50 protein-coding genes and 2 tRNA genes are annotated in these 52,199 nt (G+C 67.6%); 29 read left to right on the forward strand and 23 right to left on the reverse strand.

Features of this window, described 5'->3' with window-relative positions; all coding sequences use genetic code 11:
* Nucleotides 1–270: 270 nt before the first annotated feature.
* Nucleotides 271–759, reverse strand: coding sequence for a very short patch repair endonuclease (locus tag FPZ12_RS31515; RefSeq protein ID WP_279537841.1), 489 nt, complete (start codon nucleotides 757–759; stop codon nucleotides 271–273).
* Nucleotides 760–852: 93 nt separating this feature from the next.
* On the opposite strand from FPZ12_RS31515, the gene FPZ12_RS31520 reads away from it, so the two are divergent.
* The gene (locus FPZ12_RS31520) at nucleotides 853–2,091 is read left to right on the forward strand and encodes a DNA cytosine methyltransferase (protein WP_144758127.1); all 1,239 of its coding nucleotides are present in this window, start codon (nucleotides 853–855) and stop codon (nucleotides 2,089–2,091) included.
* Nucleotides 2,092–2,269: 178 nt separating this feature from the next.
* Here the strand turns inward: FPZ12_RS31520 and FPZ12_RS31525 are convergent, their stop codons facing one another.
* Nucleotides 2,270–3,328, reverse strand: a complete 1,059-nt coding sequence (locus tag FPZ12_RS31525; RefSeq protein WP_144758128.1) for a hypothetical protein — start codon at nucleotides 3,326–3,328, stop codon at nucleotides 2,270–2,272.
* Between the two features lie 32 nt (nucleotides 3,329–3,360).
* Between FPZ12_RS31525 and FPZ12_RS31530 the strand changes: the two genes are divergently transcribed.
* The 9 genes from FPZ12_RS31530 (at nucleotide 3,361) to FPZ12_RS31570 (ending at nucleotide 11,846) form a co-directional block, all read left to right on the forward strand.
* Nucleotides 3,361–4,074 (forward strand): HNH endonuclease, encoded by a 714-nt coding sequence (locus FPZ12_RS31530; RefSeq protein ID WP_144758129.1) that lies wholly within the window; start codon nucleotides 3,361–3,363, stop codon nucleotides 4,072–4,074.
* Between the two features lie 150 nt (nucleotides 4,075–4,224).
* Nucleotides 4,225–5,139 carry a NaeI family type II restriction endonuclease gene (locus FPZ12_RS31535; protein WP_144758130.1) on the forward strand — a complete coding sequence of 305 codons (915 nt, stop codon included), beginning with the start codon at nucleotides 4,225–4,227 and terminating at the stop codon, nucleotides 5,137–5,139.
* 151 nt (nucleotides 5,140–5,290) lie between these two features.
* Nucleotides 5,291–5,363 (forward strand) — tRNA-Arg (locus tag FPZ12_RS31540).
* A gap of 192 nt (nucleotides 5,364–5,555) precedes the next feature.
* On the forward strand, nucleotides 5,556–6,212 hold the full coding sequence (locus FPZ12_RS31545) for a response regulator (RefSeq protein WP_144758131.1): 657 nt from the start codon (nucleotides 5,556–5,558) through the stop codon (nucleotides 6,210–6,212).
* 44 nt (nucleotides 6,213–6,256) lie between these two features.
* Nucleotides 6,257–6,949, forward strand: coding sequence for a response regulator transcription factor (locus tag FPZ12_RS31550; protein WP_144758132.1), 693 nt, complete (start codon nucleotides 6,257–6,259; stop codon nucleotides 6,947–6,949).
* Nucleotides 6,950–6,957: 8 nt separating this feature from the next.
* A complete protein-coding gene (locus FPZ12_RS31555; protein ID WP_144758139.1) occupies nucleotides 6,958–8,373 on the forward strand; it encodes a sensor histidine kinase in 1,416 nt (471 codons plus the stop codon).
* Between the two features lie 68 nt (nucleotides 8,374–8,441).
* On the forward strand, nucleotides 8,442–9,233 hold the full coding sequence (locus tag FPZ12_RS31560; RefSeq protein WP_144758140.1) for a DeoR/GlpR family DNA-binding transcription regulator: 792 nt from the start codon (nucleotides 8,442–8,444) through the stop codon (nucleotides 9,231–9,233).
* Nucleotides 9,230–10,309: a galactose-1-phosphate uridylyltransferase gene (gene galT / locus FPZ12_RS31565; protein ID WP_144758133.1), complete on the forward strand. Its 1,080-nt coding sequence runs from the start codon at nucleotides 9,230–9,232 to the stop codon at nucleotides 10,307–10,309. The genes FPZ12_RS31560 and galT overlap by 4 nt, the downstream gene beginning before the upstream one ends.
* 76 nt (nucleotides 10,310–10,385) lie before the next feature.
* Nucleotides 10,386–11,846 carry a S1C family serine protease gene (locus FPZ12_RS31570; RefSeq protein ID WP_144758134.1) on the forward strand — a complete coding sequence of 487 codons (1,461 nt, stop codon included), beginning with the start codon at nucleotides 10,386–10,388 and terminating at the stop codon, nucleotides 11,844–11,846.
* Nucleotides 11,847–11,949: 103 nt separating this feature from the next.
* On the opposite strand, the gene FPZ12_RS31575 is transcribed toward FPZ12_RS31570, so the two are convergent.
* Genes FPZ12_RS31575 through FPZ12_RS31585 form a run of 3 tightly spaced genes read right to left on the reverse strand, consistent with a single transcriptional unit; the run spans nucleotide 11,950 to nucleotide 13,849 of the window.
* On the reverse strand, nucleotides 11,950–12,552 hold the full coding sequence (locus FPZ12_RS31575; protein ID WP_144758141.1) for a class I SAM-dependent methyltransferase: 603 nt from the start codon (nucleotides 12,550–12,552) through the stop codon (nucleotides 11,950–11,952).
* Complete coding sequence (locus tag FPZ12_RS31580; RefSeq protein WP_144758135.1) at nucleotides 12,552–13,196, reverse strand: TIGR04282 family arsenosugar biosynthesis glycosyltransferase; 645 nt, start codon at nucleotides 13,194–13,196, stop codon at nucleotides 12,552–12,554. Before FPZ12_RS31580 ends, FPZ12_RS31575 begins: the two co-directional genes overlap by 1 nt.
* On the reverse strand, nucleotides 13,193–13,849 hold the full coding sequence (locus FPZ12_RS31585; RefSeq protein ID WP_166462970.1) for a glycosyltransferase family 2 protein: 657 nt from the start codon (nucleotides 13,847–13,849) through the stop codon (nucleotides 13,193–13,195). Before FPZ12_RS31585 ends, FPZ12_RS31580 begins: the two co-directional genes overlap by 4 nt.
* A 144-nt stretch (nucleotides 13,850–13,993) precedes the next feature.
* Here FPZ12_RS31585 and FPZ12_RS31590 point away from each other — a divergent pair, with 144 nt between their 5' ends.
* The 3 genes from FPZ12_RS31590 to FPZ12_RS31600 are packed head-to-tail and all read left to right on the forward strand — an operon-like array spanning nucleotide 13,994 to nucleotide 17,275.
* Nucleotides 13,994–15,508, forward strand: coding sequence for a hypothetical protein (locus FPZ12_RS31590; RefSeq protein ID WP_243770124.1), 1,515 nt, complete (start codon nucleotides 13,994–13,996; stop codon nucleotides 15,506–15,508).
* 6 nt (nucleotides 15,509–15,514) lie between these two features.
* Nucleotides 15,515–16,210: a response regulator transcription factor gene (locus FPZ12_RS31595; protein WP_144758136.1), complete on the forward strand. Its 696-nt coding sequence runs from the start codon at nucleotides 15,515–15,517 to the stop codon at nucleotides 16,208–16,210.
* A 21-nt stretch (nucleotides 16,211–16,231) separates the two neighbouring features.
* The gene (locus tag FPZ12_RS31600) at nucleotides 16,232–17,275 is read left to right on the forward strand and encodes a sensor histidine kinase (RefSeq protein ID WP_144758137.1); all 1,044 of its coding nucleotides are present in this window, start codon (nucleotides 16,232–16,234) and stop codon (nucleotides 17,273–17,275) included.
* A gap of 401 nt (nucleotides 17,276–17,676) precedes the next feature.
* Here the strand turns inward: FPZ12_RS31600 and FPZ12_RS31605 are convergent, their stop codons facing one another.
* Complete coding sequence (locus FPZ12_RS31605; RefSeq protein WP_144761567.1) at nucleotides 17,677–18,726, reverse strand: NAD-dependent epimerase/dehydratase family protein; 1,050 nt, start codon at nucleotides 18,724–18,726, stop codon at nucleotides 17,677–17,679.
* Nucleotides 18,727–18,813: 87 nt separating this feature from the next.
* Between FPZ12_RS31605 and FPZ12_RS31610 the strand changes: the two genes are divergently transcribed.
* Nucleotides 18,814–19,314 (forward strand): MogA/MoaB family molybdenum cofactor biosynthesis protein, encoded by a 501-nt coding sequence (locus FPZ12_RS31610; RefSeq protein WP_144761570.1) that lies wholly within the window; start codon nucleotides 18,814–18,816, stop codon nucleotides 19,312–19,314.
* Between the two features lie 4 nt (nucleotides 19,315–19,318).
* Nucleotides 19,319–19,495 (forward strand): hypothetical protein, encoded by a 177-nt coding sequence (locus FPZ12_RS45795; protein WP_166462971.1) that lies wholly within the window; start codon nucleotides 19,319–19,321, stop codon nucleotides 19,493–19,495.
* Nucleotides 19,496–19,624: 129 nt separating this feature from the next.
* On the opposite strand, the gene mscL is transcribed toward FPZ12_RS45795, so the two are convergent.
* The 4 genes from mscL to FPZ12_RS31630 all read right to left on the reverse strand — a co-directional run bounded on the left by mscL (nucleotide 19,625) and on the right by FPZ12_RS31630 (nucleotide 21,924).
* Nucleotides 19,625–20,101: a large-conductance mechanosensitive channel protein MscL gene (gene mscL / locus FPZ12_RS31615; RefSeq protein WP_144761573.1), complete on the reverse strand. Its 477-nt coding sequence runs from the start codon at nucleotides 20,099–20,101 to the stop codon at nucleotides 19,625–19,627.
* 30 nt (nucleotides 20,102–20,131) lie between these two features.
* Nucleotides 20,132–20,404, reverse strand: a complete 273-nt coding sequence (locus FPZ12_RS46660; RefSeq protein ID WP_243770125.1) for a hypothetical protein — start codon at nucleotides 20,402–20,404, stop codon at nucleotides 20,132–20,134.
* Nucleotides 20,405–20,745: 341 nt separating this feature from the next.
* Nucleotides 20,746–21,093 carry an FmdB family zinc ribbon protein gene (locus FPZ12_RS31625; RefSeq protein WP_144761579.1) on the reverse strand — a complete coding sequence of 116 codons (348 nt, stop codon included), beginning with the start codon at nucleotides 21,091–21,093 and terminating at the stop codon, nucleotides 20,746–20,748.
* Nucleotides 21,094–21,285: 192 nt separating this feature from the next.
* Nucleotides 21,286–21,924 carry a 5-formyltetrahydrofolate cyclo-ligase gene (locus FPZ12_RS31630; RefSeq protein WP_144761582.1) on the reverse strand — a complete coding sequence of 213 codons (639 nt, stop codon included), beginning with the start codon at nucleotides 21,922–21,924 and terminating at the stop codon, nucleotides 21,286–21,288.
* A gap of 24 nt (nucleotides 21,925–21,948) precedes the next feature.
* Here FPZ12_RS31630 and FPZ12_RS31635 point away from each other — a divergent pair, with 24 nt between their 5' ends.
* From FPZ12_RS31635 to FPZ12_RS31655, 5 genes are all read left to right on the forward strand, one after another.
* Nucleotides 21,949–22,854, forward strand: a complete 906-nt coding sequence (locus tag FPZ12_RS31635) for a UTP--glucose-1-phosphate uridylyltransferase (RefSeq protein ID WP_144761585.1) — start codon at nucleotides 21,949–21,951, stop codon at nucleotides 22,852–22,854.
* Nucleotides 22,851–24,119 carry a molybdotransferase-like divisome protein Glp gene (gene glp / locus FPZ12_RS31640; protein ID WP_144761589.1) on the forward strand — a complete coding sequence of 423 codons (1,269 nt, stop codon included), beginning with the start codon at nucleotides 22,851–22,853 and terminating at the stop codon, nucleotides 24,117–24,119. Before FPZ12_RS31635 ends, glp begins: the two co-directional genes overlap by 4 nt.
* Before the next feature lie 15 nt (nucleotides 24,120–24,134).
* Nucleotides 24,135–24,794 carry a GNAT family N-acetyltransferase gene (locus FPZ12_RS31645; RefSeq protein WP_144761592.1) on the forward strand — a complete coding sequence of 220 codons (660 nt, stop codon included), beginning with the start codon at nucleotides 24,135–24,137 and terminating at the stop codon, nucleotides 24,792–24,794.
* A gap of 146 nt (nucleotides 24,795–24,940) precedes the next feature.
* On the forward strand, nucleotides 24,941–25,744 hold the full coding sequence (sepX, locus tag FPZ12_RS31650; protein WP_144761595.1) for a divisome protein SepX/GlpR: 804 nt from the start codon (nucleotides 24,941–24,943) through the stop codon (nucleotides 25,742–25,744).
* Nucleotides 25,745–25,797: 53 nt separating this feature from the next.
* Nucleotides 25,798–25,870: transfer RNA gene (locus FPZ12_RS31655), tRNA-Ala, on the forward strand.
* A gap of 941 nt (nucleotides 25,871–26,811) precedes the next feature.
* Here FPZ12_RS31655 and FPZ12_RS31660 read toward each other — a convergent pair.
* Nucleotides 26,812–27,663: a 1-aminocyclopropane-1-carboxylate deaminase/D-cysteine desulfhydrase gene (locus FPZ12_RS31660; protein WP_144756716.1), complete on the reverse strand. Its 852-nt coding sequence runs from the start codon at nucleotides 27,661–27,663 to the stop codon at nucleotides 26,812–26,814.
* 90 nt (nucleotides 27,664–27,753) lie between these two features.
* Between FPZ12_RS31660 and FPZ12_RS31665 the strand changes: the two genes are divergently transcribed.
* The 4 genes from FPZ12_RS31665 to FPZ12_RS31680 all read left to right on the forward strand — a co-directional run bounded on the left by FPZ12_RS31665 (nucleotide 27,754) and on the right by FPZ12_RS31680 (nucleotide 30,398).
* Entirely contained in the window at nucleotides 27,754–28,542 is a 789-nt protein-coding gene (locus FPZ12_RS31665; protein ID WP_144756718.1) for a hypothetical protein, read from the forward strand.
* Nucleotides 28,539–28,844, forward strand: coding sequence for a winged helix-turn-helix domain-containing protein (locus FPZ12_RS31670; protein WP_144756720.1), 306 nt, complete (start codon nucleotides 28,539–28,541; stop codon nucleotides 28,842–28,844). Before FPZ12_RS31665 ends, FPZ12_RS31670 begins: the two co-directional genes overlap by 4 nt.
* 64 nt (nucleotides 28,845–28,908) lie before the next feature.
* Nucleotides 28,909–30,006, forward strand: a complete 1,098-nt coding sequence (locus FPZ12_RS31675; protein WP_144756722.1) for a molybdopterin-dependent oxidoreductase — start codon at nucleotides 28,909–28,911, stop codon at nucleotides 30,004–30,006.
* Nucleotides 30,003–30,398, forward strand: coding sequence for a hypothetical protein (locus FPZ12_RS31680; protein ID WP_144756724.1), 396 nt, complete (start codon nucleotides 30,003–30,005; stop codon nucleotides 30,396–30,398). The genes FPZ12_RS31675 and FPZ12_RS31680 overlap by 4 nt, the downstream gene beginning before the upstream one ends.
* Here the strand turns inward: FPZ12_RS31680 and FPZ12_RS31685 are convergent.
* Genes FPZ12_RS31685 through FPZ12_RS31695 form a run of 3 tightly spaced genes read right to left on the reverse strand, consistent with a single transcriptional unit; the run spans nucleotide 30,376 to nucleotide 34,900 of the window.
* Complete coding sequence (locus tag FPZ12_RS31685; RefSeq protein ID WP_208026090.1) at nucleotides 30,376–31,767, reverse strand: sulfatase family protein; 1,392 nt, start codon at nucleotides 31,765–31,767, stop codon at nucleotides 30,376–30,378. The two genes, FPZ12_RS31680 and FPZ12_RS31685, sit on opposite strands and share 23 nt — an antisense overlap.
* Nucleotides 31,662–32,942 carry an MFS transporter gene (locus tag FPZ12_RS31690; protein WP_144756726.1) on the reverse strand — a complete coding sequence of 427 codons (1,281 nt, stop codon included), beginning with the start codon at nucleotides 32,940–32,942 and terminating at the stop codon, nucleotides 31,662–31,664. The genes FPZ12_RS31685 and FPZ12_RS31690 overlap by 106 nt, the downstream gene beginning before the upstream one ends.
* Entirely contained in the window at nucleotides 32,942–34,900 is a 1,959-nt protein-coding gene (locus FPZ12_RS31695; RefSeq protein WP_144756727.1) for an alpha-galactosidase, read from the reverse strand. The genes FPZ12_RS31690 and FPZ12_RS31695 overlap by 1 nt, the downstream gene beginning before the upstream one ends.
* Before the next feature lie 61 nt (nucleotides 34,901–34,961).
* Between FPZ12_RS31695 and FPZ12_RS31700 the strand changes: the two genes are divergently transcribed.
* Nucleotides 34,962–36,104, forward strand: a complete 1,143-nt coding sequence (locus FPZ12_RS31700; RefSeq protein ID WP_144756729.1) for an ROK family transcriptional regulator — start codon at nucleotides 34,962–34,964, stop codon at nucleotides 36,102–36,104.
* Here FPZ12_RS31700 and FPZ12_RS31705 read toward each other — a convergent pair.
* On the reverse strand, nucleotides 36,088–36,795 hold the full coding sequence (locus FPZ12_RS31705; RefSeq protein ID WP_144756731.1) for a DUF2306 domain-containing protein: 708 nt from the start codon (nucleotides 36,793–36,795) through the stop codon (nucleotides 36,088–36,090). The genes FPZ12_RS31700 and FPZ12_RS31705 overlap by 17 nt on opposite strands.
* 69 nt (nucleotides 36,796–36,864) lie before the next feature.
* Here FPZ12_RS31705 and FPZ12_RS31710 point away from each other — a divergent pair, with 69 nt between their 5' ends.
* Entirely contained in the window at nucleotides 36,865–38,334 is a 1,470-nt protein-coding gene (locus FPZ12_RS31710) for a phytoene desaturase family protein (RefSeq protein WP_144756733.1), read from the forward strand.
* Here the strand turns inward: FPZ12_RS31710 and FPZ12_RS31715 are convergent.
* From FPZ12_RS31715 to FPZ12_RS31725, 3 genes are read right to left on the reverse strand one after another with little or no spacing between them, the layout of a single operon-like run.
* Nucleotides 38,302–39,774: a PH domain-containing protein gene (locus tag FPZ12_RS31715; RefSeq protein ID WP_243770126.1), complete on the reverse strand. Its 1,473-nt coding sequence runs from the start codon at nucleotides 39,772–39,774 to the stop codon at nucleotides 38,302–38,304. The two genes, FPZ12_RS31710 and FPZ12_RS31715, sit on opposite strands and share 33 nt — an antisense overlap.
* Complete coding sequence (locus FPZ12_RS31720; RefSeq protein WP_243770127.1) at nucleotides 39,771–40,265, reverse strand: PH domain-containing protein; 495 nt, start codon at nucleotides 40,263–40,265, stop codon at nucleotides 39,771–39,773. Before FPZ12_RS31720 ends, FPZ12_RS31715 begins: the two co-directional genes overlap by 4 nt.
* Nucleotides 40,262–40,630: an ArsR/SmtB family transcription factor gene (locus tag FPZ12_RS31725; RefSeq protein ID WP_144756735.1), complete on the reverse strand. Its 369-nt coding sequence runs from the start codon at nucleotides 40,628–40,630 to the stop codon at nucleotides 40,262–40,264. The genes FPZ12_RS31720 and FPZ12_RS31725 overlap by 4 nt, the downstream gene beginning before the upstream one ends.
* A 62-nt stretch (nucleotides 40,631–40,692) precedes the next feature.
* Between FPZ12_RS31725 and FPZ12_RS31730 the strand changes: the two genes are divergently transcribed.
* Both FPZ12_RS31730 and FPZ12_RS31735 read left to right on the forward strand, forming a co-directional pair.
* The gene (locus tag FPZ12_RS31730; protein ID WP_144756737.1) at nucleotides 40,693–42,498 is read left to right on the forward strand and encodes a heavy metal translocating P-type ATPase; all 1,806 of its coding nucleotides are present in this window, start codon (nucleotides 40,693–40,695) and stop codon (nucleotides 42,496–42,498) included.
* A gap of 57 nt (nucleotides 42,499–42,555) precedes the next feature.
* A complete protein-coding gene (locus FPZ12_RS31735; RefSeq protein WP_144756757.1) occupies nucleotides 42,556–43,941 on the forward strand; it encodes an aminotransferase class I/II-fold pyridoxal phosphate-dependent enzyme in 1,386 nt (461 codons plus the stop codon).
* Here the strand turns inward: FPZ12_RS31735 and FPZ12_RS31740 are convergent.
* The 5 genes from FPZ12_RS31740 to FPZ12_RS31760 all read right to left on the reverse strand — a co-directional run bounded on the left by FPZ12_RS31740 (nucleotide 43,929) and on the right by FPZ12_RS31760 (nucleotide 49,795).
* Complete coding sequence (locus FPZ12_RS31740; protein ID WP_144756739.1) at nucleotides 43,929–44,471, reverse strand: TetR/AcrR family transcriptional regulator; 543 nt, start codon at nucleotides 44,469–44,471, stop codon at nucleotides 43,929–43,931. The two genes, FPZ12_RS31735 and FPZ12_RS31740, sit on opposite strands and share 13 nt — an antisense overlap.
* Nucleotides 44,441–45,250: an SGNH/GDSL hydrolase family protein gene (locus tag FPZ12_RS31745; RefSeq protein WP_144756741.1), complete on the reverse strand. Its 810-nt coding sequence runs from the start codon at nucleotides 45,248–45,250 to the stop codon at nucleotides 44,441–44,443. Before FPZ12_RS31745 ends, FPZ12_RS31740 begins: the two co-directional genes overlap by 31 nt.
* A 72-nt stretch (nucleotides 45,251–45,322) precedes the next feature.
* The gene (locus FPZ12_RS31750; RefSeq protein WP_144756743.1) at nucleotides 45,323–46,882 is read right to left on the reverse strand and encodes a beta-N-acetylhexosaminidase; all 1,560 of its coding nucleotides are present in this window, start codon (nucleotides 46,880–46,882) and stop codon (nucleotides 45,323–45,325) included.
* A gap of 65 nt (nucleotides 46,883–46,947) precedes the next feature.
* Nucleotides 46,948–47,838: a MarR family winged helix-turn-helix transcriptional regulator gene (locus FPZ12_RS31755; RefSeq protein ID WP_144756745.1), complete on the reverse strand. Its 891-nt coding sequence runs from the start codon at nucleotides 47,836–47,838 to the stop codon at nucleotides 46,948–46,950.
* Between the two features lie 79 nt (nucleotides 47,839–47,917).
* Nucleotides 47,918–49,795 (reverse strand): propionyl-CoA synthetase, encoded by a 1,878-nt coding sequence (locus FPZ12_RS31760; RefSeq protein ID WP_144756747.1) that lies wholly within the window; start codon nucleotides 49,793–49,795, stop codon nucleotides 47,918–47,920.
* A 413-nt stretch (nucleotides 49,796–50,208) separates the two neighbouring features.
* Here FPZ12_RS31760 and FPZ12_RS31765 point away from each other — a divergent pair, with 413 nt between their 5' ends.
* Entirely contained in the window at nucleotides 50,209–51,930 is a 1,722-nt protein-coding gene (locus FPZ12_RS31765; RefSeq protein WP_144756749.1) for a serine/threonine-protein kinase, read from the forward strand.
* Nucleotides 51,931–52,199: the final 269 nt, after the last annotated feature.

A 52,199-nucleotide genomic window follows, 5' to 3' on the forward strand; every position in this document is an offset into this window, starting at 1 on the left:
GGCCATCCCCGCGCGGCCCGCCCCCTGCGCCACCCTGCTGTCCCGGAGCCGCGATGCGCCCACCACCATGGCCAGAGTCTCGCCCCTGTGGGGCCTTCGCGCGCGGGGATGTGCTCCGTTCGGCGCAGTGGTGCGGATCTCCCGGCAGCACGCGAGAAACCCTTGGTGCGCCTAGAACTTGCCGTTCGCCAGTAACTGAGGTCTCATACCGCCACTAATCACCCACATGGGGCGAGCAAGCTGGCCGCTTGCCCAAGATGTCCAGAAATGTCAGTGTGAGGCCGTAATGTCGAACCCATGTTCGACAACAGTGCGTACCCGGTTCACGGCATCCTGCACATCCTCATGCTCCCAGATGCGAACGACCTGCCAGCCGGCTTCGGCAAGTGCCGCGTCGGCCAGCCGGTCGCGCTCGACGTTCCGCCGTAGCTTCGGGCTCCAGTACCAGTCATTGCGGGTCGGCTCCCGGCCGTGCTCAGGACACACATGCCAGAAGCAGCCATCGACGAAGACTGCCACTTTACGTCGCGTGAAGACGATGTCGGGCCGGACGCGAACGCCAGCGTCCAGGTCCAGCCTGTGATCTTTGCGATACCGGTAACCCAGCCGGTGCAGCTCTCTGCGCAGGGCCATCTCCGGTTTGGTGTCAGCCCGCCGGTTCGCCTGCATGTTCCGCGAACGGCCCTCGTTGAGCGGCTGGGGAGATCCCCGCTGCTCACGGCTTTTTGGCTGCGGCCGCTGCCCCTGATCCGCGGACACGACTTTCAACCACCACACCTTCCCGAACTTGGCGTCGCGCGTGAGGCAAGATACCCGCATCAGCATGCGCGGCGCAGACAGAGAGGAGCATCAATGAACGCGTTTGACGCGGTCGAAATCTGTGCCGGCGCAGGAGGCCAGGCCCTGGGCCTGGAGAAGGCCGGGTTCGAGCACGCGCTCGCCGTGGAGCTCGACAGCAATGCCTGTAACACCCTCAGGGCCAACAGGCCGAGTTGGAAGATCGCCGAGGGCGACGTAGCGGACGAGTCAGTCTGGCGTCCCGTCGACTACCAAGGTGTCTCGCTGCTGGCAGGAGGCGTTCCCTGCCCGCCGTTCTCCATAGCTGGTAAGCAGCTTGGAGCAAACGATGAACGTGACCTGTTCGCGTGGGCCGTCAACCAGGTCGAGGTCGTGCAGCCCCGCGCTCTCCTGCTGGAGAACGTTCGCGGTCTCAGCATGCCCCGCTTTGCCGGGTACCGGCAGCACGTTCTCGACCATCTGACAGAGCTTGGCTACATCGCAGAGTGGCGGCTCCTGCAGGCCTCCGACTTCGGTGTTCCCCAGCTCAGGCCACGCTTCATCCTCGTCGCGTTGAAGGCCGAGGACGCGCCGTACTTCCACTGGCCCGAAACTCAGCCGCCGCCACCAAATGTCGGTGCTACGTTGGTCGACTTGATGGCTGCTGGCGGCTGGCGCTGGGCCGAAAGATGGTCACGGAAGGCCGACAGGATCGCGCCCACGATTGTCGGCGGTTCGAAGAAACATGGCGGCGCTGACCTTGGCCCAACACGAGCTAAACGGGCTTGGGATGAGATGGCGGTGGATGCCATGGGTGTCGCTGATGCGGCGCCGTCGGCGGACAAGCCGAAAGACCACAAGCCCAAGCTCACGTGCGAGATGGTTGCCCGGATCCAGGGCTGGTCGGACAAATACGAGTGGGAGTTCACTGGGCGCAAGACCTCCAAATACCGCCAGATTGGCAATGCGTTCCCGCCCCCGGTCGCGCACGCTGTTGGAGCCGCGATCATTCGCGCCTTCAAGCACGAGGGCAGCCGGCGGGAGTTCGAGAACACGGAGCACGATTCCGTCTACCGGGCACTGCGCGCATCGGATGGGTTCGTTACCCCGGAACGTTTGATGAAGATCTCCCGCTTGGACGACCCGGCAGAACTGGAACGCCGGATTGGTCTTCTCAGCCGTGATTTCCATGTCGAGATTCAGACTGAGGGCACGAAGACGCGATATAAGCTAGGTGATTTCAAGGCCTTCACTGGACAGCAGGATCATGCACGCAACGATTTGTTCCTGCAATACAGGGCCCGTATTAGCTGAGTAATGAGCTGGACCGGCCCCGTTGGCATTTGACGTTACATCGTTGCGGGGCGGTCCAGCTTGGCTGCTGTGTGCAGTACGAGACGCGGCCGCGATGCCCTGCCGGTGCGCCTCTCCGGCGGCTTCTGCGGGCGGCCGGTGTTCAGCATCGATTTATCCTGGTCGGCGCCGCGAATTTCTATCCATTCCCGGGAGTCCGGCGAAGCTCTTGCTCGACCTTGTCAAGGTCGGCATCCGATGGAAAATGAAATACTCCGTGTCGCCGGGCGGCTGGCAATGCCAGCGTGTGGAAGCAAAAGCTGCTTTCCGCGAGTATTTCGTCGACGCGCATCTTCCGACCCTTATGGTATTCCTTCCCATTTTTTGTGCTACTTTCCCTGAAAGCCGGGTTGCCGACGTAGATGCTCAGGATGTTGTTGCCGCTCCAGGCGTCGGTGCGGAACAGTGCGTCTGCGATCGGGTGCACTCGCACGTCGAGTCCGCGGGACCGGAGTGCTACCGCGGTGTACATGTCTCGCATGAAGCCGTAATAGGCATTGCCGGCCCGCCAGTTCAGTGACGCGCTCGCCAGAGTGCGCGCCCGGTGTTCCAGTCCCTTTCCTCGCGGAAATCGAGCCTTCAGGCGTGTGATTTCCTGATCAAATATCCTCTCTTTGAGTATTCCGTAATTCTTGCCGATTTTTGCCAAACCATCAGGCGTGTTGCAGAAATCTTCATATTCTGACCACAGTGGTGGCCGTCCTAGTTGTTCCATCAGCAAGTGGAAAATGTGGACGAATGCAAAATTGGGGTACCAGTCTCGTGCCGCGACGATGTGCTCTATATCTTCTTGTGCAATGTTGCCGAGCGGGTGTACGTGACGTTGTTCTATCCAGTCAAATGTGCTGAGGGAGCAGTCGTAGATCGCCCGTGTTACGTGATCGCGCATCGTGGCGATCACGCCGTGGGCCAGCCGGTCCTTGTTGTGTTCCCAGCGGTGGTGTACTGCGACTGCCTGTGGCGTGATGAGGAAGGTCTCGCGGACCTCTTCGCCGGTCGTCTCCATCTCTCGGCTCCGCTCGTTGCTCCGGACGCTCCCACGGTCGCACAGCAAGTGCCGAGCGTCGGCAAAGTTGCCGATCTTTGCAGGCTGCCGCGCCGAATCGTCGATGAATCCCCTGCTTGGCAGGTCGCTGTTGGCTGCGGAAGCTTGCCGCTGCTTGCCGCGGCATGCCCCGGCGGCTATGGTTGTCGGCATGTCGACAGGGGCTGTCGAGGCAGGGAGATGTCATGGCTGGGACCGCGGCTCGTCCGGACTGGCGGAACGGCAAGCTGGGAACTCGCGTACGGGTTGCGCTTTGGCTTGTTTCAGAGATCGGAGAAGGTCGTAAATTCACAAAATCGCAGCTGCGCAACGCCATGCCTGGAGTGGAGCAGATCGACCGCCGGATGCGTGATTTGCGTCCGGCTGGCTGGTCGATTCTGACATACCGGGACCTGAACAGCCTTGCGCCAGGCGAACTCTTACTGGACAAAATCGGCCTGCCCATCTGGGAGAAGGAGCATCGTGCAGCCGGGCTGCGGTCCGTAACAGCTACTGTGCGCAGGCGTGTTCTTGAGCGAGATGGCCACCGGTGCGTTCGATGCGGGATCTTGGCTGGCGAACAATATCCGGATGGCACTGGATCCACAGCACGTCTCACGGTCGGGCATGTCAACCCGCACAAATATGGCGCGGGCGCCACAGAAGCTGATCTGGTGACTGAGTGCGCCCGTTGTAACGAAACTGCGAAACATTTGACCGGGCTGAAGCTGGACGAGCAACGTGTCTGGGATGAGCTGACCGAGCTTCCCGGTCGTGACAAGCAGATAGTTCTCAACTGGCTTGTCGCCGGCAGGCGGGAACCGAGCCGGGCTGAGAAAGCTGTGTCTCATGTTTGGCAGCTGCCTGCTGTGCAACGTGAGAGTATCGAGGCCAAGTTGGCGCGCTTGCTCAGCAGCTGAGTAATGTGGTCGGCAATTTTGCCGAACGTGTTGGCCGAAAGAGGCGTGTTTGGCCAAAGCTCCAATTTTTTGGTCAACTCAATGGGGGAGTCTTGCCTCCCTGTCAAAGGGTGGCCCGCTGGAGTGGGCTGGGACAGTAGGATGTGGATCATGAGTTTGCTGCCGGATTTGAATTCTGAGCCCGACCCCGCCCTGGACGAAGTCGAGGCCGAGATCAGGCGGTGTGATCCCGACGGTAGCAGGTGGGCAGCGGTAGTCCGGCACACCTATGACGTGATCTATAACGGACAGGAAACCGGGCGGTACCGCTGGGACCAGCTGATGAAAACGGAGAAGACGCATTTCGGCACCCTCTTTGAAATTAACGCTCAGCGTGAATTTAAATTTGAAGGAGGGGATGCGACTGATTACCGGATTTTCGGGCATGAAGTTGATGCGAAATGGAGTCAGCGATCCGGCGGGTGGATGCTGCCGCCGGAGGTCTTCGATCAACTGGCCTTGGTCGCGACTGGTGATGATCAGCGCTCTGTCTGGTCCCTTGGTCTGATCCGGGTCACTGCCGCTGTCCGGAGCGAGAGGGGAAACCGGGATAAGAAGAGTCATCTGAACGAGCTGGGCAGGGCAACTGTGCGCTGGCTGTGGAAGGACGCGCCACTCCGGCCAAACGTGCTACTTCAGTTGCCACCGGATGTGGTTGATCATGTTTTTGACCACCCTCATGGCACGCAGCGCACGCACAGATTGTTCAGGGCCGCGGAAGGCCTGATTGTGCATCGCAACAGTGTTGCCACGGTAAGCCGGCAACTTGACGCCCAGAAACGGGTTCGGTATAACGGCGGCTCGCGATCAGCCCTGGCGCCCGAGGGGTATCTGATCCTCAGCGGCACCTATCACAGGCAGTTGGCTTTCGACCTCGGCGTTGCCGTTCCTCTCAGTGACGAATATATCTCGGTGCGGGTAGTTCCCTCCGAGGATAGTCGCGGCGCTCTCATAGGCGGCCGCCTATGGCGCCGCGCCCGTCCAGGCGAGGAGATTTTGGAGGCGGCGCCTCGAATCGGCGAATAACGCGCCGCGGATCAAGCCCAGGCATCGGGCACCCGCGGGTGTCACCGTCAGCGCCCGGGGCATCCCACGCGCTTCTCAGGATGTCAACCGGCGGCCGTCATGGTGGGCGCGGCGCGCTGGGGTGGGCGGTACCGCTAGGCTGTGGCCTGAAGCCCTCGTAGCTCAGGGGATAGAGCACCGCTCTCCTAAAGCGGGTGTCGCAGGTTCGAATCCTGCCGGGGGCACACAGGTCAAAGGTCGTTTTCGCTGATCATCCGGCTTAGAGGTACGCGACAGCGTCACCCTGCCGTCACACCCGAAAACCCCAACCCACAACCCACCCCGGGTGAGAAAACATCGACTCCTGCGCTACCGATAGGTAACCTTCCGTCACTGTGGGAGCGGAAACCCCGCTGCCCCGACCACCGGAGGGCTCGTTGATCAAGCTCGTGTTCGCCGATGATGAGGAGCTGGTCCGGGCCAGCCTGCGCGGCATGATGTCCGGCGCGCCGGACATCGAGGTGGCCGGGGAGGCGAACGACGGCCGCTCGGCGGTGGAGGCCGCGCGCCGCCTGCATCCCGACGTCGTCCTGCTCGACATCAAGATGCGCGCCCCCGACGACGGCATCCGCGCGCTCCGCGCGATCCTCGCCCTGCCGGATCCGCCGACGGTGGCGATGCTGACCACCTTCGACATGGACGAGTACGTGAGCCTGGCCCTCCGCCTCGGCGCCAACGGGTTCCTCCTGAAGGACATCGAGCCCTCGGCGCTCCTGCGCGCGGTGCGCGACCTCGCCCGCGGCGGCGCGGTGCTCGACCCGGGCGTCGCGGCCCGCATGGTGCGCGCGCATCGCGAAGGGCAGCGCGCGGCGCAGCCCGCCCGCAAGCTTCTCTCCAGTCTGTCCGAGCGCGAGCGCGAAGTCGTGAGCCTCATCGGGCAGGGGTTGTCCAACGCGGAGATCGGCGGCCGCCTTCACCTATCCGAAGCCACCGTGAAGGGCTACGTCTCGGCCGTGCTCTCCAAGATCGGCGCGGCGAACCGCGTCCAGGCCGCTCTCCTCGCCTACCGGGGCGGTCTTCTGGACCAGTTGTGACCGTCTCTTAGGCGTGTCTCAGCACTGTCAGTAACACTGTCTACATGCGCATACTCGTTGTCGACGACGATCGGGCGGTCCGGGAGTCACTCCGGCGGTCGCTGGAGTTCAACGGCTACCAGGTCGAGCTCGCCGGCGACGGGGCACAGGCGCTCGAACGCGTCATCGCCGACCGGCCGGACGCGATGATCCTCGACGTCATGATGCCCCGGCTCGACGGCCTGGAGGTGGCCCGGCGCCTGCGCAGCACCGGTGACGACCTGCCGATCCTCGTCCTCACGGCCCGTGACACGGTCTCCGACCGCGTCTCCGGGCTGGACGCCGGAGCCGACGACTACCTGCCCAAGCCCTTCGCGCTCGAGGAGCTTCTCGCCCGTCTCCGCGCTCTGCTCCGCCGCGCCTCTCCGGACGCGCAGCCGGGCGCGAACTCCGAGCAGCTCACCTTCGCCGACCTGACGCTCGACCCCGGCACCCGCGAGATCCGCCGCGGCGAGCGCGAGATCAGCCTCACCCGCACAGAGTTCGCCCTGCTCGAGCTGTTCATGTCGTACCCGAAGCACGTGCTGACGAGGGGCCGCATCCTCGAAGAGGTGTGGGGCTACGACTTCCCGACCTCCGGCAACGCGCTCGAGGTGTACGTCGGCTATCTGCGCCGCAAGACCGAGGCGGGCGGCGAGCCCCGGTTGATCCACACCGTCCGCGGAGTCGGTTACGTGCTCCGGGAAACGCCCCCGTGAGCCAGGCCGTGACGGAGCCGGTGGACGTGATCCGGGTGGGCGGGACAGCCGAGTCCCCGCGCGGCCCCAAGCGTCGAATGTCGTTGCGCGCCCGCGTTTCCCTGCTCGCCGCCGCGTGCGTGGCCGTCGTGATGGCGCTCGTCTCCATCGGCGCGTACATCACCGTGTACAACAACCTGTACCAGCAGGTCGACGACAATCTCGCGAACCGCGCGGTCGCCGCCGTGCGCACCCCGGAGGCGCAGATCGGGCTGCAGCAGATCCCCGGCGCCTTCCTGCTCAGCACCGACATGCAGATCGGCGTGCTCAACGAGGACGGCACGATGTCGGCGCCCGATCGCAGCCACCGGCCGCCGTTCGGCTCCGACGAGCTGGCCGTCGCGCAGGGCAAGACGTCTTCGTCGCTGCGCACCGACACGAGGACCGACACCCGCGTGATCGCCCTGCCCTACCAGGACGGCAGCGCGATGGTGCTGGCCCAGCCGCTCGCTTCGGTCAAGCAGACGTTGCGCGAGCTGGCCGTCGTGCTCGCACTGATCGGTGGCGGCGGGATAATCGTCGCCGCGCTGGCCGGCACGGCCGTCGCGCGCACCGGGCTACGGCCGGTGGAGCGGCTCACGTCGGCGACGGAACGCGTCGCGCGCACAGGTGACCTGCGCCCGATCCCGGTCAGCGGCGACGACGAGCTCGCCCGTCTCACGCACAGCTTCAACACGATGCTCGGCACGGTCGCCGAATCGCAGGAGCGACAACGTCAGCTCGTGGCCGACGCCGGCCACGAGCTGCGGACCCCGCTCACCTCCTTGCGCACCAACCTGGAGCTGCTGCTTTCGGCCAGCAGGGCAGGCGCGCCCGCACTGTCCGAAAAGGACCGTGCCGATATGGAGACCGACATCAAGGCGCAGCTGGACGAGCTGACCCAGCTGATCGGTGACCTCGTCGAGCTGGCCCGTCAGGACGAGCCGCGCACCGAGTACGAGCGGGTGGAGCTCGCCGACGTCGTCGAGCGCGCGCTGGATCGCGCCCGCCGCCGCGCCGTCGACATCGATTTCCAGGTCGATCTGCAGCCCTGGGTGCTCACCGGCGACCACTGGGCGCTGGAACGCGCGGTGCTGAACCTGCTCGACAACGCGGTGAAGTTCTCTCCGGCGGGCTCCACTGTCCGGGTGCGGTTGTTCCCGCTCGGCGACGGTACGGCGGTGATCGAGGTGGGCGATTCCGGCCCCGGCATCGCCGACGTCGACCTGCCCAAGGTGTTCGAGCGGTTCTACCGGTCCTCGGAAGCTCGCACGCTGCCCGGCTCGGGACTGGGCCTGGCGATCGTCAAACAGGCCGCCGAACGCCACGGCGGCACCGTTTACGCAGGTCGCGCACCCGAAGGTGGTGCGCTGATGTCCATCCGCCTGCCGGGCGCCCCTGGCTGATCCGTCCCCACCGCCGGTGTTTGATCGTGTAGGATTTTGTGGGGTTGGCGGTGGTGACGGAGGCAACGGTGCTGGCGCGGCAGCGGCAAGCGGTGATCTTGGAAGAGGCCCGGCGGTCCGGGGCGGTCCGGGTGGCCGACCTGGTGACGCGCTTCGGTGTCTCCGACATGACCATCCGCCGCGACCTCGACGTGCTGGCCGGCCGCGGGCTGGTGGAGAAGGTCTACGGCGGCGCCACGGCCATCCTCGGCCAGAGCACCGACGAGCCCGGCTTCGAGGCGAAGTCGGTGCAGCAGCAGGCCCAGAAGGAAGCGATCGCCGAACTGGCCGCGACCCTGGTCCGCCCCGGCACGGCGATCGGCATCTCCGCCGGCACCACCACCTGGACGATGGCGCGCGCGCTCGATGCCGTGCCCGGCCTGACGATCGTGACCAACTCCATCAGGGTCGCCGACGTGCTGCGTGAATCGCCGCAGCCCGAGCGCACGGTGGTGCTCACCGGCGGCGTGCGCACCCCGTCCGACGCGCTGGTCGGCGCCGTCGCCGTGCACAGCCTCCACCGGCTGCACCTCGACCTGGTGTTCCTCGGCGTGCACGGGATGGCCGAAGGCCCCGGGTTCACCACCCCGAACATGGACGAGGGCGAGACCAACCGGGCGCTGGTCGAGTCGGGGCGGAGCCTCGTGGTGCTGGCCGATCACACCAAATGGGGAATCGTCGGCATCTCGACGATCGCCGATCTGGAAGAAGCGGACGTCGTCGTCACCGACGACGGGCTGCCGGACGCGGCGCGGGAAGCGCTGTCCGCGCGCGCCGGCGAGTTGATGATCGCGAGTGTGGATGAAGCGGAGGACGGGTGAACCGCACGGTTCGGCGGCTGGCCGACGGCAGGGAGATCATCTATTTCGACGAGGAGCCCAGGGAACGCACCGCCGTCGACACGCGCGATCTGCCCCAGGTCGCGGCCGCTTCGGAGATCCGGTTGGACCCGCTCTCCGGCGAGTGGGTCGCGATGGCGGCGCATCGGCAGACCCGCACCTACAAACCGCCTGCCGACCTGTGCCCGCTGTGCCCGTCGCGGCCGGGGAAACCCAGTGAGATCCCCGAATCCGAGTACGACGTGGTGGTCTTCGAGAACCGCTTCCCGTCGTTCTCCCAGCACGTGACCGGCGAGCCCGGCTCGGTGGACGGGCTCGGCCTGGTGCCGACCGCGCCCGGCCGCGGCCGGTGCGAGGTCGTGTGTTTCACCAGTGACCACAACGGTTCCTTCGCCAAGCTGAGCCCCGGCCGGGTGCGCACGGTCGTCGACGCCTGGGCCGACCGCACCGAGGGACTGTCCGCTGTGGACGGTGTCGAACAGGTCTTCCCCTTCGAGAACAGGGGCGAAGAGATCGGCGTGACACTGAGCCATCCGCACGGCCAGATCTACGGCTACCCGTTCGTCACCCCGAAGACCCGCCGCGCGCTGGAGGTCGCCCGCGCCTACCACGACCAGCACGGCAAACACGTGCTCGGTGATGTGCTCGAGGCGGAACGGAAAACGGGCGCGAGGGTGATCGCCGAGGGCGAGCACTGGACGGCGTTCGTCCCGCCCGCGGCCCGCTGGCCGGTGCACGTGCTGCTGGTGCCGCACCGCCAGGTCCCCGACATCCCGGCGCTGCACGACGACGAGCGGGACGATTTCGCCCAGGTGTATCTGGACGTGCTGCGCCGCTGCGACGCGCTGTACGACAGGCAGCTGCCCTACATCGCGGCGTGGAACCAGGCCCCGGTGCGCGTCGACCGCGAGCTGGGCTGGCTGCACCTCGAGCTGTTCTCGATCCTGCGCGCGCCCGACAAACTCAAGTACCTTGCCGGTTCCGAGTCCGGGATGGCGGTGTGGATCAACGACGCCACGCCGGAGCAGATCGCCGAACGCCTGCGCGCGGCGGGATAACCCGCCCGGCATACTCATGCTGGAACCTCAGCTTGGGCTCAGCAAGCTCTCAGGACCGACCAGCAGGGTGAGGGACATGACCGAGAAGGACCCCAGCGCACCGCACGGCGACGGTGCCCCCCAGGACGCCGGCCAGGAGCGCCCGGCGCAGGAGGACGCGCAGACACCTCCGCGGGGGACGCCGATTCCCGGCGAGCAACAGCAGCCGAGTCCCTGGTCGGCGCAGGGGCAGCAACAGGTCTCGTATCCGTGGGCGCAGTCCGCGGCCGCGCCGCAGCAGGAGCAGCCCGCCGCCCAGTACCAGCAGGCCGCCCAGCAGCAAGCGGCCCCCCAGTACCAGCAGACGGCGCAACAACAAGCGGCCCAGCAGCAGACGGCGCAACAGCCGTACAGCACGGCGACGTTCGCCGCGCCGCAGCAGACGATTCCCCAGCAGCGCAAGGGCTCCGGCAAACTGGTCGCCGGTGTCGCGGTGCTGGCGCTCGTCGTCGGCGGCGTGGCCGGTGGCGCGGGCGGCTACTTTGCTTCGCAGAACTCGGGTTCCGGGGGATCGGCGTACAACGCGCTCGACCAGCCCACGCCGTCGCAGCAGACGAGCAACGCGCCCGACGGCTCGGTCGAGTCGGTCGCGCAGAAGGTGCTGCCGAGCGTGGTCGAGCTGGTCGTGTCGGGCAGCCAGGAGCAGGGCGAGGGCTCGGGCTTCGTCATCTCCACCGACGGCTACATCGTGACCAACAACCACGTGGTCGAGGTCGCCGCGAACGGCGGCTCGATCCAGGCCGTGTTCCAGGACGGCACCAAGGAGACCGCGACCATCGTCGGCCGCGACCCGACGACGGACGTCGCCGTGGTCAAGGTCCAGGGTGCCGAGAAGCTGACCCCGGTCTCCCTCGGCAACTCCGACAACATGCAGGTCGGTTCGTCCGTGGTGGCCTTCGGCTCGCCGTTCGAGCTGACCGGCACGGTCACCTCCGGCATCGTCAGCGCGCTGCACCGGCCGGTGCGCGCGGGCGGCGACTCGGGTGACCAGACCACGGTGATGAGCGCGATCCAGACCGACGCCGCGATCAACCCCGGCAACTCCGGCGGCCCGCTGGTGAACCTGCAGGGCCAGGTCATCGGGATCAACTCGGCGATCTACAGCCCGCAGTCCTCGAGCGGCGGCCTCGGCCAGCAGCAGACGGAGGCGACGAACGCGGGCATCGGGTTCGCCATCCCGATCAACCAGGCGCGGCGCACGGCGCAGGAGATCATCGACACCGGCAAGGCCACCCAGACCTACATCGGGGCCTCGGTCAGCGACGCGCAGTCCGGTGGCGCCCAGATCCAGCAGGTCCAGGCCGGCAGCCCCGCCGAACAGGCCGGGCTCAAGGCAGGCGACGTGGTGACCAAGGTCGACGACCTGCCGATCAACGACGCCGACGGGCTCATCGCGGCCATCCGTACCAGGGCCCCCAACGACAAGGCGACGCTCACCCTGAGCGACAACCGGACCCTGCAGATCACCCTTGGCGGGCAGGAAGTCCAGCCGAACTGACCCCCAGCGCTCGGCCGCATGCCCGGCCGAGACCAACTCGGACTCCCGGCGTACCTCCCAACGCCGGGAGTCCGCCCGTTCGGCCCTGACAGGCAGGGCTTGTCTAGTGCCGGGCGAGTTCGCTGAAGTGCCGCTGCCCGTGCACGCCTTGCCACACAACGCGGAAACCGGCGGCGCGCGCGATCTCGTCGAGCGCGTCCACCCCGAGCCAGGCCCACGGGATCCACGGCCCGCCGTTCACGCGCACGCGTTCCCGGCGGACGTGCTGACCGGGCGGCTCCAGTTCGACGAGCGCGCGCCCGTCCGGCGCGAGCAGCTCCGCGACCCTTCGCAGTAGCCTCACGGGATCGCCGCCGATGCCGACGTTCCCGTCGGCCAGGAGCGCGTGCGCCCATCGGCCTTCGCCTGGCACGCGGTCGAAAACGTCGCGCCGCAGCGCGAGCCCGCCGCGGTCGCGGGTGAGCTGCACGGCGGTGCGCGACACGTCGATGCCGAGCGTGCGGACGCCGCGGGCGATCAGCTCGGCGGTCAGCCTGCCCGGGCCGCAGCCGATGTCGAGGGTCGGGCCGGTGCAGCGGCCGAGCAGCAGTTCGTCGCCCAATCCCGGCGGCTCGGCCCAGCGTTCGGCCGGAAGTTCCACGCGTCCCCCGTTCGCCAGTTCCAGCAGGCAGACATGACTGAGCAGCGCGGTGTCGAACGCTCTGATCACGAGCCCACCGCCGCGACCGCCTCCGCGAACCGCCCGCCTGCCGACGAAGCCACCAGCCGGGCGTCCGCCATCGTGTCCACATCGGACAGTGTGGGCAGTGCTGCGGAGGACAGGCCCAGTGCCGCGAGCGTGTGCGCGCCGGTTTCGGCGGTCGACATCGGGACGTCGGCGAGCACCTTGGCATCCCGCGGATCCCGCAGGCCCAGCGCCCACCAGCCGCCGTCTTCGGCCAAGCCCAGCACGGCTTCCTCGTCCTGGAGCCGCGCCGCCGCGTCGGCGAGCAGCTCCGCGGTGACGTGCGGGGTGTCCATCCCGATCTGCAGCACGGGCAGCCCGAGGTGACAGACGTCGGCGTGCGCGTTGGCCAGCCGCTCGCCGAAGCCTTCTCCGCGCTGGGGAATGACGTCGGTGGCCCACAGCGCGTGGGCCAATTCACCCTGGCGGGCGGCGGCCGTGAAGTCGCCAGTGGCCGCCACGACCGGCAGCGCGCCTGGGGTCGCGGCGACGGCGTCGAGGGTGTCGAGCAAAGCGGCGGCCGCGATCTCCGCGGCCTGCTCGGGCGTGGCGGGCGGGCACAAGCGCGTCTTCGCGAAACCCGGTATCGGCGCCTTCGCGATGACCAGCAGGCAGAAGTCGTTCATCCGCGCAACACCCTTGCCATGTCACGGATCGCGCGATAGGTGCCACGGACCGAGCCGGAAACCTTCGAGCGAGTTCCAGCGACGCGAGGGCGGTACTCGACGTCGAACTCGTCGATCCGCCAGCCCGCCCGGCCGGCTTTCAGCAGCAGCTCCAAGGGATAACCGAACGCGCGATCGCCGACGCCGAGTGCCAGCAACTGTTCTCGGCGCGCGGCGCGAATGGGTGCGATGTCGTGCACCGGAACCCGTTGCCGCCGAAGGATTGCGGACAGCAGCAGGTTTCCCGCCCTTGCGTGCCAAGGCCAAGCCGCGCGGGACACCGGGACCCGGCGGCCCACGGCGAGATCCGCGCCGCCGTCGACCGCGTCGGTCAACGTGGGCAACATGCCGGCGTCGAGAGAGCCGTCCGCGTCGAGGAAACACACGATGTCCGAGGTCGCGTACTCCAGCCCGGTGTGCACCGCCGCGCCGTAGCCGCGACGCGACTCGTGCACGACTTTCGCGCCGAGGCGGGCGGCGATCTCCGGGGAGCCGTCGGTCGAACCGTTGTCCACCACGATCGCCCGGAACCCGGGCGGCAGGCCCGCCAGTACCACGGGCAACGCGGCGGCCTCGTCGAGACAGGGCAGGACGACATCAATGGGAACGCGCATCATCCGGACGTTATGTCCATCGTGGACAGATCAAAACCCTTGCACTGCTTACCGAATCCTGACGTCGTCGAAGTTATTACCGAGTTCTGACGGATCCGTTTCCCGGCTTCCGGCGGTGTGGTGGCGGCACTATCGTGCGGGTTTGTGACGAGGGGGACGTTGCCGGCCCGGATCGCGAGCGGTCGACGCACCGCTCGCGATCTGGAGGCCGTCGCGGTCGCCCTGTTCCTCGTCGGCGCGGCGTTCGGGGTCGGTGCGTATCTGAACAGCTCCGGGGTCGCGTTGTGGGCGCCCGCCGCGCCTTTGTTCGCGCAGTGGCTGCCGCACGCCGGGCCGGGCACGGTTCTCGCGGTGCTGATCGCGTTCGCGGTGGTGGTCTGGGGGCCGTCATATGCGGGCTACCTGTCGTGGCGGCGGCTGCTCGCGGCCGGCTATGGCGTGGCAGTGGCCTGGACCTTCGCGCTGGCGCTGATCGACGGCTGGCAGCGGGGGCTCGCGGACAGGCTCGCCAACCCGAACGAGTACCTGCACGAGGTTCCCGGGATCACCGACATTCCCACGATGCTGCGGACGTTTTCCTCGCGCATCCTGGATTTCCAGCCCGACTCGTGGACGACACACGTGTCCGGACATCCGCCCGGCGCCACCCTGGTCTTCGTCTGGCTCGACCGCGTCGGGCTCTCGGGCGGAGCCTGGGCGGCAGTGGTGTGCGTGCTGGTCGGAAGCCTCGTGGCGGTGGCCGTGCCGGTCACGCTGTGGGCGCTGGACCGGCCCGAGGCGGCGCGCGCGACGGTCCCGTTCGCGGCGTTGTTCCCGGGGGCGGTGTGGATCGGGGCGTCGGCGGACGGGCTGTTCGCCGGCATCACGGCGAGCGGGGTCGCCCTGCTCGCGGTGGCGGCGCGTGGTTTCAGAGCGGGGCGCGGTCGCGGTGGCCCGAACGGCGTCCTGTCCGCGGTGGCCCCGCGTGGTTTCCAGGCGGGGCGCGGCTACGGTGGCCTGTACGGCGTGCTGCCCGCGGTGGTGGCGCGTGGTTTCCGGACGGGACTCCGGAGCGCGGTGCCGTGCTCGCTGCTGAGCGGGGTGTTGCTCGGTTTCGGGATCTACCTTTCGTACGGGCTCGTGCTGGTGGGGCTGATCGCGCTCGCGGTGGCCTTCGCGGGGCGGAGCACAGCCCGGGCGCTGCCGCTCGCCGTACTGGGCGCGCTGGCCGTCGTCGCGGTGTTCACGCTGGGCGGGTTCTGGTGGTTCGAGGGGTACCACCTGGTCGTTGAGCGGTACTACCAGGGCATCGCGACGGAACGGCCGTATGCGTACTGGGTTTGGGCGAACCTGGCGTGCCTGGTGCTGTGCGCCGGCCCCGCTCTGGTCGCCGGGGCGCGGCGAAGCGTGGTGGAGTTGGTGGGGCCGGGCCGTGGGGTGTTCGAACGGTGGCGCCGGCCTGATCCGGTGCTGCTCGTGGTCGCGGCGGCCGTCGTGGTGCTGGCGCTGGCGGATCTTTCCGGGCTTTCCAAGGCCGAAACGGAGCGAATCTGGTTACCGTTCACGGTGTGGTTGCTGCCCGCGGTGTCGTTGTTGCCAGTGCCGTCCCGGCGGTGGTGGCTGGCGGGCCAGGCGGCGACCGCGCTCGCGGTGAATTCTCTTGTCTTGACGTACTGGTAGGTGGCGGTGGGTGAGTCAGGCCGGGTGCTCGTCGTGGACGACGACGAGACGGTGCGCGATGTCGTGCGGCGGTATCTCGAAGCGGGCGGGTTCACGGTGGACGTCGCCGGTGACGGGGACGAAGGCCTGCGCCGCTTCGCCGACCGGCAGCCGGATCTGGTCGTCCTCGACGTGATGATGCCCGGGATCAACGGGCTGGAGGTGTGCCGGCGGCTGCGGCAGGTGAGCGAGGTGCCGGTGGTGCTGCTGACCGCGCTGGGCGAGGAGGAGAACCGGATCGCGGGCCTGCAACTCGGCGCCGACGACTACGTGACCAAGCCGTTCAGCCCGCGCGAGCTGGCGCTGCGGGTGGCCTCGGTGCTCCGGCGCGCGCGGATGCCGAGCGCTCCGGCGCCCGCCGCTGTCGCCGACGGCGGCCTCCGCATGCAGCCCGGCGCCCGACAGGCCACTTTGGACGGTGCCGAGCTGCCGCTGACCTCGCGGGAGTTCGATCTGCTCGCGTTCTTCCTGGCGCATCCCGGCGTCGCGTACTCGCGGGCCGACCTGCTGGAAAAGGTCTGGGGCTGGGATTTCGGCGATCAGTCCACGGTGACCGTGCACGTCCGGCGGTTGCGGGAAAAGATCGAACACGACCCGGCGAAACCCGTCCGGATCGCGACCGTGTGGGGCGTCGGGTACCGCTATGACCCGGCGGAGCGGTGACCGGGGCCGGGAGGTGACGCGATGATCGAGCCCAGCGAGTCGTTCGGTGAAATGCTCACGCACGTCTGGCACATTCTGCCGCTGGCGCTGGCTTTCGCGCTGCCGGTCGCCGCCGTCGGTGGGCTGGTGCTCTACTGGCTGCGGCGCGGTTCCCTGGCGACAACGCTGACGGTGCTTGTGCTGATCCCGATGCTGGCGACGTTCGCCGGGGTGCTCGGCATCAGCGGGTTCATGTTCACGCCGGCGCTGACCACGATGCTGCTGGTCTGTTTCCTGGTCGCCGTGGTGACGGTGCCGGCCGCGATCGTGCTCGGCCGGGCGATCGCGCGGCGCAGTGTGTGGGAGCGCGAAGCCCGCGAACGGGAGCGGGCCGGGGAGGCCGCGCGGCGGGATCTCGTTGCGTGGATGAGCCACGACCTGCGCAGTCCGCTGGCCGGCATCCGCGCGATGGCCGAGGCACTGGCCGACGGCATCGTCGCCCAGCCACGGGAGGTCTCCGCCTACGCCCACCGCATCAGCGGCGAGACGGCGCGCCTGTCGGACATGGTCAACGACCTGTTCGAGCTGTCCCGGATCACAGCGGGCGCGCTCCGGCTGACCATGTCCGCCGTGCCGCTGTGCGAGGTCATCAGCGACGCCCTCGAAGCGCAGACGGCCGTCGCCGAGCGGAAAAAGGTTCACGTCCGCACGGCAGCGCACGATTGGCCCGTGGTCAGCGGCAGCGACCCCGAGCTGGCGCGGATCGTCCGGAACCTGGTGTCCAACGCGATCCGGCACACGCCTCCCGACGGCACCGTCGAGGTGCATGTCGGCATCGACGGCAACAACGCGGTGGTCTCCGTCGCCGATGGCTGCGGCGGCATCCCCGAGGACGAGATCGGTCGCGTGTTCGAGGTCGCCTACCGCGGCACGCAGGCCCGTACCCCCGACCATTCCGGCACCACCGGTGGAGGGCTGGGCCTCGCCATCGCGAAGGGCCTCGTGGAGGCACACCGGGGACGGATCGACGTGCGCAACCAAGGCGCCGGCTGCCGTTTCGAGGTCCGCCTCCCGCTAGCCGCGTAGCGCTGGCCACCTGCTCCGTGCCCGAGTGGCGCGGGTCGGGTGGCGGTGGCCACCTGCTCCGGCCCGAGCGACGCCGGTCGCGTGACTCTGGCCGGGTGGCGCGGGTCGGGTGGCGGTGGCCGGGTGACTCTGGCCCGGTGGCGCCGGTCGAGTCCCGGAGGTCGCGTCCCGCTAGCAGCGTGGCGCCGGTCGAGTCGTGCCTTCAGCGTGCCGCGCCAGTCCTCGCGCGCGAGCCTTCCCGCACCCGCGCTCCCCGCGACCCTACGGTGCGAGCTCTCCTGCCGGACCCGTCTCGCATCAGGTCCCCGGCCCTCCCGCGCCAGGTCTGCCGCGCCGGAGCTGCCCACCCCCGCCGCGCGCCCGCTGCTCGCGGCGTATCGCCGATCTCCTCGTGCCTTGCCTCAGCCTCGTAGTTCGGCCCGGGCGAACGAAGCGATTCCGGCCTCGAACTCCATTTCGGCCCGGAACCCCAGCAGCTTGTCCGCCCGAGCCGGATCCGCCACGACATGCCGGACGTCGGCCGGGCGCGCGCCACCCACGACCCGCGGCTCAGGTCCGCCGCAGGCCCTCGCCAGTTCCACGGCCAGCTCGCCGACCGTGTGTGGTGTTCCCGAGCAGACGTTCACCGCCGTCAACTCACCCGCCGGCCCCGGCGTCTGCAACGCGAGCAGGTTGGCGCGAGCGACGTCGTGCACATGCACGAAATCCCGTCGCTGCCGACCGTCCTCGAGCACAGTCGGGGCCTCGCCACGTTCCAGCGCGGACCGGAACAGCGAGGCGACCCCGGCGTACGGCGTGTTCTGCGGCATCCGCGGCCCGTAGACATTGTGGTACCGCAAAGCCCACACAGCGCTCCCGGTCTGCCGCGCCCAAGCCGCGGCGAGGTTCTCCTGCGCCAGCTTCGTCGCGGCATAGATACTCTGCGGACGCAACGGCGCGTCCTCAGGTACCAGCAGCGAGCTCAGCTCCTGTCCGCATTCCGGACAGTCCGGCTCGAAGCGTCCAGCGTCCACATCGGACTGCTTGCGCGGCGCGGGCGGCACCACGCCGTGCAGGCCGCAGGAGTAACGCCCCTCCCCGTACACGACCATCGACGAGGCGAGCACAAGCCTGCGCACCCCAGCCGCATGCATCTCCGCGAGCAGGACGGCCGTGCCGTAGTCGTTGTTGAATGCGTACAACGGCGCATCCGACGGATCGAGCCCATGCCCGACCACTGCCGCTTGATGGCAGACAAGGTCCACTTCGGACAGCAGCTCCCGCAGCAACGGTACGTTCGTGACCTCGCCACGCACGAACCGATGCACACCGGCGTACCCGGGTATCGCCGCCGATCCGTGCGCTTGAGGGAGCAGGTTGTCCAACACGATCACCTCCCCGCCGGAGGAGGCAACCGCGTCGGCCACATGGGAGCCGATGAACCCGGCTCCGCCTGTCACGAGTACTCGCACCCCGCCACGCTAAAGGCACTGCCAGTGACCCCGCAGTACCCCGGACGCGGCCGTCAGACTCCCGTAACAACGGGATACCGTTAGCTCATGGAACGCAGTGCACAGCGGCTTGGCCGCGCCCTCGTGGTGATCGTGGACGACCGCGCCGCGCATGGTGAGCACGACGACACCTCGGGCCCCCTTGTCACGGAGTTGCTGGAGGAAGCCGGTTTCATCGTGGACGGCGTCGTGGTCGTGCACGCGGACACCGTCGCCATCCGCAACGCGCTCAACACGGCCGTCATCGGCGGTGTCGACCTGGTGATCACCGTGGGCGGGACAGGCGTCTCGCCCCGCGACGTCACCCCGGACGCCACGGCAGGTGTGCTCGACCGCCCGATCCCGGGCATCGGCGAGGCGCTTCGCTCGTCCGGACTCGCCGCCGGTGCCGTGGACGCGGGGATTTCCCGTGGCCTCGTGGGCGTCTCCGGCAGCACGCTCGTGGTGAACCTGGCCGGCTCCCGCGCCGCCGTCCGGGACGGGATGGCCACGCTGTCCTCCCTCGTCCCGCACGTCATCGACGAGCTGTCCGGGCTCGACGAGAACTGACCCGATGACCTCCGGCGAGCCGAAGCCCAGACCTCCCCGAAAGCGGACCCGTCGCGACCTCGACGCCGTTTTCGGAGAGGTGCTCCCGGAAACCACGTCCGACGAACGGGACGACGACACCCGTGCCCAGGACAACGACTCCTGGTACCACGAGAACCGCCCGCCGCACCACGACCGCTGAGCCCGGCCGACCCGCACGACAACGCCGTCGCGCGAGTGGCCTGATCACCGCAGGCGGCCTGATTGCCGCAGCCTGCCCGGTCCCGCTTTGCTCCACATTGCTTCCGTCGTTCCAGGCGACCGCCCGGCGCTAGGAGCGAGTGGACGAACCCGAAGATCCAGTAGTACCCGTGATGCCCTCCTTGCTCTGACCGTCTCGTTGGGTGGTCTGCAGGCCCTGCTGCTGGCGCAACAGGTCGCGGATCTCGGTCAGCAGTTCCACGTCGGTCGGTTCCGACGGGCCCTTCTCCTGTCCACGCTTGCGGCGCTCCTGGACCTTCTGCACCGGCAGCACGATGAGGAAGTAGACGACCGCGGCGATCAGCACGAAGTTGATCGCGGCGTTGATCACGTCGCCGAAGTTCAGGAACGTCGACTCGTTGCCGCTCAGGACATAGAAGCCAAGACCTTTCGCGGCATCCGTCCCGCCCATGGCGTTGATCAGCGGCTTGATCAGCCCGTTGGTGAACGCGGTGACGATCGCGGTGAACGCCGTGCCGATGACGACCGCGACAGCCAGATCGACCACGTTGCCGCGCATCAGAAAGTCTTTGAAGCCCTTGAGCATGTGCACTCCTCCGTCGTAGCTGGGACTCGGCTAACGGAGGGTAACTGCTACGGGATTCCGCAGTGACAGTGCCGCGACGTCGACAGCGCGCTCGACGGGCACCGAAATGAGCACCAATGGGCCCTTGTCGGCGCCGCCCAAGAACCGGCCGCCGCTGTCCGGGGGCGACCGGACATCGACCACCGTGGCCATGCTGGCCAGCACTTTTTGGCTCTGCACCTGCGTTCCCGCGGTGACCACGTCGACCCGCATGCCACGGGTGAGCAGACCGGCGACCGAGGGGTCGGCGAGGTGGAGCGGCACCGTGGCCTGTCCAGGTTCTGGCGGCGGGGACCCACCGGGACTCGCCCTTGTTCCCCCCACCTGAGGGACCTCGGGGCGGACAGCGAGCGCCGCGGCGGTCAGCAGCAACGCGATCGCCAGAATGCGGCGAACGAAAACAGCGCGTCGGCTGCGCAACGGCCGTCGAAGGCGGGACAGGAATGTACGGAGCCGGGAAAACATCGCGGCGCACCCCCAGTTCGTCGATGTGGCGGTGGTGGTTCACCACCGCTGACATCGACGCTAGAAGTGCGCCCGCGAAGAGGGAAGACCCAGTTCAGGGCCCTGTGGACAACCGGGGTGCTGTGGAAAACTCCGGATCGTCAGGACGCGGCGGCAGTCGTCGTCGAGCTCGAAGAACCGGACGAAGAGCTCGATGAGGAGCTGGAAGACGACGAATCGGACTTGCTCGAGGAGCTGTCGCTCGACTTCGTGCTGTCCGAACTCGTGCTACCTGCAGACGACTTGCTCGCACCGGAAGAAGACTTCGAGTCGGAGCGGGAGTCGTTGCGGTAGAAGCCGCTGCCCTTGAAGATCACGCCGACGGCGCCGTACAGCTTGCGCAGCGGACCGGTGCACTCAGGGCACTCGGTCAGGCTGTCGTCGGAGAACGACTGCACGGCCTCGAACCGGTGGCCGCACTGCTTACAGGCGTACTGATAGGTGGGCACTGCTGCTCCTTCGTGCATTGGCACTCGATCCGCGAGAGTGCTAACGCCTGACGATACCGAGGCATTCCCCCGCAGGTCAAACGGGGTTTTGGCGAATCACGTGCGAGCGCACCCACGAGCAATTCGGTCCACTGGTGCCCGTTGGTGCCGGTGGCCTGGCGGTTTGCCGTGCCGCGCGCTTTCCCTTTCCTTTCAACGGTCCGGGCGCGGTGGGCGATGTCTCGCCAAAGTGAGACGCTCATCACGAGGCAACGGAACCAAGCCCTGCTGCGGGGTGAGCGCCGCGGTCATCCGCACGTCGTGTTCCTCGGCGGGCAGTCGCTCCACGAGCTCGTCGTCACGGACCACTGCCACCAGCGCGGCGTCCGGCGAAGCGTGCGGCAGGGATCGGTCGTAATGCCCCGCGCCACGCCCGAGGCGCACGCCGGTGAGATCGACCGCGAGGGCGGGGACCAGCACCAAGCCGGCCCGCGCCAAGGCGTCAGGCCCGAGCCGTGGCCCCGACGGCTCCAGTATTCCGTGGATCTTCCCTGGTTCCAGCGATGCGGGTCCGGCGTACTCGGCCCAGTCGAGCGCATCGGGCCCGGTGATCACCGGGAGCAACACGCTGACCCCCTTGCCGCGCAACACATCCAGCCACCCGACCGTGCCGGGCTCGGAGCCGAAGGGTACGTAGCAGCAGACTGTGCCGGGCAGCTCCTGCGCCACGAGGACATCGATCAGCGCGCGCGCCTCGCTGACGCGCTGCTGCACGGAAATCGAAGCGCGGGCACGGGAAATTCGCGCCCGCCACTCCGGCTTGTCCAGGTCGTCATTGCGCCGAGCACACATAAACGCAGGTTAGGCTTTACCGCCATGACGGGCGCCTTCGACAACCATTCGTTCCACACCGCGATCGTCCCCGCGGCTGGCCTGGGCACACGCTTTCTACCTGCGACGAAAGCGGTCCCCAAAGAGCTTCTGCCGGTGGTCGACACTCCCGGCATCGAGATCGTCGCGGCCGAGGCCGCGCAGGCGGGCGCCAAACGGCTTGTGATCGTCACCTCACCGGCGAAGGAGTCGGTGGTCGACTACTTCCGTCCTTCGCCGGAGCTCGAGGAGAACCTGGAGCGCAAGGGCAAGACCGCGTTGCTGGAGAAGGTTCGCCGGGGCCCTGGCCTCCTGGACGTCGAGGTCGCCATCCAGGCGGAAGCGCTCGGACTCGGGCACGCGGTCGCGCAGGCGGAGCCGAACCTGACGGAGGACGACCACGCGGTCGCGGTGCTGCTGCCCGACGACCTGGTGCTGCCGGCCGGGGTGCTCGAGCGGATGGCCGAGGTCCGGGTCCGGCACGGCGGCAGCGTGCTCTGCGCCTTCGACATTCCGAAGGACCAGATTTCGCCCTATGGCGTGTTCGACGTCACTGATACGGATGATCAAGACGTCAAGCAGGTCCACGGAATGGTGGAAAAACCGAAGCCGGAGGACGCACCGTCGACGTTCGCCGCCGCGGGTCGCTACCTTCTTGACCGGGCGATCTTCGACGCACTGCGCAGGATCGAGCCCGGCAGCGGCGGCGAGCTGCAGCTCACCGACGCGGTGGCACTGCTGATCGAAGAAGGACATCCGGTGCATATCGTGGTGCACCGGGGCGGCCGGCACGACCTCGGCAACCCCGGCGGGTTCATCAGGGCCGCGGTCGACTTCGCCCTCGACCACCCCGATTACGGCCCGTCGCTGCGCACCTGGCTCGCCGAGCGAATCGAGAACGAAGGCCGATGACCCCACCCATCCCGGAGCCAGCCGACACCGCTGAGCAGGAGTTCCGTCCCGTCGACGAGCAGATCGCGCTCGTACTCGACTCGGCCGTGCGGCCGCGCCCGGTACGTGTCGCGATTTCCGAGGCGCAGGGGTTGCTCTGTGCCGAAGAGGTCGTCGCGGAACACGCCCTGCCCGGTTTCGACCAGGCGGCCGTGGATGGGTATGCGGTGCGCAGCGTGGATGTGCGGCCGGTGGAGGACGAGCCGGTGCAGCTGCCCGTCGTCGGCGAGATTCCGGCCGGCTCGAGGCAGCCACGCCGGCTCCAGCCTGGGCAGGCGGTGCGCGTGGCGACAGGCGCGCCGCTGCCGACGCTGGCAGACGCGGTGGTCCCGACTTCCTACACGGACGGCCACCCCGCGAAGGTCACCGTGCATCGCTCGGTGCCCTCGGCCGGGTACGTCCGGCGAACGGGCGAGGACGTGCAGATCGGCGACGTCGCGGTCCGCCAGGGCGACACGATCGGCGCCGCCCAGGTAGGACTGCTCGCGGCCGTCGGACGCTCGAAGGTGCTGGTCTACCCGCGGCCGCGGGTTTCGATCGTCTCGGTCGGCGACGAGCTGGTGGACATCGACCGCACGCCGTCCGTCGGTCAGGTCTACGACGTGAACTCCTACGCCCTGGCCGCGGCGGCTCGCGACGCCGGCGCCGAGGTCAGCCGCGTCGGGATCGTGCCCGGTGAGCCCAAGCGTCTGCGCGAGGTCGTCGAGGGCAGGCTGCTGATGTCCGAGGTCGTGGTGGTCGCCGGCGGTGCCGGCGGCACGGCGGGGGACGAGGTGTACGCCGCGCTCTCCGACCTTGGGCGCATCGACATGACCAGGGTCGCGATGCACCCGGGTTCGGCGCAGGGGTTCGGCAGGCTCGGCCCGGATTCGGTGCCGACCTTCCTGTTACCCGCGAACCCGATGAGCGCGCTGGTGGTGTTCGAGGTGTTGATCAGGCCGCTGATCAGGGCCGCGCGTGGCACCCGCAACCCGCATCGCCGCGTGGTCAGCGCCCGCCTGCTTTCGCCGCTGGCCTCGACGAAGGGGCGCCGGGGCTTCCTGCGCGGGCAGCTCCTGCGCGACGAGAGCACCGGTGAATACCTGGTGCAACCACTCGGCACGTCCGGCGCGCATCTGCTCGCGTCGCTGGCCGAGGCCAACTGCCTGGTGAACGTGGACGAAGACCTCGTTGAGCTTCCGGCTGGAGAACAGGTGCGGGTGACCTTCCTCGCACAGCGTGTGTGAAGGTTAAATACGCCGGTGCAGGCAGCGACGTACGACCTGGAAGCCCGTCATCCCGGCTGGCCGACCCGGCTCGGGCCGATCAGGGTCCCGGCGGGCGCGGTCGCGCTCCGCCCGATCCGGCTGCGGGACGCCGGTGACTGGAGCCGGATCCGCCTTCGGGACCAGAACCACCTGGAGCGCTGGGAGCCCACAGCGCCCGGACCGTGGCGGGATCGCAACAGTTATTGGTCCTGGCCGCCGCAGTGGTTCGCCCTGCGCGGTCTCGCGCGGCGTGGTCAGTGTCTGCCGTTTGTCATCACAGTGGACGAGCAATACGCGGGGCAGATCACAATCGGTAACGTGATTCGTGCCTCTCTGCGATCGGCCTGGGTGGGGTACTGGGTGTCGTCCACGGTCGTGGCTGGCGGGGTAGCCACAGCCGCCGTGGCGCTCGTCGTCGACCACGCTTTCGGCCCCGGCGGACTGCACCGGATCGAGGCGACCGTGCGGCCCGAGAACGAGCCCAGTATCCGGGTCCTGACGAAGGCCGGATTCCGGCAAGAAGGCCTGTTCCAGCGGTATCTCGACGTGGCTGGCGACTGGCGGGATCACCTGTGTTTCGCGACCACCGCGGAGGAGACCGGCCCGGGTCTCGTCGCACGGCTCATCGCGGCCGGCCGGGCCGAATACGTGTGAGATCGCCGTTACCACATCCGCCGGGATTCACCTAATCCGGCGACCCCCTTTTCCCGATTCAAGCGGCGTGCCTCCCTCACATCTGTTACTCCTGTGACTAGCGTGACGGTATGTAGCAGTGCAAAGGGGGAGGTGACTACGGGGAGATGCCCAGTTCGCTGATCATCGTCGCCCTTGCGGCGGCCTGGCTCGTCGTTCTTGTGCCGATGGTCGCGCGCAAGCGGCAGGCCGTTGCCCGGACCACCGATGCGGCCATGGCCGCAAGAGTCGTGCGCAGCGGAAGCGGCGTCGACGAAGGGGGACAGGAGGCCAGCATGTCCGAGCCCGCGGAAAAGCTCACCGACCCCGAGCCCGAGGAAATCGAAGAGTTCGAGGACGAGCCGATGCGCGCGTACGAACCCGAACGGCACTTCGAAGCCGAGCCCGAACGTCGGTACCGGCCTGGTCGCGGCGGTTTCGACCCCGAGGCCGCCGAGATCGCGGCCCGCGCCAAGTACGCCTTCCGGCAGCGAGTGGTGCTGCTGCTGATCGTCCTCGCGGTGATCACGGCGGCCGCCGCCGGCTTCCTGGTCAGCATGCTGTGGTGGCTGCACGGGATCACGGACGTCGCGCTGGTCTGTTACCTCGCCTACCTGCGGCGGCAGGTGCGCATCGAGGACGAGATCCGGCAGCGCCGGCTCGCCCGCATGAGCAGCGGCCGCGCCCGCCGCCCGATGACCCGGCGCGAGGTCGTCGCCGACGAGTACGACGATCACGCTGACGACGACTACGACGAGTACGAGGTCGCCGAGCCACCGCGGCGTGAGCTCGTAGGGATCGAGCGCCGCCCGTCCCCCGCTTCGCGGATGCGCGGCCAGGCGGTCGTCGTCGACCTGGAGGACGAGGACCCGGCGTTCCACGAACTGGACGACCCCGGCCAGCTCCCGTTCCGGCGGGCGGTCGGAGAGTAACCCCCTCTCCGTCCGCCTTCCGGGCGGTTGCTATGCTTTCATCGCTTCACCAAGGGGCTGTAGCGCAGTTGGTAGCGCGTCTCGTTCGCATCGAGAAGGTCAGGGGTTCGATTCCCCTCAGCTCCACTCCAGGTGAAAGGCCCTTCTCGGGTAAGCGGGAAGGGCCTTTTTCATGCCCGTACAGCAGACCGGTGCGGTAGCGGCTTCATTTCCCAGTCTGGCGGTTGTCTCCTCGTGACTTCGTACGGGCTTTTGTACGGGCTTCGCGAGGATGGCGTGGACGGGTTTCTTCCCGTCCGTCGGGCATCTTCGTCGGGGGCGGCGTGGGTGGGAAGAACGGTCCCGTGAGGACATTCGCGGATCCGGACGGACATGGCGGCACGAAGGCGGTCGTCCTGGTTTGTGTGGGATCTGACTGTGTGGTGCGGCCAGGTGGCTGGGCAGGCATGGTTTTCTGGTGCTTGGGTGCTTGGGTGCTTGGGTGCTTGGGTGCTTGGGTGCTTGGGACCGGGTGTCGAGGCCTGGTGCCGGGGGCTGGCGTGGTGTGTATCGGGGTGTCTGGGTTCGGGTCTCCGGGGCCGGCGTCGTGTGTGTCGAGGTGCCGGGCGTCCGGCGGCCGAATGCCTGGCGCTTAGTTGTTAGCGCCGAGTGTCCGCGTCTCTGCGAATCGCCGTATCCAGACTTGGGTGCGCCGGGCCGCGCCGCACCGCCCTCGCGGCTCAGATTTCCGTCCCGCCGCGGGCCCCTGCTGGCGCGTCCGTGTGACTGTTGCGCCGCGACCCGCCTTCGAGGCTTGGCCTTCATGAAGGACTCTGTGCCTGGAGCTCCCGGCCGCGGGCAGGGGAGCGCGCGACCGGGAGCCGGCGCCAGTTGTGTGAACGCACCCGGTTGGTGCAACTGGCGAGGACCAGTGTGTGCCCCCACCAGAAGGGCACTTTTCGCGGGACGCAGTATGGCGCGGCATACCTCCGCGAACACTGACAGGCCGCGGCGTCGATCCCGGTATCGCGTCATGGACTCGGTGCGACCGTAATCAGCTCAGCGATTCCGGCCCGGCAGGGCGACAATCAACTCAGCGCGGCGACGATCTTGGCGCCGGCCAGATCGCCCTTCTCGATCCGCCGGAACAGGGCGCACATCATCTTGGCTTCGTAGACGAAGTCCAAAGTGATGCCGTGTCGTACCTGGAAGTCCTCGATGAACTCAGCCAACTCGGGCGGGCGTTTGGCGTAGCCCCCGAAATGCGCATCGTGGTCGATCGTCCAGTTGGTCGTAGCCGAGCCGAACGCGTCCCGTTGCAGTCGCCGAACCTCGTCGTCGAGAAAGTGGGCTCCTTTCAACACCGCGAATCCAAGGGCTTGCTGGTGGTCGTCCAGCGCGGCGGCGACCCCGGCCAGCGTGCCGCCCGTGCCGCACGCGCAACACAGCACGTCGAAATCGGCGGGGATCTCGGCAACGAGCTCGGCGCAACCGCGAACAGCGTGACCGTTGCTGCCGCCCTCGGGCAGGACGTAGCACGGCCGGAACTGCTCAGGCACGGGTTTTAGGCGGTAGGCCGTCCTGTCGAGGTAGGTCAACGTCATGCCGCGACCGACCGCGAACGCCAGGGAATCGTTGAGGGGCAGGTGTTCCTCGCCTCTGATCACACCAACGGTCTCGAAGCCGAAGTGGTGGCCGGCGGCTGCGGTGGCACGGATGTGGTTCGAATAAGCGCCACCGAAGGTCAGTAGCCGTTGATGTCCTCCTTCCTTCGCCGCAGCGAGGTTGTACTTGAGCTTGCGCCATTTGTTTCCCGGCATCTCCGGGTGGATCAGATCGTCACGCTTGAGCAGGAGCCGGATCCCGCGTGCACGGAGCCGGTCGTCGTGCACTTCGGTCAACGGCGACGGGACGTTGAGCGGGATCGCGCTCGGCCGCATGGGCCAAGTCTAATGGCAAATCGGTCTGTTGACAAGTCAGGTTTGCCGTGCAAACATGATTGGCATGCGAAGCCGACCGAGGAGATGGGCGTGATGGCCGAACCGGGTGCGGCTGAGGTTCTGGGTGAGTTGGCTGTCTTACGGCGCCGGACGAGGAAAGATAGGCGTGGCTATTGGGTCCCATTGTTGCTGTTCGGGTTCGGCGTGCTGGCAGCGCCATTGGTGTACGAGACCGACGTGCGCCAGGGGATCGGAACGCGGGTGGTGGTCGAGTCCACCACGAAGGCGGGGGCTTACTGGGTCGCTTTGGTGACTGTGGGGGCCGCGGCGAGTCTCGCCTGGTATCGCTGGCGGGCCTCACGAGTGGGAGTCCAAGCACGTACCGGCATCTACGTCGCCTGGCTGCTGGGCGCGTTGGCGTTGTTCGTGGTGCTGGTGCCAGTGGTCGGTTATTTGGTTCTTGGGTTGTTCGACGGGTTCAGCCCGCAGGGCGTATGGGTCAGCGGTGCCGTGTGCGTGGCCGGCGGCCTGGTCGCCGGGGTGAGTGCCTGGCGGTCGTGGCGTCCGGGCATGGTCGTCGGGCTGGTCGCGGTGGTGCTGGCCGCGGACCAGCTGGCGATTCTCGCCACGACGCACGGTTTCGGCGCTCTGCTGGTCATCGCGGTCGGCGTGTGTGCCTTGGCCTGGGTGGAACGCAGTGTGCTGTGTGGCGTGATCGCGGCGGTCTTCTCCGCTGCCGCGGTGTTAGCCAACCTGTACGACATGCAGAACGTGCTCGGTGGATCCGCGTTGGTGTTTGACAACTTGATAGTGCCTGCAGCTGTCCTCCTCCTGGGAGGGCTGGCCGGTGGCTGGCGAGCGGCAGTGAGCGCCGCATGAGTGAACACCCCACCACCGGCCTCGACGAGTTGGTGCACCAGCGACACCGGCTCGGCATTCTCACGATCGCGGCAGAGGTCAAGCGGGTGGAGTTCGGGTACTTGCGGGAGACCCTCGAGCTGACCGGAGGCAACCTCTCCCGGCACATCGCGGTGTTGGAAGAGGCCGGCCTGCTCGAGGTGGAGAAGGGCTATGACGGCAAGCGCCCCAAGACCTGGGTGCACATCACCCCCTCGGGGCGCCGGGCGCTGGCGGAGGAAATGGCGGCGTTGCGCGCGCTCGTCGCCAGGCATGACAGCTGACGTAAGCACTCGGTAAGCGCCGCAAGGGTTCTGCACTGTCCATCCCGGACCTACCGTCCCAAGTGTGAAGACGGTCGTACCTGCCTCCGCTGCACACGACGAACGGGTGACAGCGCGGATCGGGCTGTGGTTGGCAGTCAGTTTCGGTCTCTGTTTCGTGACCGGACTGATCAGCCACCTCATCCAGCACCCGCCGTCGTGGTTCCTGTGGCCGAGTCGGCCGGTGTGGCTGTATCGCGTCACGCAGGGCGTGCATGTGATCAGTGGGATTGCGTCTATCCCGCTGCTGCTGGGGAAATTGTGGAGCGTCTACCCGAAGCTGTTCGAGCGCCCGCTGATCCGGTCGCTGGCCCACGCGCTGGAGCGGGTCTCCATCCTGGTGTTGTCGGCGTCTGCGTTCTTCGAGCTGGTGACCGGTCTGTTCAACGTCGCGCAGAACTACCCGTGGAACTTCTACTTCCCGGAAGTCCACTACGCGGTTGCCTGGGTGGCCATCGGCTCGATCCTGGTGCACATCGCTGTGAAGCTCCCCATCGTGCGCCGCGCGTTGGGAAGCGATCGGGAGCAGAAATCGGCGGCTGGTATTTCCCGACGCCGCCTCCTGAGGACCACCTTCCTCGCCTCTGGAGCAGCGGTCGTCGCGACGGCAGGGGCCACGGTTCCGTTGCTGCGGAACATTTCCGTGTTGTCGTGGCGGACGGGCGGGGCTTTGCCGGTCAACCGGACCGCTGCCGCGGCCGGGGTGATCGAGGATGCGCGGGACGCCGGCTGGCGATTGGAAGTCCTGACTGCCGAAGGGCGCAGCCGATTCACCCTCGAGCAACTGACCGCCTTGCCGCAGACGAGTGCCGAACTTCCGATCGCGTGTGTCGAAGGCTGGAGTCAGTCCGCCACATGGACAGGCGTCGCGATGCCGGACCTGCTGCGCGCCGTGGGAAGCAGGCCGGGTGCCACCGTAGTCGTGACATCGCTCGAAAAGACGGGGCTCTACTCGCGGAGTTCGTTACCCGGTGAACACACCGCAGACCCGATCACCCTGCTTGCTTTGCGACTCAACGGCGAGGTCCTCAGCCTCGACCACGGATACCCATGCCGGATCATCGCGCCGAACCGGCCGGGCGTCCTGCAGACCAAATGGGTCACCCGGCTGGAGGTTTCATGAGGTTCGGTCGGATCCTGCTGGTTCTGCCAGGCCTGGCCGCATTGGCGTGGGGCATCGTGCTGCTTTCCCAGCTCGCGTTCCGCCAGCAGTTGGTCACCGGTGGCTGGCTGCTCGGCGGTCCGATCGTTCATGACCTGCTCATCGCGCCGTTCGTGGGGCTCTTGGTGTCGCACGTCGTTTCGGTCCGCTGGAGGGTTCCCTTACTCACCGGGTTGGCCGTGAGCGGCGTGCTGGTTCTGCTGGCGGTTCCGTTGCTGTGGCGAACATTCGGCACCCCGCCCAGCCCGGGGCTGCATGACGGACACCCGCTCGTCGGACTGCTCGTGGCGCTCGCGGTGGTGTGGGTGCTCGTCCTCGGGGCCGGTCTGGTCAGGCGCGTGCGGCGGCGATGACCGGCTTCACCTCGCCTGCCTCGACGATGCGTTCCAGCAGCCGCGCTCGGAGTTGCTGCCGGACGTCGGCCAGGATCGGTTCCTGGACGAGATTGGTGAGTTCGTTCGGATCCGACTCCAGGTCGTACAGGTAAGTCTCCACATAGGCGTCGGCGGATGGGGAATCCCATGGGTTCGCGTCAGGTGCGGTGACGCCGTACTTCCAGCGCCGGGTGCGTAGCGCGCGGCCGGTTTCGGATTCGCTGATCTGCACCAGCACATCGTCCGGCTCTGTGGTGCTTCCGTCCACGAAAGGCAGGATCGACCGGCCCTGCATGTGCGATGGCGTGGGCAGACCGGCGGCGGCCAAAAGCGTTGGGGGAAGGTCGATGTGGCTCACCAACTGCTCAACCCGGCCATGCAGGCCGGCGCCCGCGAGCAGGGTGGGGACGCGGATCGAGGCGTCGTGACAACTGCGTTTGTATTCGCGGTTGCGTGTCTTGAAATGACAACCGTGATCGGAGGTGAACAAGATGATCGTGTCGTCCAGGATTCCGCGTGCCGCCAAGGCATCCACGAGCCTTCCCAGCACCTCGTCGAGCCGCCGCACCATCCCGTAGTAGCCGGCCAGGTGCTCCGGCCAGTTGCCCTCGAGCGCGGCGAGGTCGGCCGGGACCCAACCGTCCTCGTAACGTTCGCGGTAACCCTCGGGTGCCGGGTAGTCGTCGCGGCTGTTCTGGTGGTGTGGTTCGAGGAAGGACAAGAACAGGAAAAACGGGTTGTCTCGGTCGCGTGAGACGAAGTCGATCGCGGCGGAGCCGATCGCGTCGGCGCGGTAGCCGTCGTAGGTGTGAGGTTGGTTTTCCTTGTCGTACAGGGTGGTCTCGTACGCGTCCGACGTGAACTCCAGCAGGTTCGCGGCCAGCCAGTACTGATAGCCCGCGCGGTGTTCCGCGGGCACCGGGCCGGGGCACTCGTCCCGGTACAGATGCCACTTGCCGATGTACCCGGTTTCGTAACCGGCTTCAGCGAACTGCCGCGCCAGGGTGGGAACCTCACGGTCCAGCGGGATCCCGTTCCGGAACACGCCGTTCGTGTTCGGGTAGAGACCGGTCTGCAGGGTGGCTCGCGCAGGGGCGCAGACCGGCTGGCAGGTGAAGGAGTTCGCCACGTGGACGCCCCGAGTGGCGAGGCGGTCGAAGTTGGGTGTCAAGCCCAGTGGATTGCCATGCACGCCGGTGGTATCCCAGCGTTGCTGGTCGGTGAAGAACACCAGCACGTTTTTCACAGCACGGCCACCTCTCGTCGGGTTACCCGGGTTTCGGACATGACCATCGAAGACACCAGCGAAACCAGCCCCACACCGGCGAGCAGCAACGCCACCGGCCAACTCCCATCCGCGGCCACCACGAGCGAGGTGGCGATCGCGGGGACGAACCCGGCGAGCAGGGCCGAGGCCTGGGTGGCGATGCCCAGCGCCGAGTAGCGCACGCCGGCGCCGAACATCTCGGTGAAGAGCGTGCCCTGCACCCCGGACATGCACACCGCGCTGCCGATCGATGCCAGGCTCGTCGCTGTCCAGGCGAGCCCCACCGAATGGCTGTCCAGCAACCAGAAATACGGGAAGGCGGACAAAGTGACGAGCGCGGCGCCGACGACGTAGATGGGTTTCCGGCCGATGCGGTCGGATAGTGCGCCGGCCACCGGGATGAGCAACAGCCCGACCACGTTGTAGAGCAGGACACCGGTGAGGGCGATGCCCTTGCCGTAGCCGAGGGTGGTGGTGAGATAAGAGATCGCGAACGGCTGGAAAATCTGTGAACTGCCGGCTTCACCGATCCGTGCGCCGAACGCGATGAGCAGTGTCCTCGGATATTTGCGCACCGCGGCGACCAGTGGCATCCGTTCGCGTTCCCCGGTCTCCCGGATCTGCCGGAAGTCCGGAGTTTCCTGAATAGTCCGGCGCACCAGCAGACCGACCACCAGCAGCACGGCGCTGAACAGGAACGGGATCCGCCAGCCCCAGTTCATGAACTGCTGATCCGGCAACAGTGCGAACAGGCTGGTCACCGCGACCGCGATGAGATAGCCGATCGGGCCACCGGTTTGCGGGAGACTGCCCCAGAAACCGCGACGGTCCGGTGGAGCGTGTTCGACGGTCAGCAAGGCAGCGCCGGCCTGCTCGCCCCCGAGCCCGAGGCCCTGCACCAGGCGCAGAGTCACGAGCAGAATCGGAGCCCAGACACCCACACTGCGGTAGTCCGGCAGCACGCCGATCAGAACCGTCGCGCCGCCGATGATCAGCATAGTCGCGACGAGCATTCGCTTGCGCCCCAAGCGATCGCCGTAATGACCGAACAACAGGGCGCCGAGCGGGCGGAGCACGAACCCAGCGCCGAAGGTCGCCAGCGCGGCGAGGGTGCCGAAGATCGGCGCGACGTTGGGGAAAAAGAGCTTCCCGAAGATCAGTCCCGCGGAGATGCCGTAGAGATTGAAGTCGTACCACTCCAGCGCGGCACCGGACAGGCTGGCGGCGACGACCTGCCGCATGGGCTGACGTGGCATCACGAAACCTCCGTTACGTGCAGGACGATGAGTGTTTCGGGGTCCATCCGGGGTAGGCGAAGGCCGATCTCCGAGAGCAGTTGCCCCGGATACTCGACCGGCTCGCAGCCCTCGCCCTCGACCCGGTACCGCGCGTCGGCTTTGAGGCCGGGGATCCGTACCGGAGCGGGACGTTCGGCAAGGCTGGTGTCGAGTTGGGCGTAGCTGACCAAGGCCTCGTGCTCACCGAGGACCACGGTCACCTGCGCGGCAGGGTCAGGATGGTCGGTCTGGATCAGGCGACCTGAGTGGAGCAGCGGCCGGAAACGCTTGTACCGGGCGATCCAAGTTGCCAGTTCGTCCAGTTCCTCCTCGGGTACCTCGGTCAGATCCCATTCGACCCCGAAACTGCCGAACAGTGCCGTCCCCGCTCGAAAGCCCAGCCCGTGGGTGCGGCCGGTGACATGCGTACGCGGAGGACCGACGTGGGCGCCGGTCAGTTCGAGCGGCAGCAGGAGGTTGGTGTAGCGCTGGATCGTGCGGCGTTCGAGCGCGTCGTTGGAGTCGCTGGTCCACACGCGGTCGGTGCGTTCCAGAATGCCGAGATCAACCCGTGCGCCGCCCGAGGCGCAGCTTTCGATCTCGGTTTGCGGGTGACGGCTCCGCAACTCGTCGATCAAGCGGTACGTCGCCGAGGTCTGCGCGTGCACCGCCGCGCGGCCGAAGTGCCCAGGCTCCACCAGATCCCGGTTGTGGTCCCATTTCAGGTAGGCGATGTCGTACTCGGACAACAGTGCGTCGAGCCGGTCGAGGAGGTACGCGTAGACGTCCTCAAGGGACAGATCCAAAACCTGCTGGTGACGCCACTCCGGGGGTAAGCGGTCGGCAGCGTGCAGAACCCAGTCCGGGTGGGCGCGGAAGAGATCGGAATCCGCGTTGACCATTTCCGGCTCGACCCACAACCCGAGGTCCATGCCCAGGGCGCGGACGTGGGAGATCAGCGGCTCCAGCCCCTCGGGCCAGACATCATCGTCGACGTACCAGTCACCGAGCCCTGCGGTGTCGTCGCGGCGGCCGCGGAACCAGCCGTCGTCCAGCACGAACCTTTCCACGCCGACCTGGGCCGCACGCTCCGCGAGGCGTCGCAGCTTCGTCAGGTCGTGGTCGAAGTAGGTGGCCTCCCAGGTGTTGACGACGACGGGCCGGTGTTTGGCCGGCCGCAGGAACTCGTGGAACGCGGCGCTGATGCCGTTCAACCCGTGCGCGGAGTAAGCCGCGTACAGCCACGGCGTCCGGTACTCCTCACCCGGGGCGAGTTCGAGTTCGCCAGGCAACAACAGCTCGCCGGCACCGAAGAACGCATCCCCGGACGGCAGGCGCTCGGCGAAATAGGTCTGGTTGCCGCTCCAGCCCAGGTGCACCGCCCACACTTCGCCACTGTCGAAGCTGAACCCTGGAGTTCCCGCGGCGAGAAGGTAAGCGCTGTCGTGCCCCGGGCGGCCGCGCCTGCTTTCGCGGACCCGGCTGCCCTGGTTCAACGGCTGGCGCTGCGGCTGCCTTTCCTTGCCCCACCGTCCGGTGAAGTCCAGCAACTCGGTCGCCCGGGCGGGCAACGGCAGGATCGGGATCAGTTCGTCGAGGCGGTATCCGGTGGCGCCGTCGTTGCGGAGTCCGTGGCGCAGCCGAAGGATCCCGGACGGGTGGAGATCGAACTCGGTCCACCAGGTGAGCTCGCTGTGTTCGTCCTGTCCGCGACCATCGCCGGTCGGCTCGAAGGAGGGCGACCACGTCCGTCCGTCCCGATGTCCTCGTAGGCCAGGGCGGCCCTGATGTCCATTGGCCTGCAACGGAAGCAGGGCGGCGCCGGGCCAGTCGGCCAACGCGGTGACTGACTTTTCGGACAAGGCCGAGCCCCAATGTCGGACTTCGAGCCCGGCTACGACGATGCTCGCGTCTCCGCCTCGCAGATGAACCGTCATCGATGACCGCCCTATATTTAAGGGGCATTTATTAAAATGCCGTGCGGTATAGTCGCACCTCGTGGGAGGGGTGTCAAGCGAGGTCGCCGGGCCCGCACTGGTGCGCAGGCTGAACGCCGGACGTCTGCTGGACGAGCTGCGGCGCAGCGAAACGATGTCCACCAACGAGCTAGTGGAAGCGACCGGAATGTCGCGGCCCACGGTGCACGCGGCGGCGGAGCACCTCATCAAACTCGGCTGGGCGTCCGAAGGCAGCAGCTCCAAGGCGGGCCGGGGCAGGCCGTCGCGGGTGTTCTCGTTCCGGGAGACCGCGGGTTACGTGCTCGGGGTCGACATCGGCGCGCACACCGTCCGCGCGAGAGTCGCGGACTTGCGGGGCGAGGATGTCGTCTCGATGGAGCGGGCGTTCACCGATCCAGAGATCGGCCCGGAGGAACGCATCCGGCAGGTCCGGGAGCTGCTCACGGACACCCTCGCCGAGGCCGAGCTCGAACCGGGGCGGGTGCTCGCGGTGTGCGTCGGCAGCAGCGGCCCGATCAGCCCAGACGGTGTGGTCCGTCTGCGCACCGGCATCCCCGGGTTCCTCGATCTGGATCTTCGGACCGAGATGGCCAGGGGGTTCGACTGGGATGTCGTGGTGGAGAACGACTGCAACCTCGCCGCCATCGGTGAGCGGTGGAGGGGTCTCGCCGTGGGCAAGGACAACGTCGTCTGCCTGTTGGCCGGAGAACGGCTCGGCGCCGGCATCATCCTCGACGGACGGCTCGTGCGCGGACATCGGAACAGCGCGGGTGGAGTGCTGTTCCTGAAACTCATGCAGAACCCCTCCGCGGGCGAAGGAGTTGCTTATCTGGCAAGGAAATTCGCCGGTAAGGACGCTCCGGAGGTGTTCGACGCACTGGTCGCCGGGGATCCGGCGGCCGCCGAGGTGATCGGCAGGGCGATCGAGCCGGTGGCCTCCGTGATCGCGACGGTGGGGATGCTGCTGGACCCCGAGTTGGTGGTGCTCAGCGGTGCGGTCGCGGCCGCCGGGGAGGCCTTGATGGAGCCGATTCGCCGTCGGCTGGCCGAACTCTCGATCGCCGTTCCCGAAGTCGCCGCGTCCCCATTGCGGCACAACGCTGTCGTGACGGGCGCGGTGCGGCTCGCCTTGGAACGTGCGGAGAGCCGCTACCTCGCCGAACTGGTCACCGCACCCGCTTAGCCACCCGCGTGTGCTGCAGCCACCATTCGGCGACCAGCAGGTTCACGATCCAGCTCAGCCACGAACCGACGCCGATGGCCTGCGCCAGCTGGGCGTAGTCGTTCCCATCGGAGACCAGGAAGACCGTGCACACCGTGGTCCACGCCCGGTTCAGGATGATCGAGAAACACAGCGCGAAGCTCCGGACCATCCATTCACGGTGCTCGGCGTACCGGTGTTTCCTGGCCTTGACGTAACCGGCGATCGTGGTGAGCACCCACAGCACGCCGAGTGTCGTGTTCGCAGCCTGCTGGTTCGGTCCCCAGTAGGTGACCGTGGAGACCGTCAGGATGGCGAGCCCACCGAAAACGCTGGATAACACGTAAGCCCGACCGCTCCACCGGTGCACCTGCGGGTAGCGCTCTCGCAGCCACGGCCACAGCTGCAGACAGCCGGCGAGCAACGCGATCGACCCGAGGAAGATGTGCGTGACCAGCGCCGGGTAGTAGTACGACACTCCTGTCGGCGGCAAGGTACGGGCTTGCGCCGGATCCAGGCCCAGGTAGGGCGGCAGTGCGTAGCCGAGAAAAGCCACCACCAGCATCATCAGTGCGATGAGCGGGGGCTTGATCTTCGCGCGGGACCTCGTGGCGGGTTTCGGTTCGACCGTGACCATGAAGAGAAGTCTTCGCCGGTCGTCGGCCGCGGTCATTGGGGTTGACCTTGCTTTGGCGGTGGGGTTAACCCTGCATTCGCGCCAGGCCGAGGTGATAGTGGAGGCATGGCTGGCAGTGACGCGATCGTGGTCGGTTCCGGGCCGAACGGGCTTGCGGCCGCGGTCATTCTCGCCCGCGCCGGGCTCAGCGTGGAGATGCGCGAGGCCGCCTCCGACTTCGGCGGCGGTCTTCGTTCGAGGGCGCTTTTCGATCGCGACGTCGTGCACGACGTCTGCTCGGCAGTGCACCCGATGGCTGCCGCAGGGCGTTTCTTCCGCGAGTTCGACCTGCCGGCTCGTGGAGTCGAGCTGTGCCAGCCGGAGATCTCGTACGGCCATCCCCTCGACGGCGGGAGGGCCGGGCTCGCGTACCGGAGCCTTGGGCAAACATGCGAGGCTCTCGGCCCGGATGGCGCGCGGTACGCACGGCTGATGCGCCCGTTGATCGAGCACAGCCAAGGTGTGGTGGATGCGCTGTTCTCCGATTTTCGCCGGATCCCACCGGAACTGACCGCGCTCCCCGCGCTGCCGCTGCGAATTCTGTTGGAAGGCACGACGTTGGCCCGTCACGTCTTCCGCCGGGATGAGGCGCCCGCGATGCTCGCCGGGATCGCGGGGCATTCGATCGGCCGTCTGCCGAGCCTCCCGGCAGGCGGGATCATCATGCTGCTGGGGCATCTCGCGCACACGACCGGCTGGCCGCTGCCACAAGGGGGGAGCCGCCGGATCGCCGAGGCACTCGTTGAGGATTTCCTTGCCCACGGGGGAGTTCTGCACACGGGAAGCCCGGTCGACGACATTCGGGAGCTGGCCGGCGCCAAGGCCGTCCTGCTGGACGTCGGGCCGCGTGGGTTCCTCGACCTCGCCGGTGAATGGATGCCGCCGGGGTACCTGCGAGCGCTGCGCTCCTACCGTTACGGCCCTGCCGCCGCGAAAGTGGATTTCCTGGTTTCCGAGCCGATCCCGTGGGCGAACCACGAACTTCGCCGGGCCGGAACGGTGCACGTGTGCGGGGACAAGGCTGCCGTCTACGCCAGCGAAAACGCCGCTATACAAGGAAAAGTGCCGGAGCAGCCGTACATCCTGCTGGCCGAGCCGCTGGTCACCGACCCGGGCAGGGGGCTTCCTCATAAGCGGCCGGTGTGGGCGTACTGCCACGTCCCGAACGGCAGTCCGGTCGACCCGGCTGACCGGATCCGGCGGCAGATCGAACGGTTCGCGCCGGGGTTCAGCGACACCGTGCTCGACGTTCGCAGCACGACGGCGCCGGAGTTCGCGAAGTACAACGCGAACTACGTCGGTGGCGACATCGCGGCAGGCGCGGTGAACCTGCGACAGCTGCTTGCCCGGCCGGTGCCGCGGTGGAACCCGTATCGCACCCCGCTTAGCGGTGTCTACCTGTGCTCAGCGGCGACGCCACCGGGGCCGGGAGTGCACGGCATGTGCGGCTACTACGCGGCGGAAACCGTGCTGCGCCGCGAGTTCGGCATCCGCGAACTGCCTTCACTCGCGCCGGACGAGAAACGGCTCCAGTAATCCGGGAACGGCGGCGTCGGCCAGCGCGACCGCTTCGTGCCCTGGAAGGTCCGTGCAGGCGTAGTGCTGACGGCCTGCCGCGGTGGTCGCGGTCAGCGTCACCAATCCGGCGCGGCGCTGGAAGAACGATCTGTGCATGACGAAGCCGATCACCCCGTCGCAGGAAAGCACGTAGCGACGGCGCAGCAGACTGCCGTGCCGGAACACCAGCCGACCTTGGGTGAGGGCGTGACCGAGGTTGCGGAACCGGTCTTCGGCGAGCAGGGCGCCGACGGGATACAGCACCAGCGCCGCCTGCCAGGGCCACGTCGGCCATTTCGCCAGCCACCACAGCAAAAGCAGCACGCCGGTGATGAACGTGGCAACGGCGAACGCGCGGGTGTAGCGCCTGCGATGTGCCTTCGGGCCGTGCCTGAGGAGGTCCTGACCGGCGGGGGGCGGCGAATCGATCACCGCGCCGGCCACACGCCGGGCCTCCTCCAGCGGTGCTGGCGGCAGCAGCACGGAGCCGCCGTGCTCGGCGCCGCGACCTGCCCGCAGGCCTGTTGTGATCGCCATGCACCGGGCCCCACCCACCGCTCGCAGCAACAGCGGTTCGCTGATCTCCACTCCGCGCAACCGGCGCAGCTCGATCGTCGTCGACCGGGTGGTGAGCAGCCCGCGGGTGACGTGCAGGGTGCCGTCGGTCCGCACCAGGCGGAAATTCCAGAACGCCAGGACGTAGGCGATGACCGACAGCACCGCGACCAAGATGGCGGCCACGACGGTCACCTCCAGGATCGCGACCGCGAGCGGCGCGGCCGCGAGCTGGCCGATCACCGAATTCAGCAGACCGAACTCGTCGGGGTCGAGGTGGGTTTCGTTGAAGAGGTTGGCCAGGGAGCCCACCACGACACCGATGGTCGCGATACCGGAGAGCGTGAACGGGCCGTATCGCACCCAGACCGGCGAAAGACGGGAGAGCTCCTTCTGAGCAGGTTTCTCTTCCGTGACAACGGGTTTGGCAGTCCGCCGGAGTAGCTCTTCGCGCAGCCGCGCCGCCTCGGCTGCCGCAAGCGCATCCAGTGTCACGCCTTCGTCGCTGCGATCCGAGCGGCCGGTGCCGATCACCACCCGGCTCAGCCCGAGGATTCGCTGCATCGGGTGCGCCGTCAGGTCCACCGAGCGCACGCGGTCACGCGGCACGGAGAGTTCGCGGCGCCGCAGCAAGCCGCGCTTCACTCGCACGTGCGTCGGGGTGATCTGGTACGTGGTCGTGAACCAGCGCAGCAGCCCGCCCGCGATCGCGATGCCGAGCCCCACCAGACTCCAGATGTGGCCCTGTCCGTTGCGGCCGATGAACAGCACGCCGATCAGCACCGGCAGGAACCGGATCGCCTCCTGCACGGGATGCACCGCGAGCATCTTCGGGCTCAGCCGGTGCCAGGGCAGTTCCGTCACGTCGCGTCCCCGGCGGTGGCCTGCGTCAGGGTGGCGAGTTCAGCCGCAAGCCGTTGTGCCTGCTCGAGTGTGAGCCCGTGGATGTGCACCGGTCCGCGTGCGGAGGCGGTGGTGACCGTCAGATTCGCCAGCCCGAACAACCGTTCCAGCGGACCGCGTTCGGTGTCGACCGTCTGGATCCGGGAAACCGGGGCGATCCGGCGTTCCTGGTTGAACCAGCCGGACTGGGTGTACACGACCTGCGGGGTCGTCTCCCAGCGGTGCACCCGGTAGCGCCATTGCGGCATCACGATCAAGTGGGCGGCCGCGAGCGCAGCTGTCACGAGCAGCACCACGAGCAGCGGGGTGCCGCCGTCGGCCAGCAGCAGCCACAACAGTTCGGCCACGAGCAGGACCAGCCAGCCCAGCGCCGCCCGCGTCGTCCAGAACAGGACTGCTCGCTTGTCGACCAGGTTCGCCGGCGGGCGAAGGTCCAGCACTGGTTCGGTCACGTCACCACTTTGCCAGCAGCACGGTCCGGTTTCCCGAGTCGCAGGTGCTCGATGTGGTAAACGGCTTCGTCCAGGAGCAGGGCCACGTGGTTGTCGTACAGGCTGTACACGATGCTGCGGCCGGTGCGCTGCCCGCTGACCAGTCCGAGGTTGCGCAGCAGCCGGAGCTGGTGCGAGACCGCGGACTGCTCCATGGAGACAGCCTCGGCGAGTTCACCGACCGAGCACGGCCCCTGCCGTAGCCGCGTCAACATCAGCAGGCGGCTGGGCGTGGCCAGCGCTTGTAAGGTCGCGGCGACCTTGGCGGCGCCTTCCGCGTCCAGCGATGCGACAGGCGTGTCCGTGCTTTCGACTCCGTGACCCACAGAACCATCCTAATCAAGGATCATATGTAGACCTCTTCATTTGTTCTTGTACGATGGGTGACATGGTCTCCGTCCTCGAACCGCCCGCATTGATCCGGCGCACGCCGCCCGAGGTGCGCTGGGCGGCGTTGTCCGTCGCCTTCTTCGTGGGCGCCGTTTTGGTGCAGCTCGCCGGTTGTGTCGCCTGGCCGCTCTATCTGGCCTGCTACGCGAGCGGTGGCTGGGAACCGCTGGTTGAAGGCCTGCGTGCGCTGCGAAGGAAGACGCTTGACGTCGATCTGCTCATGGTCGTCGCGGCTGTCGGCGCGGCGGCGATCGGGCAGGTGCTCGACGGCGGGTTGTTGATCGTGATCTTCGCCAGCTCGGGTGCCCTGGAAGCGCTGGCGACGCGTCGGACGGCCGATTCGGTTCGCGGACTCCTCGAACTGACCGCGGAGCAGGCGACTTTGTGGGTCGGCGGCGTCGAACGCGTTGTCGATGCCGAATCGGTCGAGGTCGGGGACATCGTGGTGGTCCGGCCGGGCGAGCGGGTCGCGGCTGACGGCGAAGTGATCGAGGGCGCGAGCGATATCGATCAGTCGTCCATTACCGGCGAATCGTTGCCAGCGCCGAAATCCGTGGGTGACGAGGTTTTCGCGGGCACTCTCAACGGCACCGGGATGGTGCGGATCCGGGTGACCCGGGCCGCCTCGGACACGGTGGTGGCGCGCATCGTCGCGATGGTCGAGGAGGCGTCGGCGACGAAGGCGAGAACGCAGCTGTTCGTCGAGAAGATCGAGCAGCGGTACTCGGTCTGTGTCGTGCTCGCGACGCTGGCGTTGTTCTTCGTCCCGTTGGCCTTCGGCGCCGATTTGCAGAGCACCTTGTTGCGGGCGATGACCTTCATGATCGTGGCGTCGCCGTGCGCGGTCGTGCTCGCGACGATGCCGCCACTGCTGTCGGCGATCGCGAACGCGGGTCGCCACGGAGTTCTGGTGAAGTCGGCTGTCGTGATGGAACAGATCGGCACCACCACCCGCGTGGCGTTCGACAAGACCGGAACGTTGACCGAGGGCACGCCTCGCGTCGTGGCGGCGCACGACGACGTACTGCGACTGGCTGCGGCTGCGGAGTATTCGAGCGAACATCCTCTGGGCAGGGCGATCGTCGCCGAAGCAGCCGAGCGCGGGTTGAAACCCTTACCCGCCAAGGACTTTTCTTCAATTCCCGGCCTCGGTGTGAGCGCGCTGGTCGACGGGCGGCGGGTCTCCGTCGGACGTCCCACCGAACCGGCACGGGACGGCGGCACCGTGGTCGCCGTTCACGTGGGCGAAGAGTTGCAGGGCATGGTGACCCTCGCGGACCGGGTTCGGCCCGAAGCGCGGCAGGCTGTGGCCGAACTTCGGGAGTATTCGCCGGTTTTGCTGACGGGCGACGGCCCGTCGGCTGCCCGGCGAGTCGCCGACGAGGTCGGTATCGACGAGACCAGGGCGGACCTGTTCCCCCAGGACAAGGTCATGGCGGTCCGTGCCATGGAGGACCGGGTGCTGGTCGTCGGAGACGGGGTGAACGACGCGCCCGCACTCGCGGCGGCCCATGTCGGCGTGGCGATGGGGCGCGCGGGCTCGGATCTCGCCTTGGAAACCGCCGATGCGGTCGTGGTGCACGACGATCTCACCGCCGTGCCGGCGATGATCCGGTTGTCACGGCGTGCCCGGCGGTTGGTGCTGGCGAACCTCGTGATCGCGGCGACCTTCATCGTCGCGCTGGTGGCTTGGGATCTCCTCGGGGATCTGCCGCTGCCGCTGGGCGTCGCCGGGCATGAGGGCTCGACGATCGTGGTGGCGCTCAACGGGTTGCGCTTGCTGAGAAAGTCCGCTTGGCGGTGAATCCACGGGTTGCGCGACCCCGGTCCGGGTTGGTCCGCTGGACGGATGTCAGGTCACATGTCGCCGGACGAGTTCCGGCGGTACGGGAAGCAGGTTGTGGACTGGATCGCCGACTACCTGGCGGGGATCGAGTCCTATCCGGTGCGGTCTCAGGTGCGTCCCGGCGAGGTGCGGTCGATGTTGCCGGCGCACCCGCCGGAACGCGGCGAGCCGTACGAGAACGTGCTGCGGGATGTGGAGCGGGTGATCCTGCCAGGTGTCACGCACTGGCAGCACCCGAACTTCTTCGCTTATTTCCCGGCCAACGCCAGCGGGCCCGCGATCCTCGGCGATCTGCTTTCGTCGGGGCTGGGCGTGCAGGGCATGGTTTGGGCGACGAGTCCGGCTTGTACCGAACTCGAAACCGTGGTCGTCGACTGGCTCGCCGAACTGCTGGACTTGCCCTTTCGTGAGGATGGCGTCGCGGGCGGCGTGATCCAGGATTCCGCTTCGAGTGCCGCGCTCGTCGCGGTGCTCGCCGCGCTGGGGAAAACCGACAGGCCGGGGCGGATTTATGTTTCCTCGCAAACGCATTCGGCATTGGAGAAGGCCGCCCGGATCGTCGGCAGCGAGGTCCGCGTCGTCGAGGTCGATCCGGAGACGCTCGCGATGGACTCGGCGCAGCTGCGTGCGCTCATCAGCGAGGACGTGGCCGCAGGCGTGCGTCCGGCCTTGGTGTGCGCGACGATCGGCACCACCTCGACCACCGCGATCGATCCGGTGCGTGAGATCGGTGCGGTTTGCCGCGAATACGGCGTCTGGTTGCACGTGGACGCGGCCTACGCCGGGGTGGCCGCTATCTGCCCGGAACTGAGGTGGATCAACGACGGGGTCGCCGAGTACGCCGACTCCTACGCGACCAACCCGCACAAGTGGCTGCTCACCAACTTCGATTGCGGCGTGCTGTGGGTACGAGACCGCCGCCCGATGATCGACGCCCTGTCGATCCTGCCGGAGTTCCTGCGCAACCAGGCCAGCGACTCCGGTGAGGTGATCGACTACCGGGACTGGCAGGTGCCGCTCGGCCGCCGGTTCCGTGCGCTCAAACTGTGGTCGGTGATCCGCTGGTACGGCGCCGAAGGCTTGCGGGAGCACATCCGGACGGGCGTCTCTCTCGCGCAACGGTTCGCCGGATTCGTCGCCGCCGACCCGGAGTTCGAGCTGTGGGAACACCATCCGTTCGGGCTCGTCTGCTTCCGTCCACTTCGGACTTCGGCCGCGGAGACACTCGCGCTGATGGAGCGGGTGAACGATTCCGGGGTCCTGTACCTGAGCCACACCAAGGTTGGCGACGACGTGCTGCTCCGGATGGCGATCGGCGCCCCGATGACGACAGCCGAACACGTCGACCATGCTTGGCAGGTGATCCGCGACGCTCGGGGTGTTCTTGGTCAGTCGAGGTAGGTGGACAGGGTGACCTCGAGGGTGGTCGCCACTTCGCGTTGGGTCACGCCGCCCCACAATGAGAGCGCGGCGAGACCGTGCAGTGCAGCCCAGAGGGACGTGGCCAACGCGTCCGTATCGGTATCGGCACGCCATCCGGCGGACTGCGCGGCCCGCACCAGTTCGGTGAACCGGCTGAAGACCGCGCCGTTGACCTTGACCAGGTCGTCGGTGTCGACCAGGTCGCGCCGGAACATCAGCTCGAACATGGCCGGATTGCGCTGCGCGAAATCCAGGTACTGGCGGCAGGCTGCCAGCAGCCGCTCGCGCGGCGTGGCTGTCGGCAGTTCGGCCTCGCCGAGTTCGGTGAACCCCTCACGGGCCACGGCGGAAAGCAGCTCCGTGCGTCCCGCGAAATGCCGCAACGGCGCACCGTGGGAAACGCCGGCGGTCCGAGCGATCCGCCTGAGCGTGACCGCTTCCACTCCTTCCTCGGTCAGCAGCGTGACCGCGCTGGCGATCAGACGTTGCCGGGGATCGCCGGTGCCCACTGGTTCATTTCGTCGGTGAGGACCGGAAGCAGTTCCGGCTGCTTCGGGGTGAACCCGTCACCTGGTGAACGGCCCACGAACCAGTTGCGGGTGCGAGTCATGGCGACCGGAAGCACTTCCTGCCAAAGCCATCGAGCATGCGCCCTTGGTCCGGGGTGGAGCGGGGTGCCGGGCAACGGCTGCAGCCACGCGGGATCGAACGGCACACCGAGCCCACCCAGCAGGTGCGCCGCAAGCCTGCGATGTCCCGCCTCGGAAAGGTGCAACCTGTCCGGGCCGAAGTACCGGAGGTCGGTCACGTCCTCGTCCGCGAGGTCCACCAACCTCGCGCCGTAGTTGTGCGCCGCCGCCCGGATCGCGTCGTTGAGAGCTTCGATCCGGGGCCGGATCCTGAGCAGTCCGGGTATCCGGCTGGACACGTCGCTCAAGGTGAACACTGCGACGGTCGGCGCCGCCTTGGTCAGGATCCGGACCGCGGCGTCCACGCGCTGGGCGACGGTCTCTGCGCGGAAGTTCCGGGTCATCACGTCGTTGGCGCCGCCGAACAGCGCGATCAGATCGGGCTGCAGGTCCAGCGCCGTCGGAACCTGCTCGACGATGATCTGGTCGAGTCGCCGTCCCCGGACTCCGAGGTTGGCGTATCGAAGACCGGGCTCGGCCGCGGCGAGGGTGGCCGCGGCCAGGTCAGCCCAGCCTCGATAGCGCTTGCTGCCGGGGTACAGGTCATGCAACCCCTCAGTGCAGCTGTCGCCGAGGGCGACAAATCGTTCGAACTTCATTCAGGTCTCCGTCACGCTTTGTTCACCTAGGAGACCTGTGTAGCAAACGGTGGTAGACAGTGTCTACTGGTGCTACTTCCAGTCCACCTGTGGTGACCGGTAGAAGTCGATCCCTTCTGCCGTCCACCGTGGACCCTGATCGGCCAGCCTTGTCCGGTACGACTCCCAGTCATGGGTGGACTGGGGTGACCAGCCGATCTCGGCTATCCCGGCCAGCCGCGGGAACGCCATGTATTCGATGTTGTCACTGGTGATCAGGGTTTCCGACCACAGCGGCGCCTCGACCCCGGCCACCGACTGCTCGCCGACGCCCTGTACCGCTGTCGCCGGATCCCAGTTGTAGGAGTCCTGCACCTCGACGTAGCCGGCCCAGTGCAGCCCGAGCGGGCTGTCGGCGTTGTACTGCATGTCCAGGTAGGCCTTGTTCGCCGGCGACATCAGGATCTTGTTGCCGCGGGCGGCGGCAGCCGCCGTCGCGTCGTCCTGGCCGTCGGTATCCCAGAACTGCGGGACCGCGGTGACCGGCGGGTTCACGGCTGCGATGTCGTGCCAGCCCTGCGCGAGCTTTCCGTGCTTGGCCACCAGTGGCAGCACCCGGCTCATGAACGTCTGGTAGTCGGCAGGTGTGGTCGCATGGGCCTCATCGCCGCCGATGTGCAGGTACTTGCCGGGCGTGATCGCGGCCAGTTCGCCGATCACGTCGTCGAGGAACGTGTACGTGATCTCCTTGTCGACGCAGAACGAACTGAAGCCGACATCGATGCCCGTGTAGAGGGGCGGCGCCACGCCGTCGCAGTTCAGCTCGGGATACGAGGCCAGCGCGGCGTTCGTGTGCCCTGGCATGTCGATCTCGGGGATGACCGTGATGTGCCGTGAGGCCGCATACGCCACCAGATCCTTGTACTGATCTTGCGTGTAGTAGCCGCCCGTGCCGCCGCCGACCTCGGTGCTGCCGCCGTAGGTCGCCAGCCGGGGCCAGCTCTTGATCTCGATGCGCCAGCCCTGGTCGTCGGCAAGGTGGAGGTGCAGGGTGTTGATCTTGTATTGCGCGATCTGGTCGATGTAGAGCTTCACCTGGTCGACGGTGAAGAAATGCCTGGCGACGTCCAGCATCGCGCCCCGGTAGCCGAAACGCGGGTAGTCCACGATCTGTCCGCCGGGTACCACCCAGCGTGTGTGCTGCACTGTTGCCGACTCGATCGCGGCAGGCAGCAATTGGCGCAGCGTCTGCACGCCGGCGAACAGTCCGTCGGAGGTGCTGGCGCGAATGGTCACGCCCTGACGCTTGATATCGAGCTGGTAGCCCTGATCGCCGACCGTGGCCGTCGGCCCGAGTTCCAGTTCTATCGCCGAAGCTCGGGCTTTCGAGACCACGGGAAGCCGGTAACCCGTGGACGGGCGTAGCAAGCCACCGAGGTAGTCGGCGACCTGTGCCGCGCCGCGATCGGCGGTGATCACGGTGGCGGGGGTGAGGGTGAAGTCGCTCCGGGGATCGGGTTTTGCCTGTACGGGCAACGGAACGACGTCGGTCAGTTGTTTTCCGGCCGGCGCCGCCGCCGCGGGTTGGGCCAGTGAGGTGACTATGAGCAGGGCCGCACCGAACAGGGCGGCCAGGGATACGCGTCTACGCATCGGGCACTCCGGTTGGCAGGGGAGCGGATCCCTGAAGGTATAGACCAATCATGTCGGGGGCGCAATCATCCGAGCTGAGCGCGAACCTTGGTCGCACGCTGCGTGACTTGTCGCAGAACTCGTTGTGCCACCTGTATTTCCGCTTCGTCGATGCCCTCGAACAGCTGATCGCCCACGTGGGCGCTCTCGCTCGTTATTCGCTCGAACAGCTCAATTCCTTTGGCGGTTGCTCCGACCTCCTCCTCGTCGGTGGACTGGACCAGGCCGCCTTCCTCCAGTTGGTGCAGCGCGTGTTCGATCTCGACATCGAGGACCATCCCGGGCCTGACGACGTCGGCCACCAGGTCTGCCCGGACGGCGGGCCGTTCCGCGGCCGCGCGCAGCGCGGCCCATTCGGCGAAGCTGAGCCCCGCCTTGGCAAGCAGGGTGGTGAGTACTTCGCGGGTGGCGACGGCTGCCTCGTTGATGTCGCGGCCGTTGAACGTTCTGGTCATGGGGTCTTCGTTTCTTCCGTGCTGGGTGGCCGGGGTCTCGTCGAGCAGGTCGAGCAGGATTTCGCACAGCTCCAGCGTTCGTGGCGCCTCGGGGCCGCCGAGCGGGGCGGTCAGCTGGGTGTGCAACTCGTGTACCAGTCCGGCGGCTTCCATGGCGATCCGCTGTCCGTGTTCGGTGAGCGTGACCCGCACGGCCCTCGGGTCGTCCGGGTCGGTGGGGCGTTCGACCAGCCCCGATTTCTCCAAAGCCCTGGCCAGTTTCGACACGAAGATCGGTTCCAGGCCCGTGTGTTCGGCCAGTTCGCGTTGCCGGGGCCGCTGCCCGCTTCGCGACAGTCCGCTCAGTGCGCCGAGCAAGGAGAACTGAGCGTGTGTGAGTCCCAACGGCGCGACGGCTCTGTCCACCGCGGCCCGCCACTTCGTCGAGACTCGCCACAGCAGAAAACCCGTCGTCGCCTCCATAGACAAATACTGTACATGGAGATAGTATCCACGGCAACAGTCTGCGAAGTGCCCAGGAAGTCCTTCCTGGAGCGAGAAATCAGGGGGTTTGCAGGATGTGGCGAAGTGTGTCGAGAACGGCCGGATCTTCGATCGTGGAGGGCACGGGCTCGTTCCTGCCCTCGGCGATCCCGCGCATCGTCTTGCGCAGGATCTTGCCCGAGCGGGTCTTCGGCAATGCGTCCACAACGGACACCTGGCGGAACGCGGCGACCGGGCCGATGTCCCGCCGGACCGCGGCCACGAGCTCCTCCCGCAGGGTCTCTTCGCCGATCTCCACGCCGGCTTTCAGTACCACGAAACCGCGGGGCAGCTGGCCTTTGAGCTCGTCGCGCACTCCGATCACCGCGCATTCCGCCACCGCGGGATGCGCGGCCAGTACCGCCTCCATCGAGCCGGTGGACAACCGATGACCGGCCACGTTGATCACGTCGTCGGTCCGGCCCATGACGAACAGGTAGCCGTCCTCGTCCAGATAACCGGAGTCGCCGGTGAGGTAGAAACCTTGGTAGCGCGAGAGGTACGCCTCGATGTAGCGGTCGTCGTCCCCCCACAGCGTCGGCAGAGTGCCCGGTGGCAAGGGCAGCTTGATCGCGATGGCACCTTCCTGGCCCGCGGGCAGCTCGGCGCCGGACTGGTCCAGGATCCGCACGTCGTAGCCGGGCAGGGGCACGGTGGCCGAACCGGGTTTCACGGGCATCGGCTCGAGCCCGCGTGGGTTCGCCGCGATGGGCCAGCCGGTTTCGGTCTGCCACCAGTGATCGATCACCGGGGTGCCCAGTTTCTCGTGCGCCCAGTGGTAGGTCTCCGGGTCGAGCCGTTCCCCGGCGAGGAAAAGGGTTTCGAAGGCGGAGAGATCGTAGTTGGCGAGTTCGGCCGCGTCGGGATCCACGCGTTTGATCGCTCGCAACGCCGTCGGCGCGGTGAACAATGCCTTGACCCGGTGCTGGGCGGCGACCCGCCAGAAGGCGCCGGCGTCCGGGGTGCCGACGGGTTTTCCTTCGTACAGCACGGTTGTGGCGCCGATGAGGAGCGGTGCGTAGACGATGTAGGAGTGGCCGACGACCCATCCGACGTCGGAAGCCGTCCACCAGACGTCCCCGGGCTGGATGTCGTAGACCGCGCCCATCGACCAAGCGAGCGCCACGGCGTGCCCAGCCGTGTCCCGGACGACACCCTTGGGTTTCCCGGTGGTGCCGGAGGTGTAGAGGATGTACAGCGGATCGGTCGCCGCCACCGGTACCGGGCCGACCGGGGTCGCGCCTGTTATCAGTTCCTGCCAGTCCACATCTCGCGGACCGAGTTCGGCGCGTGCCGCATCCCGTTGCAGCACAACGACTTTGTCCGGCTGGTGCGTGGTCGACGCGAGGGCGGCATCGATGATCGGCTTGTACTCCACCACACGAGCCGGTTCGATCCCGCAGGATGCCGCGACGATGGCCTTCGGCTTGGCGTCTTCGATCCGGGCGGCCAGCTCCTTCGGCGCGAACCCGCCGAAGACCACCGAGTGCACCGCGCCGATCCTGGCGCAGGCGAGCATGGCCACGACGGCTTCGGGAACCATCGGCATGTAGATGATCACCCGGTCGCCCTTGTCTACCCCGAGCGAACGAAGCGCGCCGGCGAACCGGGCCACTTCGTCGCGCAGCTCGGTGTAGGTGTAAGTGCGCGTGCTGGAGGTAACGGGCGAGTCCCAGATGAGGGCGGCCTGTTCGCCGCGGCCTCCGTCGGCATGTCGGTCCAGCGCGTTGTGGGCGGTGTTCAGTTCGCCGTCCGGGAACCATCGATAGAGCGGTGCGTTCGTCGAGTCGAGCGCTCTGGACGGCTCACGGATCCAGTCGATCGCCTTGGCCGCGTCCAGCCAGAACCCTTCCGGATCGCTCAGGCTGCGCTGGTACTCCTCGGCGTAGCTACCCATGAGGAACCCGTCCCTCCTCGTCGTCGAGCTGGTGCCCCCACATTCTGGCTCACCTGGTGCCGATCAGCCGGTGGTTCGGCGCGCCGATTTTCGCGGTGGCGGTCCCTGCATCGGAAGTGCTGGTCAAGAGGCCCGTGACCAAGCCCCGTGCCGATCAACCGTCGTGGGCGCGCGTTCAGGCAGTCGTTGTTCACGGAAATCGAAGGAGGGAGGTGCTAGATCTGGGTGTAGCAGGCCTGCCCGAGAACGTCGAGGGTGCGGGTTGCCGAGCTCGGGTTGGCCGAAGGAGTGGTGGGCAGGTTCACTGGGAGCATTCCTGACGACTCGGAATCCGACCGCAACCCGCCGGTCGGGCCCAGCGTCCAAGAGACGAATAGGGTGGGGGACCACAAACCCGAGCAGGAGGGGCACCGGTGACATTCGCAAGCTGGTTGCTGTCTCTCGCGCACACCCTGTTCCAGCCGGGGTTCTGCCCCGGTGACTGGGTGTGGGCGACCAGCGCCGCCGGCGCACTCGTCGCACTCTTCCCGGTCGCGGGCGCCGTGATCGTGGCGATCATGCGCAAGTTCACCGGGAACCGTTACGACGCGGTCACCCTCGGTGTGATCGGTGCGGTCGGGCTGGTTGTCGTCTTCCTGCTGCCGTGGTTGCTGTTCAACGGTATCTCCGACATCTACCGGTCCGCGTTTTCCGGGCAGACCACCGGGCTTTCGGCGAACGAACTGTCCACGCTGAACCGCAGCTACTGCGATTTCATCGGCAAGCAGAGTGACTACCTGGGGAGCGGGCAGAACGTCTTCGAGACACTGTTCTACCCGTCGGGCAACAAACTCGCCTATGGCTACTACCTCGGTGCTCTGGTCGGGCTGCCCGCCGCGTCGCTGTTCTTCGTGATCCTGCAGGCGCGGACCGCGATGCGTCGTGGGCAGAAGTGGCCTGGCCGGCTGCTGTGGGTGCCGTTCGTGGCGTTCGCCGTGTTCAGCGTGTCGGTCGAGGCGAACACGGCGGTGCACCTGTGGCTGGGATTCCTGCCGATGAGCGTGCTCGGCCTGATCGCGGTGGCGCTCGTGGGATCGCCGCCGTGGGCTGTGATCAACAAGCCGAGACAGGAGCGCAGGCCGGAACCTCCGCCGCAGCCTCAGCAGCAAGCCCCGCCGCCACCGCCTCCGCCGCAGAAGAACTACGCGCCGACGGCTGTGGCGCCCGCGCAGCTCGCGTCGGCGCCCGGTCCGGTTCCCCTGGTGCCGGGCTCCACGGGGAACGGCAGTGAGCGGTACCGGCGAATCCGCAGGCTCGGGCACGGTGGGTTCGGCACGGTGTGGCAGGCCGTGGACAACCAGCTGGGCCGGACTGTTGCTTTGAAGATCGCGCACGCGCCGGACCGCGATACCGAAGAACGGATGCGTCGTGAGGCCCGGGCGCTGGCGATGGTGAACCATCCCAACTGCGTGCGGGTTTACGACCTGGTCGAGGAGCCCGACGGGCTGGCGCTGGTGATGGAGTACCTGGAGGGCCAGGCGCTCGCCACCGCGGTGGACAACATGGGGCCGCTCGACGATATCGCCGCGGGGCGGCTGTGGGCCACGATGGCAGGCGCGCTCGTCGCCGCGCACGAGAAGGGTGTGCTTCACCGAGACATCAAGCCGTCGAACGTGATCGTGGATCCGGGCGGGATGCCGCACCTGATCGACTTCGGTATCGCGCGCAGTCGTGGTGACTCCACGATGACCGCCACCGGGATGATGATCGGTACGCCGGACTTCGTCGCCCCGGAGCAGGCTGCCGGTGCCGCGGCGAGCCCGGCTTCGGATGCGTGGCAGCTGGCGGCGACGGTGAGTTACGCGTTGTCCGGCTACCCGCCGCGGGGCACACGTGAGACGCCGATGGCCGCGCTGATGGCGGCCGCGCGGGCGGAGCCGCCGAACAACTTGCCGCAACGTTCGGCGCACGCGCGGCTGCTGATCGCCTCGCTGGACAACGAACCGCGTCGGCGCCCGACGCTGAACGCGGTGCAGCGCGAGGTCGAGGGGTGGCTGGCCAGGTCGGGCAAGTCGCCGGACGGCCCGGTCACGCAGATCGTGCCGCGGCGGCAACAGCAGCCCTCCGGAACTCGGGTGATGCCGCCGCGCAACTGAGGCGCGACGGCTTCGCAACTGGGGCGGACGGCATCGGAGCGGGGCGGCACGGCGGTGCGATTGAGGCGATCGCACCGCAGCGGGCGGCACCGGTGCCACGATTGATGTGCGCGGCGACCGACGCCGGGCGGTCGCGGGTTGTGTTGACCGCGGGAATGCGGCGACGGTGGCTCGTGGCTCGTGGCTCGTGGCTCGTGGCTCGTGGCTCGTGGCTTGGTGGGGTGCCAGCGGTTGTTGTGGTTGGCGACGGGCGCGGCGGGGGCTCTGGG

It is taken from the genome of Amycolatopsis acidicola (assembly GCF_007713735.2).
GTDB classification, from domain to species: Bacteria; Actinomycetota; Actinomycetes; order Mycobacteriales; family Pseudonocardiaceae; genus Amycolatopsis_E; species Amycolatopsis_E acidicola.

Coding starts and splice junctions, on each gene's coding strand:
- FPZ12_RS31520 (WP_144758127.1), top strand. CDS start 853: ATGAACGCGTTTGACGCGGTCGAAATCTGTGCCGGCGCAGGAGGCCAG.
- FPZ12_RS31525 (WP_144758128.1), bottom strand. CDS start 3,328: ATGCCGACAACCATAGCCGCCGGGGCATGCCGCGGCAAGCAGCGGCAA.
- FPZ12_RS31530 (WP_144758129.1), top strand. CDS start 3,361: ATGGCTGGGACCGCGGCTCGTCCGGACTGGCGGAACGGCAAGCTGGGA.
- FPZ12_RS31535 (WP_144758130.1), top strand. CDS start 4,225: ATGAGTTTGCTGCCGGATTTGAATTCTGAGCCCGACCCCGCCCTGGAC.
- FPZ12_RS31550 (WP_144758132.1), top strand. CDS start 6,257: ATGCGCATACTCGTTGTCGACGACGATCGGGCGGTCCGGGAGTCACTC.
- FPZ12_RS31570 (WP_144758134.1), top strand. CDS start 10,386: ATGACCGAGAAGGACCCCAGCGCACCGCACGGCGACGGTGCCCCCCAG.
- FPZ12_RS31580 (WP_144758135.1), bottom strand. CDS start 13,196: ATGAACGACTTCTGCCTGCTGGTCATCGCGAAGGCGCCGATACCGGGT.
- FPZ12_RS31585 (WP_166462970.1), bottom strand. CDS start 13,849: ATGCGCGTTCCCATTGATGTCGTCCTGCCCTGTCTCGACGAGGCCGCC.
- FPZ12_RS31600 (WP_144758137.1), top strand. CDS start 16,232: ATGATCGAGCCCAGCGAGTCGTTCGGTGAAATGCTCACGCACGTCTGG.
- FPZ12_RS31610 (WP_144761570.1), top strand. CDS start 18,814: ATGGAACGCAGTGCACAGCGGCTTGGCCGCGCCCTCGTGGTGATCGTG.
- FPZ12_RS45795 (WP_166462971.1), top strand. CDS start 19,319: ATGACCTCCGGCGAGCCGAAGCCCAGACCTCCCCGAAAGCGGACCCGT.
- mscL (WP_144761573.1), bottom strand. CDS start 20,101: ATGCTCAAGGGCTTCAAAGACTTTCTGATGCGCGGCAACGTGGTCGAT.
- FPZ12_RS31630 (WP_144761582.1), bottom strand. CDS start 21,924: ATGTGTGCTCGGCGCAATGACGACCTGGACAAGCCGGAGTGGCGGGCG.
- FPZ12_RS31635 (WP_144761585.1), top strand. CDS start 21,949: ATGACGGGCGCCTTCGACAACCATTCGTTCCACACCGCGATCGTCCCC.
- glp (WP_144761589.1), top strand. CDS start 22,851: ATGACCCCACCCATCCCGGAGCCAGCCGACACCGCTGAGCAGGAGTTC.
- sepX (WP_144761595.1), top strand. CDS start 24,941: ATGCCCAGTTCGCTGATCATCGTCGCCCTTGCGGCGGCCTGGCTCGTC.
- FPZ12_RS31660 (WP_144756716.1), bottom strand. CDS start 27,663: ATGCGGCCGAGCGCGATCCCGCTCAACGTCCCGTCGCCGTTGACCGAA.
- FPZ12_RS31670 (WP_144756720.1), top strand. CDS start 28,539: ATGAGTGAACACCCCACCACCGGCCTCGACGAGTTGGTGCACCAGCGA.
- FPZ12_RS31680 (WP_144756724.1), top strand. CDS start 30,003: ATGAGGTTCGGTCGGATCCTGCTGGTTCTGCCAGGCCTGGCCGCATTG.
- FPZ12_RS31690 (WP_144756726.1), bottom strand. CDS start 32,942: ATGCCACGTCAGCCCATGCGGCAGGTCGTCGCCGCCAGCCTGTCCGGT.
- FPZ12_RS31695 (WP_144756727.1), bottom strand. CDS start 34,900: ATGACGGTTCATCTGCGAGGCGGAGACGCGAGCATCGTCGTAGCCGGG.
- FPZ12_RS31705 (WP_144756731.1), bottom strand. CDS start 36,795: ATGACCGCGGCCGACGACCGGCGAAGACTTCTCTTCATGGTCACGGTC.
- FPZ12_RS31710 (WP_144756733.1), top strand. CDS start 36,865: ATGGCTGGCAGTGACGCGATCGTGGTCGGTTCCGGGCCGAACGGGCTT.
- FPZ12_RS31730 (WP_144756737.1), top strand. CDS start 40,693: ATGGTCTCCGTCCTCGAACCGCCCGCATTGATCCGGCGCACGCCGCCC.
- FPZ12_RS31735 (WP_144756757.1), top strand. CDS start 42,556: ATGTCGCCGGACGAGTTCCGGCGGTACGGGAAGCAGGTTGTGGACTGG.
- FPZ12_RS31745 (WP_144756741.1), bottom strand. CDS start 45,250: ATGAAGTTCGAACGATTTGTCGCCCTCGGCGACAGCTGCACTGAGGGG.
- FPZ12_RS31750 (WP_144756743.1), bottom strand. CDS start 46,882: ATGCGTAGACGCGTATCCCTGGCCGCCCTGTTCGGTGCGGCCCTGCTC.
- FPZ12_RS31755 (WP_144756745.1), bottom strand. CDS start 47,838: ATGGAGGCGACGACGGGTTTTCTGCTGTGGCGAGTCTCGACGAAGTGG.
- FPZ12_RS31760 (WP_144756747.1), bottom strand. CDS start 49,795: ATGGGTAGCTACGCCGAGGAGTACCAGCGCAGCCTGAGCGATCCGGAA.